This window comes from Streptomyces sp. NPDC102270 (assembly GCF_044766405.1).
In the GTDB taxonomy this organism is placed as follows: domain Bacteria; phylum Actinomycetota; class Actinomycetes; order Streptomycetales; family Streptomycetaceae; genus Streptomyces.
In genome coordinates, this window is sequence record NZ_JBIWLX010000017.1 from 176,799 (window position 1) to 221,779 (window position 44,981).

The 44,981-nt window shown below is 70.1% G+C and carries 41 protein-coding genes, 1 pseudogene and 1 riboswitch; of the genes and pseudogenes, 30 read left to right on the forward strand and 12 right to left on the reverse strand.

What is annotated here, in order from left to right; all coding sequences use genetic code 11:
* Together ACIRP7_RS32960 and ACIRP7_RS32965 are read right to left on the reverse strand one after the other, a co-directional pair.
* Positions 1–366, reverse strand: a pseudogene (locus tag ACIRP7_RS32960) (hypothetical protein); the annotation flags it as partial.
* 177 nt (positions 367–543) lie between these two features.
* Positions 544–753, reverse strand: coding sequence for a hypothetical protein (locus ACIRP7_RS32965; RefSeq protein ID WP_403666715.1), 210 nt, complete (start codon positions 751–753; stop codon positions 544–546).
* A gap of 151 nt (positions 754–904) precedes the next feature.
* Here ACIRP7_RS32965 and ACIRP7_RS32970 point away from each other — a divergent pair, with 151 nt between their 5' ends.
* Complete coding sequence (locus ACIRP7_RS32970; protein WP_403666717.1) at positions 905–1,879, forward strand: carbohydrate kinase family protein; 975 nt, start codon at positions 905–907, stop codon at positions 1,877–1,879.
* Positions 1,880–1,883: 4 nt separating this feature from the next.
* Here the strand turns inward: ACIRP7_RS32970 and ACIRP7_RS32975 are convergent, their stop codons facing one another.
* A complete protein-coding gene (locus tag ACIRP7_RS32975; RefSeq protein ID WP_403666720.1) occupies positions 1,884–3,245 on the reverse strand; it encodes a cysteine desulfurase/sulfurtransferase TusA family protein in 1,362 nt (453 codons plus the stop codon).
* Positions 3,246–3,491: 246 nt separating this feature from the next.
* Between ACIRP7_RS32975 and coxB the strand changes: the two genes are divergently transcribed.
* The 4 genes from coxB (at position 3,492) to ACIRP7_RS32995 (ending at position 7,975) form a co-directional block, all read left to right on the forward strand.
* Complete coding sequence (gene coxB / locus ACIRP7_RS32980) at positions 3,492–4,451, forward strand: cytochrome c oxidase subunit II (RefSeq protein ID WP_403666723.1); 960 nt, start codon at positions 3,492–3,494, stop codon at positions 4,449–4,451.
* On the forward strand, positions 4,448–6,190 hold the full coding sequence (gene ctaD, locus ACIRP7_RS32985; RefSeq protein ID WP_403666726.1) for a cytochrome c oxidase subunit I: 1,743 nt from the start codon (positions 4,448–4,450) through the stop codon (positions 6,188–6,190). The genes coxB and ctaD overlap by 4 nt, the downstream gene beginning before the upstream one ends.
* Positions 6,187–6,585 carry a cytochrome c oxidase subunit 4 gene (locus ACIRP7_RS32990; RefSeq protein ID WP_037719558.1) on the forward strand — a complete coding sequence of 133 codons (399 nt, stop codon included), beginning with the start codon at positions 6,187–6,189 and terminating at the stop codon, positions 6,583–6,585. Before ctaD ends, ACIRP7_RS32990 begins: the two co-directional genes overlap by 4 nt.
* Before the next feature lie 130 nt (positions 6,586–6,715).
* Positions 6,716–7,975, forward strand: coding sequence for an Ig-like domain-containing protein (locus tag ACIRP7_RS32995; protein WP_403666730.1), 1,260 nt, complete (start codon positions 6,716–6,718; stop codon positions 7,973–7,975).
* A gap of 97 nt (positions 7,976–8,072) precedes the next feature.
* Here the strand turns inward: ACIRP7_RS32995 and ACIRP7_RS33000 are convergent, their stop codons facing one another.
* Positions 8,073–8,474, reverse strand: a complete 402-nt coding sequence (locus tag ACIRP7_RS33000) for a hypothetical protein (RefSeq protein WP_403666732.1) — start codon at positions 8,472–8,474, stop codon at positions 8,073–8,075.
* A gap of 153 nt (positions 8,475–8,627) precedes the next feature.
* On the opposite strand from ACIRP7_RS33000, the gene ACIRP7_RS33005 reads away from it, so the two are divergent.
* From ACIRP7_RS33005 to ACIRP7_RS33035, 7 genes are all read left to right on the forward strand, one after another.
* Positions 8,628–9,239, forward strand: a complete 612-nt coding sequence (locus tag ACIRP7_RS33005) for a heme-copper oxidase subunit III (RefSeq protein ID WP_403666735.1) — start codon at positions 8,628–8,630, stop codon at positions 9,237–9,239.
* A 60-nt stretch (positions 9,240–9,299) separates the two neighbouring features.
* Positions 9,300–10,109 carry a c-type cytochrome gene (locus ACIRP7_RS33010; RefSeq protein WP_403666737.1) on the forward strand — a complete coding sequence of 270 codons (810 nt, stop codon included), beginning with the start codon at positions 9,300–9,302 and terminating at the stop codon, positions 10,107–10,109.
* Entirely contained in the window at positions 10,106–11,161 is a 1,056-nt protein-coding gene (locus ACIRP7_RS33015; RefSeq protein ID WP_403666740.1) for a Rieske 2Fe-2S domain-containing protein, read from the forward strand. The genes ACIRP7_RS33010 and ACIRP7_RS33015 overlap by 4 nt, the downstream gene beginning before the upstream one ends.
* On the forward strand, positions 11,158–12,795 hold the full coding sequence (locus tag ACIRP7_RS33020) for a cytochrome bc complex cytochrome b subunit (RefSeq protein ID WP_403666743.1): 1,638 nt from the start codon (positions 11,158–11,160) through the stop codon (positions 12,793–12,795). The genes ACIRP7_RS33015 and ACIRP7_RS33020 overlap by 4 nt, the downstream gene beginning before the upstream one ends.
* Positions 12,796–13,124: 329 nt before the next feature.
* Positions 13,125–14,189, forward strand: a complete 1,065-nt coding sequence (gene trpD, locus ACIRP7_RS33025; RefSeq protein WP_403666746.1) for an anthranilate phosphoribosyltransferase — start codon at positions 13,125–13,127, stop codon at positions 14,187–14,189.
* Positions 14,190–14,265: 76 nt separating this feature from the next.
* A riboswitch (SAM riboswitch) is annotated at positions 14,266–14,382 on the forward strand.
* 120 nt (positions 14,383–14,502) lie between these two features.
* Positions 14,503–15,864 (forward strand): aminotransferase class V-fold PLP-dependent enzyme, encoded by a 1,362-nt coding sequence (locus ACIRP7_RS33030; protein WP_403666749.1) that lies wholly within the window; start codon positions 14,503–14,505, stop codon positions 15,862–15,864.
* Positions 15,865–15,931: 67 nt separating this feature from the next.
* Complete coding sequence (locus tag ACIRP7_RS33035; protein ID WP_403666751.1) at positions 15,932–18,064, forward strand: PQQ-binding-like beta-propeller repeat protein; 2,133 nt, start codon at positions 15,932–15,934, stop codon at positions 18,062–18,064.
* 9 nt (positions 18,065–18,073) lie between these two features.
* On the opposite strand, the gene ACIRP7_RS33040 is transcribed toward ACIRP7_RS33035, so the two are convergent.
* Positions 18,074–18,355 (reverse strand): Lrp/AsnC family transcriptional regulator, encoded by a 282-nt coding sequence (locus ACIRP7_RS33040; protein ID WP_007381475.1) that lies wholly within the window; start codon positions 18,353–18,355, stop codon positions 18,074–18,076.
* Positions 18,356–18,397: 42 nt separating this feature from the next.
* Positions 18,398–19,156: a rhomboid family intramembrane serine protease gene (locus tag ACIRP7_RS33045; RefSeq protein WP_403666755.1), complete on the reverse strand. Its 759-nt coding sequence runs from the start codon at positions 19,154–19,156 to the stop codon at positions 18,398–18,400.
* Between the two features lie 171 nt (positions 19,157–19,327).
* On the opposite strand from ACIRP7_RS33045, the gene ACIRP7_RS33050 reads away from it, so the two are divergent.
* The 5 genes from ACIRP7_RS33050 (at position 19,328) to ACIRP7_RS33070 (ending at position 24,661) form a co-directional block, all read left to right on the forward strand.
* Positions 19,328–19,567 carry a hypothetical protein gene (locus tag ACIRP7_RS33050; protein ID WP_037719539.1) on the forward strand — a complete coding sequence of 80 codons (240 nt, stop codon included), beginning with the start codon at positions 19,328–19,330 and terminating at the stop codon, positions 19,565–19,567.
* A gap of 35 nt (positions 19,568–19,602) precedes the next feature.
* Complete coding sequence (locus ACIRP7_RS33055; RefSeq protein ID WP_403666758.1) at positions 19,603–20,949, forward strand: NYN domain-containing protein; 1,347 nt, start codon at positions 19,603–19,605, stop codon at positions 20,947–20,949.
* Positions 20,950–21,158: 209 nt separating this feature from the next.
* Positions 21,159–22,193, forward strand: coding sequence for an NlpC/P60 family protein (locus ACIRP7_RS33060; protein WP_352382980.1), 1,035 nt, complete (start codon positions 21,159–21,161; stop codon positions 22,191–22,193).
* Between the two features lie 224 nt (positions 22,194–22,417).
* Positions 22,418–23,434, forward strand: a complete 1,017-nt coding sequence (locus tag ACIRP7_RS33065) for an NlpC/P60 family protein (RefSeq protein WP_403666762.1) — start codon at positions 22,418–22,420, stop codon at positions 23,432–23,434.
* Positions 23,435–23,467: 33 nt separating this feature from the next.
* A complete protein-coding gene (locus tag ACIRP7_RS33070; RefSeq protein ID WP_403666765.1) occupies positions 23,468–24,661 on the forward strand; it encodes a hypothetical protein in 1,194 nt (397 codons plus the stop codon).
* Positions 24,662–24,685: 24 nt separating this feature from the next.
* Here ACIRP7_RS33070 and ACIRP7_RS33075 read toward each other — a convergent pair whose 3' ends face one another.
* Positions 24,686–25,927 (reverse strand): glycosyltransferase 87 family protein, encoded by a 1,242-nt coding sequence (locus ACIRP7_RS33075; RefSeq protein WP_403666768.1) that lies wholly within the window; start codon positions 25,925–25,927, stop codon positions 24,686–24,688.
* Positions 25,928–26,047: 120 nt separating this feature from the next.
* On the opposite strand from ACIRP7_RS33075, the gene ACIRP7_RS33080 reads away from it, so the two are divergent.
* Entirely contained in the window at positions 26,048–27,190 is a 1,143-nt protein-coding gene (locus ACIRP7_RS33080) for a glycosyltransferase family 4 protein (RefSeq protein WP_403666771.1), read from the forward strand.
* Positions 27,191–27,273: 83 nt separating this feature from the next.
* On the forward strand, positions 27,274–28,854 hold the full coding sequence (locus ACIRP7_RS33085; protein WP_403666774.1) for a GMC oxidoreductase: 1,581 nt from the start codon (positions 27,274–27,276) through the stop codon (positions 28,852–28,854).
* Positions 28,855–28,873: 19 nt separating this feature from the next.
* Here ACIRP7_RS33085 and ACIRP7_RS33090 read toward each other — a convergent pair whose 3' ends face one another.
* Positions 28,874–30,670, reverse strand: coding sequence for an AMP-dependent synthetase/ligase (locus ACIRP7_RS33090; protein ID WP_403666777.1), 1,797 nt, complete (start codon positions 30,668–30,670; stop codon positions 28,874–28,876).
* A gap of 295 nt (positions 30,671–30,965) precedes the next feature.
* Here ACIRP7_RS33090 and ACIRP7_RS33095 point away from each other — a divergent pair, with 295 nt between their 5' ends.
* The 6 genes from ACIRP7_RS33095 to ACIRP7_RS33120 all read left to right on the forward strand — a co-directional run bounded on the left by ACIRP7_RS33095 (position 30,966) and on the right by ACIRP7_RS33120 (position 35,999).
* A complete protein-coding gene (locus ACIRP7_RS33095; protein ID WP_403666780.1) occupies positions 30,966–31,763 on the forward strand; it encodes a metallophosphoesterase in 798 nt (265 codons plus the stop codon).
* 83 nt (positions 31,764–31,846) lie between these two features.
* The gene (locus ACIRP7_RS33100) at positions 31,847–32,287 is read left to right on the forward strand and encodes an SRPBCC family protein (protein ID WP_352382966.1); all 441 of its coding nucleotides are present in this window, start codon (positions 31,847–31,849) and stop codon (positions 32,285–32,287) included.
* Between the two features lie 204 nt (positions 32,288–32,491).
* Positions 32,492–33,649 (forward strand): ArsA family ATPase, encoded by a 1,158-nt coding sequence (locus ACIRP7_RS33105; protein WP_403666783.1) that lies wholly within the window; start codon positions 32,492–32,494, stop codon positions 33,647–33,649.
* A gap of 57 nt (positions 33,650–33,706) precedes the next feature.
* Positions 33,707–34,183 carry a DUF5304 domain-containing protein gene (locus tag ACIRP7_RS33110; RefSeq protein ID WP_403666785.1) on the forward strand — a complete coding sequence of 159 codons (477 nt, stop codon included), beginning with the start codon at positions 33,707–33,709 and terminating at the stop codon, positions 34,181–34,183.
* Positions 34,184–34,250: 67 nt separating this feature from the next.
* Entirely contained in the window at positions 34,251–35,204 is a 954-nt protein-coding gene (locus ACIRP7_RS33115; RefSeq protein ID WP_403666788.1) for an ROK family glucokinase, read from the forward strand.
* An 87-nt stretch (positions 35,205–35,291) separates the two neighbouring features.
* Positions 35,292–35,999 (forward strand): endonuclease/exonuclease/phosphatase family protein, encoded by a 708-nt coding sequence (locus ACIRP7_RS33120; RefSeq protein WP_403666791.1) that lies wholly within the window; start codon positions 35,292–35,294, stop codon positions 35,997–35,999.
* A gap of 17 nt (positions 36,000–36,016) precedes the next feature.
* Here ACIRP7_RS33120 and ACIRP7_RS33125 read toward each other — a convergent pair whose 3' ends face one another.
* Both ACIRP7_RS33125 and ACIRP7_RS33130 read right to left on the reverse strand, forming a co-directional pair.
* Positions 36,017–36,661: a hypothetical protein gene (locus ACIRP7_RS33125; RefSeq protein ID WP_403666793.1), complete on the reverse strand. Its 645-nt coding sequence runs from the start codon at positions 36,659–36,661 to the stop codon at positions 36,017–36,019.
* Positions 36,654–37,433 carry an alpha/beta hydrolase gene (locus tag ACIRP7_RS33130; RefSeq protein WP_403666796.1) on the reverse strand — a complete coding sequence of 260 codons (780 nt, stop codon included), beginning with the start codon at positions 37,431–37,433 and terminating at the stop codon, positions 36,654–36,656. The genes ACIRP7_RS33125 and ACIRP7_RS33130 overlap by 8 nt, the downstream gene beginning before the upstream one ends.
* A gap of 144 nt (positions 37,434–37,577) precedes the next feature.
* Here ACIRP7_RS33130 and ACIRP7_RS33135 point away from each other — a divergent pair, with 144 nt between their 5' ends.
* Genes ACIRP7_RS33135 through ACIRP7_RS33150 form a run of 4 tightly spaced genes read left to right on the forward strand, consistent with a single transcriptional unit; the run spans position 37,578 to position 41,333 of the window.
* Entirely contained in the window at positions 37,578–38,312 is a 735-nt protein-coding gene (locus ACIRP7_RS33135) for a lysophospholipid acyltransferase family protein (protein WP_352382953.1), read from the forward strand.
* Between the two features lie 38 nt (positions 38,313–38,350).
* Positions 38,351–39,580 carry a MacS family sensor histidine kinase gene (macS, locus tag ACIRP7_RS33140; RefSeq protein WP_403666799.1) on the forward strand — a complete coding sequence of 410 codons (1,230 nt, stop codon included), beginning with the start codon at positions 38,351–38,353 and terminating at the stop codon, positions 39,578–39,580.
* A complete protein-coding gene (locus tag ACIRP7_RS33145) occupies positions 39,577–40,251 on the forward strand; it encodes a response regulator (RefSeq protein WP_403666802.1) in 675 nt (224 codons plus the stop codon). The genes macS and ACIRP7_RS33145 overlap by 4 nt, the downstream gene beginning before the upstream one ends.
* Positions 40,252–40,304: 53 nt before the next feature.
* Positions 40,305–41,333, forward strand: a complete 1,029-nt coding sequence (locus ACIRP7_RS33150; protein WP_403666806.1) for a 6-phosphofructokinase — start codon at positions 40,305–40,307, stop codon at positions 41,331–41,333.
* An 11-nt stretch (positions 41,334–41,344) separates the two neighbouring features.
* Here the strand turns inward: ACIRP7_RS33150 and ACIRP7_RS33155 are convergent, their stop codons facing one another.
* Both ACIRP7_RS33155 and ACIRP7_RS33160 read right to left on the reverse strand, forming a co-directional pair.
* The gene (locus ACIRP7_RS33155; RefSeq protein WP_403666809.1) at positions 41,345–43,222 is read right to left on the reverse strand and encodes an anthranilate synthase family protein; all 1,878 of its coding nucleotides are present in this window, start codon (positions 43,220–43,222) and stop codon (positions 41,345–41,347) included.
* Positions 43,223–43,332: 110 nt separating this feature from the next.
* Positions 43,333–43,389 carry a trp operon leader peptide gene (locus ACIRP7_RS33160; protein ID WP_071528813.1) on the reverse strand — a complete coding sequence of 19 codons (57 nt, stop codon included), beginning with the start codon at positions 43,387–43,389 and terminating at the stop codon, positions 43,333–43,335.
* A gap of 96 nt (positions 43,390–43,485) precedes the next feature.
* On the opposite strand from ACIRP7_RS33160, the gene ACIRP7_RS33165 reads away from it, so the two are divergent.
* On the forward strand, positions 43,486–44,838 hold the full coding sequence (locus ACIRP7_RS33165; RefSeq protein WP_403666811.1) for a class II 3-deoxy-7-phosphoheptulonate synthase: 1,353 nt from the start codon (positions 43,486–43,488) through the stop codon (positions 44,836–44,838).
* Positions 44,839–44,981: the final 143 nt, after the last annotated feature.

The following is a 44,981-nucleotide window of genomic DNA, read 5'->3' on the forward strand; positions in this document are numbered from 1 at the left end:
TCCACCACTGTGACCGGCCTCGGACTCGGTGGCAGCGGCAGCGGTGGCTTCGCTGTCGGAGCCCGGGGAGTCGTCCGAGTCGGCGTCGGCGACACCCCCGGCGTCCTCGTCCTCCGGCGAGTCCGCGGCGGCACCTCCGGCGTTCTCCGTGCCCTCGGTTCCACCACTGTGACCGGCCTCGGAGCCGCTCGTCCCCTCGTCACCGGGAGCCTCGGACCCCCGCTCCTCCGCAGCGCCACTCGCCTCGCCGCCGTCCTGCGCTTCGGTACCGCTCGGCCCACCGGCACCCCGCGCTTTCGCAGCGCTCTCGTCCCCGGCGTCGGAGGTCTCGCCGGGGTCGTTGTTGTCGGGTCGCTCGGTGTTCACCGCATCGCTCCTTCTGCTGCGCAACTGTCCCTCGACCCTGACCCGGCCCTGTCAAAAAGGTCGGCAAACGGGTCGTATCCCGCATCCCCTTTCCGGGGGACGGCGATGGGACGCAGCGGGGGAGCGCGCGGTTCCCTCGAACGCGCCGACGCACGCGCCCTGCCTCGGCGCCGTGGCTCAGTCGCCGTACTCCGACATGGCCTCCAGCACCCGGGCGGACCCCTCGGGAACCGTCACACCGTGGATGAGCGAGGGAGAGACCGGAAGCGCCACGATCCGGTCCGGAGCCGCCCAGTGCGGAGCCATCCGGGCGCAGTCACCGCGCAGCGAGGCGAGGTCACCGTCCAGGTCGGCCGGGGCGGAGGTGTACAGCTCAAGGTTCGTCATGTGGGAACCGTAGGCACGCCGGAGCTCGCGAAGAAAGATCTACTATCGGGTAGTTTTACCTGCTTCACCGCGCCGTCGGCCTCCTCGCAGTACTCCATACGGACCCGATAGCGTGAAGCGTCAATACACCCTTCTTCTGGAGAGCCTCGCCGTGCGTATCGCAGTCACCGGCTCCATCGCCACCGACCACCTCATGACGTTCCCCGGCCGCTTCGCCGACCAGCTCGTCGCGGACCAGCTGCACACGGTCTCGCTCTCCTTCCTGGTCGACAACCTCGACGTACGCCGGGGAGGTGTCGGCGCGAACATCGCCTTCGGCATGGGCCAGCTCGGCACGAAGCCGATCCTCGTCGGCGCCGCGGGCTTCGACTTCGACGAGTACCGCGCCTGGCTGGACCGGCACGGCGTCGACACCGCGTCCGTCCGTATCTCCGAGACGCTGCACACCGCCCGCTTCGTGTGCACCACGGACTCCGACCACAACCAGATCGGCTCCTTCTACACGGGCGCGATGAGCGAGGCCCGGCAGATCGAGCTCAAGACAGTCGCCGACCGCGTGGACGGCCTCGACCTCGTCCTCATCGGCGCCGACGACCCTGAGGCGATGCTCCGCCACACCGAGGAGTGCCGCTCCCGCGGCATCCCGTTCGCCGCGGACTTCTCCCAGCAGATCGCCCGGATGAACGGCGACGAGATCCGGATCCTGCTGGAAGGCGCCACATACCTCTTCTCCAACGAGTACGAGAAGGGGCTCATCGAGTCCAAGACGGGCTGGTCCGACGAGGAGATCCTCGCGAAGGTCGGCCACCGGGTCACGACGCTCGGCGCGCAGGGGGTGCGGATCGACCGGGCCGGCGCGGAGCCGATCGTCGTCGGCTGCGCGGAGGAGGAGCGCAAGGCCGACCCGACGGGCGTCGGTGACGCGTTCCGCGCCGGATTCCTGTCGGGGCTCGCCTGGGGCGTCTCCCTGGAGCGCGCGGCCCAGGTGGGCTGCATGCTGGCCACGCTCGTCATCGAGACGGTGGGCACGCAGGAGTACCGGCTGCGGCGGGGCAACTTCATGGAGCGCTTCACCAAGGCGTACGGCGACGAGGCGGCCGACGAGGTCCGCACCCACCTCGGCTGACCGGCTAGGAGATCCGGCGGACCACGTACACCGAACCCTGGTCCGCCGGTTCTTCCCCCACGTACGCCTGCTCCCGCATCTCGCACCACGCCGGGATGTCCAGCCGGGCCGCCTCGTCGTCCGACAGGACCCGGACCGTCCCGCCCACCGGCACGTCCCCGATCACCTTCGCCAGTTCGATGACCGGGATGGGGCACCGCTTGCCCAGGGCGTCCACGACCAGGGCGTCCTCACGGACGACAGCCGAAGGCGTCGGCGCCCCCAGCTTCTCCCGGACCGCGGTCACCGCCCCCGGCAACACCTCCAGAAAGCGGTCGACCTCCTCGGACGTCGTCCCCGGCGGCAACGAAACCCGCACGTTTCCCTCACTCAGCACCCCCATCGCCTTCAGCACATGGCTGGGCGTCAGCGTGCTGCTGGTGCAGGACGATCCGGAGGAAACGGAGAAACCCGCCCGGTCCAGCTCGTGCAGCAGGGTCTCTCCATCGACATAGAGACAGGAGAAGGTGACGATCCCGGGCAGCCGCCGTTCGGCATCGCCCACCACGTCCACATCCGGCACCAGCCGCGGCACCCGCGAACGGATCCGCGCCGTCAGTTCCCGCAGCCGTACGGCCTCCTGGGCCGCCTCGGCCCGCACCGCCCGCAGCGATGCCGCCGCCGCGACGATCGCCGGCAGGTTCTCGAACCCGGGCGCCCGCCCCGACTCGCGTTCGTCGGCCGGTCCCCGGGGCGAGAACCGGACACCTTTCCGTACGGCGAGCAGGCCCACCCCCGACGGGCCGCCCCACTTGTGCGCGCTGGCCGTCAACAGGGACCAGGCGCCGTCCACCGGCTCCCACCCCAGCGACTGCGCCGCGTCCACCAGCAACGGCACCCCGGCCTCCCGGCACACGTCGGCCACCTCGGCCACCGGCTGCACGGTCCCCACCTCGTGGTTGGCCGACTGAAGGCAGGCCAGCGCGGTGTCCGGGCGCAGAGCATCGGCGTACGACCGCGGACTCACGGCTCCCGTGCGGTCCACCGGCACCTCGGTCACGTCGAACGGCTCCGCCGAATGGAGCACCGAGGAGTGTTCGACAGCTGACACGATCAGGTGACGTCCGATCCGCCGCCGCCCGGCCAGTGCCCCCGCGATCCCGTCGTGCACGGCCCGCGTCCCCGAAGAGGTGAACGTCAGCTCATCGGGCCGACACCCCACAGCCTCGGCAGCGGCCTCCCGAGCAGCATCCAGCAACAACCGAGCCCGCCGCCCCTCCCGGTAGAGACGCGAGGGATCAGCCCACCCTTCATCCAGAGAGGCCAACAGCGCCAGGCGAGCAACGGGATGAAGAGGCGCACTGGAAGCAGCGTCGAAATATGACACACAGCCACGCTAACCCCCCAGGGGCGCGGGGAACGGCGCGATCAACCACAAACAACCCGCAGCCGCCAATCCAGCGAACCAACCCACCCACTAGGCACCCCTCCCGCTGAACCCCCGGAGGGCGTCGGCTAGGGTTTGGTCCGCATAAACATCCAAACCCCTGCCCGACGCAGGCCGGCGACCGACCACCGAGTAAGGCCAGGCCGCAGCCACTCCGCGCGGGCGAGACTCTCGGGAAGGCGCTACGTGAGTCCCAACGGCTCCGACCGCTCGCCGCGGCGCCCGATGCGGCGGAAGCTGCTGCAGGCAATGACCGCGGGCCTGGTCCTGGCGACCGCCACCGGTTGCACATACAAGGACTTCCCCCGCCTTGGTATGCCCACCCCGACCACGGAAGAGGCTCCGCGGATCCTCTCCCTGTGGCAGGGCTCCTGGGCTGCCGCGCTCGCCGTTGGCGTGCTGGTGTGGGGTCTGATCATCTGGAGCGCCATCTTCCACCGGCGCAGCCGCACCAAGGTCGAGGTTCCTCCGCAGACCCGGTACAACATGCCCATCGAGGCGCTGTACACCGTGGTTCCGCTGGTGATCGTCTCGGTCCTCTTCTACTTCACGGCCCGCGACGAGTCGAAGCTCCTCAGCCTCAAGAAGGAGCCCGACGTCACCATCAACGTCGTCGGCTACCAGTGGAGCTGGGCCTTCAACTACATCACGCCCGTCGCGGGCTCCACGGGTGACGCGAAGACGGACAAGAACCTGGACGCGATTCCGACCCGGTTCAAGGACGACTTCCCGGCGAACGCCGGCGGTGTCTACGACTTCGGGACGCCCGCCACGCGGAACCCGCAGACCGGCAATCCGGGCCCGACCCTCTGGCTCCCCAAGGGCAAGACGGTCCGCTTCGTCCTCACCTCGCGTGACGTCATCCACTCCTTCTGGGTGGTGCCGTTCCTGATGAAGCAGGACGTCATCCCGGGTCACACCAACGCCTTCGAGGTGACTCCGAACAAGGAGGGCACCTTCATGGGCAAGTGCGCCGAGCTCTGCGGCGTCGACCACTCCCGGATGCTGTTCAACGTGAAGGTCGTTTCCCCCGAGCGCTACGAGCAGCACCTCAAGGACCTCGCGAAGAAGGGGCAGACCGGTTACGTTCCCGCGGGCATCGAGCAGACCGCCCACGAGAAGGACCGGGAGACGACGAACCTGTGAGCATCCTCAACGAACCCCAGGGTGCCGCGGCGGCAGGGTCCCACTACACGGACGAGCTGCCGGTCCGGCGCCAGAACCGCGGCAGCGTGGTCATCAAGTGGCTCACCACCACTGACCACAAGACGATCGGCACGATGTACCTGGCCACGTCGTTCGCGTTCTTCATCATCGGCGGCGTGATGGCGCTCCTCATGCGCGCCGAGCTGGCCCGGCCGGGTCTGCAGATCATGTCGAACGAGCAGTTCAACCAGGCGTTCACGATGCACGGCACGATCATGCTGCTGATGTTCGCGACGCCGCTGTTCGCCGGCTTCACCAACTGGATCATGCCGCTGCAGATCGGCGCGCCCGACGTGGCGTTCCCGCGGCTGAACATGTTCGCCTACTGGCTCTACCTGTTCGGCTCGACGATCGCGGTGGGCGGCTTCCTGACCCCGCAGGGCGCGGCCGACTTCGGCTGGTTCGCCTACTCCCCGCTGTCGGACGCGGTCCGCTCGCCGGGCGTCGGCGCCGACCTGTGGATCATGGGTCTGGCCTTCTCCGGCTTCGGCACGATCCTCGGCGCGGTCAACTTCATCACCACGATCATCTGCATGCGCGCGCCCGGCATGACCATGTTCCGCATGCCGATCTTCGTGTGGAACGTGCTGCTGACCGCGGTGCTGGTCCTGCTCGCCTTCCCCGTCCTCGCCGCCGCGCTGTTCGCGCTGGAGGCGGATCGGAAATTCGGGGCACACGTCTTCGACGCCGCGAACGGCGGAGCGTTGCTCTGGCAGCACCTCTTCTGGTTCTTCGGCCATCCAGAGGTGTACATCATCGCCCTGCCGTTCTTCGGCATCATCTCCGAGGTCATCCCGGTCTTCTCCCGCAAGCCGATGTTCGGCTACATGGGTCTGATCGCGGCGACCATCGCGATCGCGGGCCTGTCCGTGACGGTGTGGGCCCACCACATGTACGTCACCGGCGGTGTGCTCCTGCCGTTCTTCTCCTTCATGACGTTCCTCATCGCCGTACCGACCGGCGTGAAGTTCTTCAACTGGATCGGAACGATGTGGAAGGGGTCCCTGAGTTTCGAGACCCCGATGCTCTGGGCCACCGGCTTCCTGATCACCTTCACCTTCGGTGGTCTGACCGGTGTCATCCTGGCCTCGCCCCCGATGGACTTCCACGTCTCGGACTCGTACTTCGTGGTGGCGCACTTCCACTACGTCGTCTTCGGCACCGTCGTCTTCGCGATGTTCTCCGGCTTCCACTTCTGGTGGCCGAAGTTCACCGGCAAGATGCTCGACGAGCGCCTCGGCAAGATCACGTTCTGGACGCTGTTCATCGGCTTCCACGGCACCTTCCTGGTCCAGCACTGGCTGGGCGCCGAGGGCATGCCCCGCCGGTACGCCGACTATCTGGCGGCCGACGGCTTCACCGCCCTGAACACGATCTCGACGATCAGCTCCTTCGTGCTCGGCCTGTCGATCCTGCCGTTCCTCTACAACGTGTGGAAGACGGCCAAGTACGGCAAGCCGGTCGGCGTCGACGACCCGTGGGGCTACGGCCGCTCGCTCGAGTGGGCGACCTCCTGCCCGCCGCCGCGCCACAACTTCCTCACCCTGCCGAGGATCCGCAGCGAATCCCCGGCGTTCGACCTGCACCACCCCGAGATCGCCGCTCTCGACCAGCTCGAGAACGCCGGTCACGGTGAGAAGGCTCTGGCCGGCAACGGCGGCAAGGAGGCCGGCAAGTGAAGATCCAGGGACGGATGTTCTTCTGGCTGAGCATCTTCATCCTCGCCATGGCGATCGTCTATGGCGTGTGGTCGAAGGAGCCGGCCGGTACCACCGCGCTCTTCCTGGCCTTCGGCCTGTCCATCATGATCGGCTTCTACCTGGGCTTCACGGCCAAGCGGGTGGACGCCGGCGCGCAGGACAACAAGGAGGCCGACGTCGCGGACGACGCCGGCGAGGTCGGGTTCTTCAGCCCGCACAGCTGGCAGCCGCTCGCCCTCGGCTTCGGCGGCGCCCTCGCCTTCCTGTCGGTCGCGATCGGCTGGTGGCTGCTGTACTTCTCGGTGCCGGTGATCCTGGTCGGCCTGTACGGCTGGGTCTTCGAGTACTACCGCGGTGAGAACCGCACGCAGTAGCACGAGCTGAGCTCGACAGAGCCCGGACACTCCGCGAGGAGCGTCCGGGCTCCTGCTTTTGCCGTAATCGGGATCCCCCGTACGAGTCACCCGCCGTGCCGTTCTTGACGGGGCTTCCTAGCGTGAAGTCATGAACCACGCACCGCGTACCCGCACCGTCGTGAGCTGCACGCTGCTGGTGACCGCCCTCGGCGTGAGCGCCGCCGCCTGTGGGTCCGACGGGAACCCGCTGGCGGCCACGCCCTACGACGCGGCGGACCAGATCGCCTTCAACGCGCCCACGGGCGACGGCAAGAAGGCCGACCCGGACAAGCCGCTCGAGGTGACCGCCGAGGACGACGGCCGCATCACCGACGTCACGGCCACGGACGCCACAGGCCGCTATCTGGCGGGCGAACTCTCCGCCGACGGCACCCGCTGGCGCAGCACCTCCCCGCTGGCCGCAAACGCCCATTACGTCGTCCGGGTGAGCACCGAGGACGACGACGGGGCACCGGGCCGCAAGATCCTCGACTTCGACACCAGCAAGCCCCTGGGCAAGAAGCGCCTGAACGTCACCTTCGGCCCCAAGTCGGGCACGTACGGCGTCGGCCAGCCCGTCACCGCCAAGCTGGACAAGCCGGTCAAGGACAAGGCTCAGCGGGCCGTCGTCGAGCGCGCGCTCAGGGTCGACTCCACGCCGGCCGTGGCCGGCGCCTGGCACTGGGTGGACGACAAGGAACTCCACTACCGGCCCAAGGAGTACTGGCCCGCCCACGCCACGATCCAGGTCCGCAGCGACCTGGAGGGCATCAAGATCGGCGACCGGCTCTGGGGCGGCAAGGGCAAGGCCCTGAAGCTGACCACCGGCGAGCGCATCATCGCCGTGACGGACGCCTCGTCACACTCGATGACGGTCTACAAGAACGAGGAGGTCATCAAGGAGCTCCCGGTCACCACGGGCAAGCCCGGCTTCGAGACCCGCAACGGCGTCAAGGTCGTACTCGGCAAGGAGTACTTCGTACGTATGCGCGGCACCAGCATCGGCATCGCCGAGGGCTCCTCGGAGTCGTACGACCTGCCGGTCTACTACGCCACCCGCCTCACCTGGAGCGGCGAGTACGTCCACGCCGCCCCCTGGTCGGTCGGCTCCCAGGGCTACGCCAACGTCAGCCACGGCTGCACCGGCATGAGCACGTCCAACGCCGAGTGGTTCTTCGACACGGTCCACGAGGGCGACGTGGTGCAGGTCGTCAACTCGGACGGCAACACCATGGAGCCCTTCGGCAACGGCTTCGGCGACTGGAACATGGACTGGAAGAAGTGGCGCGACGGCAGTGCCCTGGTGGCAGGAACCCCGGACGCCCCGAGCGCGGAGCAGGTGGCGAGGCTGAGGCCGCAGAGCGTCTAGAGGAGGCTCAGGGGCAGCGCCCCTTCAGGGGCGCGGGGAACTGCGCGACCAGCCACTACGGGCCCGCAGCCGCCATCGAACTCCGCACCCCGAGCTCTCAGGCGCTCAGAGCCTTCTTGTTCCGCAGCAAAGAAGCCAGCGCCGCCGCGAACTCCACCGGATCCACCGGATGGGCCACCGCGGCCTCCGCCCGGCTCCACGTCGCCAGCCACGCGTCCTGCGGCCGCCCGATCAGCAACAGCACCGGCGGGCAGTTGAACACCTCGTCCTTGATCTGCCGGCACAGGCCCATGCCCCCCATCGGCACGGCCTCCCCGTCCAGCACACAGACGTCGATCCCGCCCTTGTCCAGCTCCTTCAGCACCGCCGCGGGCGTGGCGCACTCCAGGAACTCCACCAACGGGACGTCCGGAGCCGGTCGCCTGCCGGAGGCGAGCCGCACCTGCTCGCGGGTGTTGGAATCGTCGCTGTAGACCAGCACCGTGGCGGTCGGCTGCATTGTTCCTCCGTGACGTCAGCGTCGTAAGGACAGGCCCGTTGGGCCGGATGCTACTCCCTTGAACACCACGTCAACACCGGTATGAAGGAGCAAGACACTCCGAACGGCACCCCCCGGGGTGAGGGCGGGATAAGCGACCGACATAATGTCGGCGTGGCGACAGCAACGACAGAGACAACCGGGCACGCGCACCCATCGGTCAACCGGCCGAACCTCACCAGCGTCGGAACCATCATCTGGCTGAGTTCCGAGCTGATGTTCTTCGCGGCCCTCTTCGCGATGTACTTCACCCTGCGATCGGTGACGGGTCCCGACCACTGGAAGGAAATGGCGTCCAGCCTGAACTTCCCGTTCTCGGCGACGAACACCACGATCCTGGTGCTCTCCTCCCTCACCTGCCAGCTCGGCGTCTTCGCAGCCGAGCGCGGTGACGTGAAGAAGCTCCGGGGCTGGTTCATCATCACCTTCATCATGGGCGCGATCTTCATCGGCGGTCAGATCTACGAGTACACGGAGCTGGTGAAGAAGGACGGGCTCTCGCTCTCCTCCGATCCGTACGGCTCGGTGTTCTACCTGACCACCGGCTTCCACGGCATGCACGTGACGGGCGGCCTCATCGCGTTCCTGTTCGTTCTCGGGCGTACCTACGCGGCCAAGAGGTTCACCCACGAACAGGCGACCGCGGCCATCGTCGTGTCCTACTACTGGCACTTCGTCGACGTCGTCTGGATCGGCCTCTTCGCCACGATCTACATGATCAAGTAGCCGGGCCCGCTCCCGACATCGCAAGCATCGACGCAGAAGATCCTGACACCGGGGTAATCCGTGAAAAAGCTCTCCGCACGACGACGCCACCCGCTGGCGGCGCTCGTCGTCCTACTCCTCGCGCTGGCATGCACCGGGGGGCTGTACGCCGTGTTCGCCCCCGCGGACAAGGCGAAGGCAGATGAAACCGCCCAGTCCCTGGCCATCGACGAGGGCAAGAAGCTCTTCGCCGTAGGCTGCGCCAGCTGCCACGGCACCGGCGGTCAGGGATCCTCCGACGGACCGAGCCTCGTCGGCGTGGGCGCCGCGGCCGTCGACTTCCAGGTCGGCACCGGCCGTATGCCGGCCCAGCAGCCGGGCCCGCAGGTTCCGCGCAAGAAGGTCATCTACACACAGGCCGAGATCGACCAGCTGGCCGCGTACGTCTCCTCGCTGGGTTCCGGTCCGTCCATCCCGACCAAGGCGCAGTACGGCCCCGACGGCGCCGACATCGCCAAGGGCGGCGAGCTGTTCCGCACCAACTGCGCGCAGTGCCACAACTTCACCGGCAAGGGCGGCGCGCTGACGCACGGCAAGTTCGCACCGGACCTCGAGGGTGTCTCCCCGAAGCACATCTACGAGGCCATGCAGACCGGCCCGCAGAACATGCCGTCGTTCCCCGACACGACGCTGTCGGAGCAGAACAAGAAGGACATCATCGCGTACCTGAACGCGGTCAACGGCGACGACTCCGTGAGCCCCGGCGGCCTTGAGCTGGGCGGTCTCGGCCCGGTCTCCGAAGGCCTGTTCGCCTGGATCTTCGGCCTCGGCGCGCTGATCGCGGTCGCCGTCTGGGTCGCCGCTCGGACCGCAAAGGCCAAGAAGTCATGAGTAGCCAAGACATTCCAGAAGAGAACCTGCCCGCAGAGCAGGACGCGCACGGCGCGGTAGGCGTGGCGGACGAGAAGCACCCCTTCGCGGACCCCGGCCTCCCGCCCCACGAGCACCGGGTGCAGGACATCGACGAGCGGGCCGCCAGGCGGTCCGAGCGCGTGGTGGCCATGCTGTTCACGGTGTCGATGCTGGCCACCGTCGGGTTCATCGCCTCGTACGTGGGCATCCCCCACGACGAGTCGATCTACGTCTTTCCGATCGGGCACATCAACGCGCTGAACTTCGCGCTGGGCCTGACCCTCGGTCTCGCCCTCTTCTCGATCGGCGCGGGCGCGGTCCACTGGGCCCGCACCCTGATGTCCGACGAGGAGATCGCCGACGAGCGTCACGCGATCGAGGCGCCCCCCGAGGTCCGCGCGAAGGTCCACGCGGACTTCAAGCAGGGCGCCAAGGAGTCGGCGCTCGGCCGTCGCAAGCTGATCCGCAACACGATGTTCGGCGCGCTGGCCCTGTTCCCGCTCTCCGGCGTCATGCTGTTGCGCGACCTCGGCCCGCTGCCCGGCACCAAGCTCCGCCACACCATGTGGCGCAAGGGCCTCCAGCTCGTCAACATGAACACCAACGAGCCGCTGCGCCCCTCCGACGTCCAGGTCGGCTCGCTGACCTTCGCCAAGCCCGAGGGCCTGGAGGAGCACGACGAGCAGTTCCAGACCGAGATCGCCAAGGCCGCCCTGATGATCGTCCGCATCCAGCCGGACAACATCAAGGACAAGCGCGAGCTCGAGTGGTCGTACGAGGGAATCGTCGCGTACTCGAAGATCTGCACCCACGTCGGTTGCCCGATCTCCCTGTACGAGCAGCAGACGCACCACGTGCTCTGCCCCTGCCACCAGTCCACCTTCGACCTCTCCGACGGTGCCCGGGTGATCTTCGGCCCCGCCGGTCACGCCCTGCCGCAGCTGCGCATCGGCGTGAACGACCAGGGTTACCTCGAAGCGCTCGGCGACTTCGAGGAGCCCGTCGGTCCTGCATTCTGGGAGCGCGGATGAGTACTAAAGAGACCTCCGAGTCCCGCGCACGCGGGAAGGCACCGGCCGGCGAGAAGGTCGCCGACTGGGCCGACGGCCGACTGGGGATCTACTCCCTGGCCAAGTCCAACATGCGCAAGATCTTCCCCGACCACTGGTCGTTCATGTTGGGTGAGGTCTGCCTCTACAGCTTCATCATCATCATCCTCACGGGTGTGTACCTGACGCTGTTCTTCCACCCGTCGATGAACGAGGTGGAGTACCACGGCAGCTACGTCCCGCTGCAGGGCCAGCTGATGTCCGAGGCGTTCAACTCCACCATGCACATCTCCTTCGATGTGCGCGGTGGTCTGCTGATCCGGCAGATCCACCACTGGGCGGCGCTGATCTTCCTCGCGGGCATGTTCGTGCACATGATGCGCGTGTTCTTCACGGGCGCGTTCCGCAAGCCGCGTGAGGTCAACTGGCTGTTCGGCTTCCTGCTGTTCGTCCTCGGCATGTTCACCGGCTTCACCGGCTACTCACTCCCGGACGACCTGCTGTCCGGCACCGGTGTCCGCTTCATGGAGGGCGCGATCCTGTCCGTGCCGATCGTCGGCACGTACATGTCGTTCTTCCTCTTCGGCGGCGAGTTCCCGGGCGGCGACTTCGTGTCCCGCTTCTACTCGATCCACGTGCTGCTGCTGCCGGGCATCATGCTCGGCCTGGTCGTCGGCCACCTGATCCTGGTCTTCTACCACAAGCACACGCAGTTCGCGGGCCCCGGAAAGACGAACAACAACGTCGTCGGCATGCCGCTGCTGCCGGTCTACATGGCCAAGGCCGGAGGCTTCTTCTTCCTGGTCTTCGGTGTCATCGCGGCCATCGCGGCGATCGCCTCGATCAACCCGATCTGGGCCATGGGCCCCTACCGGCCGGACATGGTGTCCACGGGCGCCCAGCCCGACTGGTACATGGGCTTCTCCGAGGGCCTGATCCGTGTCATGCCGGGCTGGGAGATCAACTTCTGGGGTCACACGCTCGTCCTGGGCGTGTTCATCCCGCTGGTCATCTTCCCGCTGGTCCTGGTCGCGATCGCGGTCTACCCGTTCATCGAGTCCTGGGTCACCGGCGACAAGCGCGAGCACCACATCCTGGACCGGCCGCGCAACGCTCCGACGCGTACCGCGTTCGGTGTCGCCTGGATCACCTGGTACATGGTGCTGCTGATCGGTGGCGGCAACGACCTGATCGCCACGCACTTCCACCTGTCGATCAACTCGATCACCTGGTTCGTCCGGGTCGCGTTCTTCGTCGCCCCGGTCGTGGCTTTCATCATCACCAAGCGGATCTGCCTCGGCCTGCAGCGCCGGGACAAGGACAAGGTGCTGCACGGGCGCGAGTCCGGCATCATCAAGCGCCTGCCGCACGGTGAGTTCATCGAGGTGCACGAGCCGCTCAGCCAGGAGCAGTTGCACACGCTCACGGCGCACGAGCAGTACAAGCCGGCCGAGATCGGCCCCACGGTCGACGGCAACGGCGTCGAGCGCAAGGTCAAGGGCTCCGAGAAGCTGCGCGCCAAGCTGAGCGAGGCGTACTACGGCGAGGAGTCCCAGATCGCCAAGCCCACCGTCGAGGAGTACAAGGAGATCACGAGCGGCCACGGCCACCACTGATCGCTGCGCTCGCCACGCGCGGTAGTAGGGCCCGTCCGACACCCCGGACGGGCCCTTCGCCGTGCCACGAGGAGGGGCGGGTGCGGGCCGGTGGGGACTGGTCGCGCAGTTCCCCGCGCCCCTGGGGGGTTGCGGTCACTCCGCGCCAGGACGAACCGTTAGCAGGCCGCCTGTGGTGGAAGGGCGGCCCTGCACACCGGACAGGGCCCTGGTCGTGCCGTGCGGGGCCGAGGTGAAGGGGTTCGTCCGAAGGCCGGACGGGGCCCTTTGCGCTGCTCCGCGCTGGATAGGGTGTGGGCACACTTTTCTACGACATCTGGAGCGGCCCCATGAGCGCTGTGACCCCCGCTGGAGGCGACACCGCGGCGGGCCGTTCCTGGCCCGAGGTACTGAACGCCCTGCTGTACGGCCGTGACCAGAGCGCCGACGCGACGGCGTGGGCGATGGACCGGATCATGCAGGGCGAGGCGACCGACGCGCAGATCGCCGGCTTCGTGGTCGCCCTCAGGGCCAAGGGCGAGACGGTCGAGGAGATCAACGGACTCGTCCGGACGATGTACGCGCACGCCAACGTGATCGAAGTCCCCGGGCGGACGGTGGACATCGTCGGCACCGGCGGCGACGGCGCCAAGACCGTCAACATCTCCACCATGTCGGCGATCGTCGTGGCCGGCACCGGCGCCACGGTCGTCAAGCACGGCAACCGGGCCGCCTCCTCCGCGTCCGGCGCCTCGGACGTCCTGGAGAAGCTCGGCGTCAACCTGGAGCTGACCCCGCAGCGGGTCGCCGAGGTGGCCGGAGAGGCCGGGATCACGTTCTGCTTCGCGATCAAGTTCCACCCCGCGCTGCGTCACGCGGGCGCCGCCCGCGGCCAGTTGGGCATCCGCACGGTGTTCAACATCCTCGGCCCGCTGACCAACCCCGCCCGCGTGCGGTCCCAGGCGGTCGGGGTCGCGGATCCCCGCATGGCGCCGGTCGTCGCGGGCGTCTTCGCGGAGCGCGGTCACTCCTCCCTCGTCTTCCGCGGTGACGACGGCCTCGACGAGCTGACGACCACGTCGACCTCCCGCGTCTGGATCGTCCGCGACGGCAAGGTCACCGAGGAGAGCTTCGACCCCCGGGACGCCGGCCTCGACCTGGTGCCGGTGGAGGCCCTGCGGGGCGGTGACCCGGTGTACAACGCGGAGGTCGCGCGCCGCCTGCTGGACGGCGAGAAGGGCCCGGTCCGGGACGCCGTACTCCTGAACTCGGCGGCCGCGCTGGTGGCCCTGGACCCCGGTCCGGGGACGCTGGCCGAGCAGTTGAGGGCCGGGATGGACAAGGCCGCCGAGGCGATCGACTCGGGGTCGGCGAAGCGGACGCTGGAGCGCTGGGTGGCCGCGAGCAACGCGTAGCGGCCACCCGGGTGTCGTCCCGCGATCCGGACACGGGTTGCGGGACGACGATCATTTCCCGTACGTTCTTTGACCAGGTCATGAGTGACAGTCATGAGGCCCCGGCCGACTGTCCGGCAACCCTCCGTCCGTGGCGGGGTGCCCCGGGTGAAGACCAGGCCGTAGGCAGCGAGGTCTACGGCAAGCGCGGATCCCTCACGAGCCAGGGATCCTGGTCGTTCGAGGAGTCTTCCGTGAGCAACCGAATGCGATAGGGCGCAGAGCCCCGCCTCCGCACACCCCTCTCACCTTTCACTTTTCACGGGAGTCCCCCATGTCTGTCTCCACCGCTGCCGCCGTCCAGACCATTTGTGCCCCCCTGCCCGTTCTGGGACGAGATGTCACCGTACCGCTGGTCACCGGCGGCGAAGTCACCTACGCCGCCCTCGACTACGCGGCCAGCGCACCGGCCCTCCAGCGGGTCTGGGACGACGTGGCGGCGTACGCCCCCTACTACGGCAGCGTGCACCGCGGGGCCGGCTACCTCTCCCAGCTGTCGACCGACCTGTTCGAGAACGCCCGCAGGACCGTCACCGAGTTCCTCGACTGCCGCGACGACGACCAGCTGATCTTCACCCGCTCGACCACCGACTCGCTCAACCTCCTCGCCGCGGCGCTCCCCGCCGACTGTCAGGTCTTCGTCTTCGAGACCGAGCACCACGCGAGCCTGCTGCCCTGGAAGGACGCCCGGGTCAGCTACCTCGACGCCCCGCGCACCCCGCGCCAGGCCGTCCAGACCCTGGAGAAGGCCCTCGCCGACCGGGACCCCCGGGGCCCGGCCCTGGTGTGCGTCACCGGCGCCTCCAACGTCACCGGTGAGCTGTGGCCCGTACGGGAACTCGCGGCGGCCGCGCACGCCCACGGCGCCCGGATCGTGCTCGACGCGGCCCAGCTCGCCCCGCACCACCCGGTGAGCGTGCGTGACCTCGACGTCGACTGGGTCGCCTTCTCCGGCCACAAGCTCTACGCCCCCTTCGGCTCCGGCGTCCTGGCCGGCCGCGCCGACTGGCTCCGGGCCGCCGACCCCTACCTCGTCGGCGGCGGCGCCAGCCGCAAGGTCACCCGGCGCGAGGACGGCGGAGTGGACGTGGAGTGGCACGACAGCGCCGCCCGCCACGAGGCCGGCTCCCCGAACGTCATCGGCGCCTACTCCATCGCGTCGGCCTGCAAGGCGCTGACCGAGGCCGGCTTCGACACCCTGGTCGCCCGCGAGCAGCACCTGATCGAGAAGGTGAAGGCGGGCCTCGCCGAGGTCCCCGAGGTCCGCGTCCTGTCCCTCTTCGGCGACGACGCCCCCCGCGTCGGCGTGATCTCCTTCGTCGTCGAGGGCTGGAACAGCTCCCACTTCGCCGCCGCCCTCTCCGCCGAGTACGGCATCGGCGTCCGCGACGGCCTCTTCTGCGCCCACCCCCTCGTGCGCACCCTCCTCGGCAGCGACCCGCAGTCCCAGGGCGAGTGCGGTGCCCCCGAGGCCGCGCCCGGCGAGAAGTCCCTCAACGCGATCCGGGTGAGCTTCGGCGCGGGCACCCCGGACGAGCACGTGGAGCGGTTCGTGCAGGCCGTGAAGGAACTGGTCGCGGACGGTGCGAAGTGGACGTACCGCACCGAGGACGGCCGCTGCGTCCCGGCCGTCTGACGGACCGGAGTCCACCGCGCGTATACGCTCCCCTCAGCAACCGTACGGAAAGCAGGGGGAGCACGGGGTGCAGGAGCTGCGCGAGACGGACCCGCCGGCCATCGGGCCCTACGCGGTCCTGGGCAGACTCGGGTCCGGCGGCATGGGCGAGGTGTATCTCGCCGAGGCGCGGGGCGGGCTGCGGCTCGCTGTGAAGGTCGTACGGGCCGAACACGCCGAAGACCGCACTTTCCGTGCCCGGTTCCGGCACGAGGTGCGGGCCGCGCAGACCGTCGGCGGGGCGGGCACCTACACCGCGCGGGTCGTGGACGCCGACACCGAGGCGGCCCGTCCCTGGATGGCGACCGAGTTCGTGGCGGGACCCAACCTGCGGGACGCCGTGCTCGACCGGGGACCGCTGCCCGCGGACGCGGTACGGCTGCTGGCGGCCGCGCTCGCCGAGGCGCTCGCCGCGATCCACGCCAAGGGGCTGGTGCACCGGGACCTCAAGCCCTCCAACATCCTGCTCGCGCCGGACGGCCCCCGGGTCATCGACTTCGGGATCGTCCGGGCCCTGGAAGGCACGGCCCTGACCCGCACCGGGGTGGTCGTCGGCTCGGTCGGCTATCTCTCGCCCGAGCAGATCCGCAACGGCGCCCAGGTGGTGCCGGCCAGTGACGTCTTCTCCCTGGGCGCGGTCCTCGCCTACGCGTCCGGCGGCAAGGAACCCTTCGGCGAGGGGCAGGATTCAGTCGTTCTGCTGCGGATCCTGACCGGTGACGTGGACCTGTCCGCCGTACCGGAGGAGCAGCTGCCGCTGGTGGAGGCGTGTCTGCGGGACGACCCCGGCGCCCGGCCGACCCCCGCGGAGCTGGTCGCGGCCGCGGGGCACACCACGGCCTCGCTGCGCGAGAGCCTGCGGCCGGGGTGGTACGGACCCGGTGCCGTGAAGGAGCCCGAGACCGTGCGGAGCGGGGCGCGCTGGGTTCCCGGGCACGACTCGGGGGAACGGGAGAGCCGCGTCGAGTACGTGGCACCCCCGACCGCCACGGACATCCCCGCGGTCACCGATGTGACACCGGCCCCTGCCCCGCCGTCGCGGCGCCGGGTGCTGCGGGCCGTGGCGGGCGGCGCCGGGGTCGTGGCGGCCGGCGGACTGGGCGGGTGGCTGTGGCTGCGGGACGCGCCGGGCGGATCCGCGCGGGCGGCGGCCCCGGGCACGCCGGCGACGGGCTGGCAGTACAAGGTCCAGGGCCTCGGCGGGCGGCGCGGCCCCTGTGCGGCTGTCTCGCCCGACGGCACGCGGGTGTACGTCGGCGGCACGGACGGCGCGCTGCACGCGCTGGACCTGGACGGGCGGACCGTATGGCGGACCTCGCTCGGCGCGGAGGCCATGTCCCCGCTCGCCACCGCCGACGGCGTGTACTGCCTGCTGGAGGACGGCCAGGAGGGTTCCTCCAAGCTGTGCGCGCTCGGCCGGGGCGGCAAGGTCCGCTGGACCAGGCGGTTCGCCGGAAACGGTCAGTTCCCGGTCGCCGCCGGCCGGCTGGTCCTGGTGTCCTACGGCGACGGCTCGGACGCGGGCGGAGTGCGGGCCTACGCCCCCGACGGCAGTGTGCGCTGGTCCACGTCGACCGGACCGGCGCCCACCAGCGAGCCCCTGGTGGCGGGCGGCGTGGTGTACGTCGGCACCTTCGGGGACCAGGTCCAGGCCCTGGACGCGACCAGCGGCAAGCGGCTCTGGGCGACGAAGGCCGGCCTCGACACCGGCCGTCCCGCGCTGGTCGGCGACACGCTGATGGTCGGATCGGGCGGCGAGGACATGCTGCACGGCCTGAGCCGCACCGGCAAGCCGCTGTGGGACTGCACCAACGACAAGGTGTACGGCAGCCGCTACTTCGCCTGTGTGCCCTTCGGCGACGTGGGCGTCACCGCGTCCGACTACGAACTGGTCGCCCTGGATCCCGCCGACGGATCGACGGCGTGGTCCTTCCGGTTCACCGACGACGGACGCCAGTACAGCGACCCCACCGTCCAGGGCGACACCGTCTACGTACGCCACGGCTCGACGCTCTACGGCGTCAACCGCGAGGGAAAGCAGACCTGGCACCGGCGCGTCGAGGGCGGCACGTCCGTCGGGACCCAGAGTCCGGTGGTCCGGGACGGCCGCGTGTACGCCGCGACCGCCGACGGCATCACGGTGCTCGCGCTCGGCTCCTAGGGACAGGCCCTAGCTGTCGAGGCCGATCGCGAACGCGGCCTCCAGGTCGTGCTGGGAGTAGGTGCGGAAGGCCACGTGGGTGTCGGTCGCCTCCACGCCCGGGATCTTGCTGATGCTGCCGGGGATGACCTCGGCGAGGTCCTCGTGCCGCTTGACCCGGACCATGGCGATCAGGTCGTACGTGCCCGTGACCGAGAAGACCTCGCTCACGGACTCCAGCGCGGCGATCCGCTCCGCGATCTCGGGGATCCGGTCCACGCTGGTCTTGATGAGGACGATCGCGGTGATCACGGCTGGTTCTCTCCCTCGGGGGCCGGTGGCAGGGCTCTCACCCTACTCGCGGTCCAGTCGGCCCGGTTTTCCTGCCGGGGGTCCGGGGGTCGTCCCCCGGGAAGACACAGCAGTGGTACGGCCGAAACGCGCCCAGGCGAAGACCAGGCCCAGGCCGAAGCCCACCAGGTGGGCCAGGTACGCCACCCCGGGGCCGTCGGAGGCCCGGCCCGCGGCGAGCCACTGCAGCGCCGCCCAGAAGGGGAGGACGACCCAGGCGGGGAAGCGCAGCGGCAGAAAGAAGAGGAACGGCAGGAGACTGGTCACCCGGGCCCCGGGGAACAGGAAGAGCAGCGCGCCGAGGACCGCCGAGATCGCCCCGGAGGCACCGACCAGGGACTGCTCGGAGTCCGCGTTGGCGGCCGCGTAGCCCAGCAGGGCGAGGTAGCCGCTGCCGACGTAGAAGAGGAGGAACTGGAGCCGGCCCATCCGTTCCTCGGTCATCACCCCGAAGACGTAGAGGAAGAGCATGTTGCCCAGCAGGTGCACCCAGCTGCCGTGCACGAACAGTGCGGTGGCCGGGGTGAGGGCGGCAGCGGGCGAGCCCTCGAAGAGCTCGGCGGGGACCACGCCCCAGCGGTGGAAGTAGGCCCGCTGGGCGGCCAGGGCCGCGTCCCCGGAGCCGTAGGCCGGATCGAGGCCCGAGGCGGGGCCGATCACGAAGACCAGACAGCACAGGGCGATCAGGCCGTAGGTGACCGGAGCCGGCCCCCACAGCGGCCCGTTCGCTGCACCGACCGTCACCCTCCAGTTGCGGATCATGAACACAGAGCATGGCGTAACGGGACGCAACCGCACAGAGCGCCTCGCCGCCGGACAGGTCCTGTGGACGCCCGAGCGGCGAGTACCCGCCAGGCCTTAGGGTTACGAGCCACACGCACCGGGCCGCCGGTGTGTCACGGACAATGGCTAGTAGGAAAGAGCACAGCCACGATGACGGTTCCCCTCCCGACCGCCTCGACGCGGTGGCGCTGCACCCTCTGTGGCAACCTCACGCGCTTCGACGTGACCCGCTCGTCGAAGGTCGTCGAGTACGTCCACCTCGACCTGGCGGGAGAGCCGAAGGTCGAGGAGCGCGAGGTGGTCAGTGAGACCATCGAGTCGGTGCGGTGCCGCTGGTGCAACGCCGTGGACCAGGTGGAACTCGTGGACAGGCCGGGCGCCGGCTCCTGACAGGGCCGGCCCCGCACAGTGATGGGGTGTGACGGATGGTGGAGACACAAGGCGGGGAGCCGGGCGACGGCGCCGCCGCCGAGGTCCTCGACCGTCCGCTGCCCGACGGTGTGCGGCGCCGGGTCGTGCACATCGTCTCGGAGGGGTTCGGCGGGCTGACCGTCGGTGAACTGCCCGCCCAGCTCAGGCAGTACGCGCGCTTCGCACCGAACCGGCGGGCCAAGTTCGCGGGCAACGCGATGGCGGCCGCGCTGGAGACCGATCCGCTGTTCCGCCAGCGCATCGGGGAGAAGTTCAGAGAGGTCCAGCCGGAGCTGGCCGGCGCCCTCGACTCCGGTTCCCCGCCCCCGGCCGCGGACCCGCTCGATGTGGCGGCCGCGGCCTATGTGCTGCGTCCCACCGGCTGGGTCAAGCTGGTCACCGCGGCCGGCGAGGAGGCCCAGCGGGCGGACGCCGAGCGGGCCGACGAGGAGAGCCGCGCCGAGCTGGAGCGGCTGCGCGAGCAGCTCGCGGCCGCCCGCGACCAGACGCGCGCCGACACCGAGCGGCTGCGCACCGAGCTGGAGTCCGCCAAGAAGGAAGCCGAATCGCTTCACCGCAAGCTGCGCGCGGCACTCAGTGACGTCAAGCGCGGTGAGGCGGCCCTGCGCAAGCTGCAGGCCGAGATGGACGCCGTACGCGCCGAGAGCCAGGCCCAGGTGTCCGTCGCCGAGAGCGAGTCGCGGCGCCTGAAGGCACGCCTGGGGGAGGCGGAGGCCGCTCTGGAGGCCACGCGCAGAGCGGCACGGGAGGGGCGCAGTGTCGAGGACATGCGCGTGCGTCTGCTTCTGGACACCGTTCTGGACGCGGCCCAGGGACTTCGCCGGGAACTGGCCCTGCCGCCGGTCTCCGTCCGGCCCGCCGAGACGGTCGACGCGGTCGAACCGGGCCGCATGACCCCGAAGGACATCGCCGCGCGGGCGCTGTCCGAGAACGACCCCGCGATCCTGGACCAGCTTCTCGCCCTGCCCCAGGCGCACTTGGTGGTCGACGGCTACAACGTCACCAAGACCGGCTATCCCCAGATGCCGCTGGAGAAGCAGCGCCTGAGGCTCCTCGGACAGCTCTCGCAGCTCGCCGCGCAGACCGGGGCGGAGGTGACCTGTGTCTTCGACGGGGCCGAGCTCGCCGCGCCGGTGCTGCTCGCGCCGCCGCGCGGGGTGCGGGTGCTGTTCTCCAAGGCGGGCGTCACCGCCGACGAGTTGATCCGCCAGCTGGTGCGCGCCGAGCCCCCCGGACGGCCGGTGATCGTCGCCTCCACCGACCGCGAGGTCGCCGACGGCATCGCCAAGGCGGGGGCCCGGCCGGTCGCTTCCGCGGTGCTCCTGAAGCGCCTGTCCTAAACATCAAGTTCCAGGCTGAATGACCGAATTGGCCGTATCGTCACGCAACGTAGTGTCAAGGCCGCCTCACTGCATGTGAGTTATGTGCAAAGAATGCATGGCGTGACGAGATTTTGCTCCTGAGGATTTGAACTGATCACAGTAAGGTCACTAGGGTCTGCTCTCGAACCTCCGAGCGGGTGATCACTCAAAAGAAGGAGTTCACCTCCGTGGCGTCCCACCGTCGACCCAAGCAGCCGAGCCGTACGCGCGTGACCGTGCTCACGACCGCAGCCGCTGCCGCCGTGGCCCTCAGTGCCAATGCCGCCAACGCCGCGCCGAGCGAGAAGCCGAGCAAGGACGAGGTCAAGGCGAAGGTCGACGCCCTGTACGAGCAGGCCGAGCAGGCCACGGAGAAGCTCAACGGCGCCAAGGAGAAGCAGGAGAAGCTCCAGAAGGAGATCTCCACCATCCAGGACAACGTGGCCCGCGGCCAGGGCGACCTGAACGAACTGCGGGACTCCATAGGCCTCGCGGCCGCCGCGCAGTACCGCACCGGCACCATCGACTCCTCGCTCCAGCTCTTCCTGTCGTCGAACCCGGACGACTACCTGGACAAGGCGTCCACCGCGGACCAGCTCAGCTCCCAGCAGGTCGAGGCGCTGAAGAAGATCCAGGAGAAGCAGCGCGAGCTGGCCCAGGACCGCGCCGAGGCCTCCGAGAAGCTCAAGGACCTCGCGAGCACCCGCACCGAACTGGCCAAGCAGAAGAAGTCCGTTCAGGGCAAGCTCGCCGAGGCGCAGAAGCTCCTCAACTCGCTGACGGCCGCCGAGAAGGCCGCCCTCGCCGCCGCCGACGCCCGCGCCAGCCGCTCCGCGAGCGAGCGCGTGGACCTCGGTGACGCCCCCGCCTCCTCCGCCCGCGCCCAGGCGGCCTTCAACGCCGCCCAGACCCAGCTCGGCAAGCCGTACGTCTACGGCGCCACCGGCACCGCCTCCTACGACTGCTCGGGCCTGACCTCCTGGGCCTACGCGCAGGCCGGCATCACCATCCCGCGCACCTCGCAGGCCCAGGCCAACGCCGGTACGCGCATCTACAGCATGAGCGACCTCAAGGTCGGCGACCTGGTGATCTTCTACGGCGACCTGCACCACGTCGCCCTGTACGCGGGCAACGGCCAGGTCATCCACGCACCGCGCACCGGCACGGTCGTGCGTTACGAGTCGATCAACAACATGCCGTTCCAGTTCGGCGTGCGGATCTGAGCCCCGTACCTGCCCAAGATCACGACGACTCGCCGCCCGTTCGGGCGAATCACGATCACCACAACTGACTCCGCGCCCCGCCCATGACCTGCGTCTTGGGCGGGGCGTCACGTTGTGTGCCCGCGGAGGTCGTTGGATACGCCCCTGCCGCGGGGCTACTGTCGGCCGCGCTTCCCCTCACCGGGGAACGTCCGTGTCCGCCAGTGGAAGGAGCGCGGCTTCCCGTGGGGTTCCATCGCCGCCTTGTCCAGACGTCCGGGTTCAACCGGGGCGCCGGTGCCGCTCTGTGTGTGCTGTCCGCGGCGGCCGCCGCGCTCGGCGCCGTACCGGCCGCCGCCGCTCCCTCCGAAGGCACCCGGGCCGAGGTGGACCGCCTCTACGAGCAGGCCGAGCAGGCCACCGAGGCCTACAACAAGGCCGACGAGCGTGCCGACTCGCTGCGCGAGGAGGTCAGCACCGCACAGGACGGGATCGCCCGCCAGCAGGAGCGCATCAACTCCATGCGGGAGGCGCTCGGTTCGCTGGCCGGCGCCCAGTACCGCTCCGGCGGCCTCGACCCCTCCCTCGCGCTGCTGTTCTCCGACGACCCGGACGACTACCTCGACAAGGCGGCCGTCCTCGACCGGATCAACACACGCCAGGCGGGCGAGCTCGAGGACCTCCAGGACGCCATGCGCGAACTCGCCCAGGAGCGCGGCGAGGCGGCCCGCAAACTCGGCGAACTGGAGAAGAGCCGCAAGGCCGTCGCCTCCCACAAGCGGACCGTCGAGAGGAAGCTCGCCAGGGCGCGCGCCCTGCTCAACTCCCTGCCGTCCGACGAGCGCGCCGCCTACGACCGGGCCTCCCGCTCCGGTCGCTCCGACATGCCCGACCTCTCGGGTGCCGCCGCGCCCTCGGGCCGGGCGGCCGCCGCCGTGGCCGCCGCGCAGTCCGCGATCGGCAAGCCGTACGTGTGGGGCGCCAACGGGCCTGGCGCCTTCGACTGTTCGGGCCTGATGCAGTGGTCGTACGCCCAGGCCGGTGTCTCCCTCCCGCGCACCTCGCAGGCCCAGCGCTACTCCGGCCGCCAGGTGCCGCTCTCCCAGGCGCGGCCCGGCGATCTGGTCACCTACCGGGGCGATGCCAGTCATGTCGGCATGTACGTCGGCAACGGCCAGGTCGTCCATGCCCCGTACCCCGGCGCCCCGGTGCGCTACGACCCGGTGGGCATGATGCCGGGGGCGACGGTCACGCGCCCCTGACCGACGGCCGCCCTGCCCGTACGATCGGGAAACATGGCTGGCCGAAGGCGGGTGCCGAAACACGGTGTGGTGGTGCTGTGCCTGCTGCTCACCTCGCTGGTGGCCTGCGGCGGGCGGCCGACGGCCACCGACACCGCCAGGGCCGATGTGCAGCGCGTCCTCGACCGGCGGGCGGCGGCCGTCCTGGACCGTGACGAGGCGGGCATCGCCGAGACGGGTACCGCGAGTTGGTTCGAGGACGTCAGCGCGGTGCCCCTCGCCTCCTGGGCCTACAAGGTCACCGGCGTCCACCGCACCGGCGCCACGGCCACCGCCGACGCCGAACTCCGCTACCAGGTGCAGGGTTACGACCAGGCCCCCGTCACCGTCGCCCGCACCGTGGACCTCTCCCTGGACGCGGCCGGCCAGTGGTACGTGAAGGACGAGAAGCCGGCGAGGAAGGCTCCGCAGCAGTTGTGGGACCAGGGCGAGGTGACCGTCGTCCGCGGACGGCACAGCATCGTCCTCGGCGTCGGCCAGTCCGGCGAGAGGCTGCACTCCTTCGCGGACCTGGCCGACCACGCCGTGCCCGCCGTGTCGGACGCCTGGGGCACCACGTGGTCCCGGCACGTCGTCGTGCTCGTACCGCGGTCCCTGCAGGCGATGGCGGGGCTGCTCGGCTCGCCGGCCTCCTCGTACCGCGGGATCGCGGCGGTCACCACCGGTGAGACGGGCGCCCCGGCGCAGGCGCCCGCGGACCGGATCATCGTCAACCCCGACGCGTACGGCCTGCTGGGCACCCTGGGCCGGCAGGTCGTGCTCACCCACGAGACCACCCATGTCGCCACTCGTGCCGACACCACCGCCGCGACACCGCTGTGGCTGTCGGAGGGGTATGCCGACTGGGTCGGCTACCGGGGCACCGGGCGCACCCCGGCCGAGGCCGCGCCGGAGCTGGCGGAGGCCGTGTCCGCGGGCCGGGTGCCCACGGCCCTGCCCTCCGACGCGGACTTCGGCTTCGACGGCAGCGCGTCCGGGCTCGCGATGTCCTACGAGGGCGGCTGGATGGCCTGCCGGATGATCGCGGACCGGTGGGGCGAGGCGAAGCTGGGCGAGTTCTACCGGGCCGTGGGCACGCACGAGAAGCGGCCGGGGGCGGTGGAGCAGGCCATGGACAAGGTGCTCGACACCGACCTGAAGACCTTCACCGCGGCGTGGCGGGAGTACCTGCGGGATCAGCTCGACTGACCCAACAACTCGATCCGCCGGCCTTCAGGACGAGGTCGAGGTCTCGCGGGCCGGAGTGGTGGGCTGATCCGGTACCGGGGGCGGCGGGGTCTGTTTCGGGACCGTGGACCGCCACAGCTCGCGCATTCCGATGACCGTGGCGAGGACCAGCAGGCCGTTGCGCACGAGCAGGAGGATGATGCCGCGCGGGGTGCTTCCCACGACGTCCGCGAACCAGATCGGGAACTCCAGGACCGTCACGAAGCACGCCGCCAGCACCAGGACGGCCGGCAGGCCCATCCGGCTCGCCCGGAAGCACAGACAGGCCGCCGCGAGGCCGACCAGCCACACCATGTACTGCGGGCTGATCACCCGGCTCGTGGTGGTGAACATCAGCACCGCCACCAGGGCCGCGTCGGCCGCCGTGTGCGCCTCGAACCGGGTGGCCGTCAGCCGCCACAGCAACAGCAGTCCGAAGGCCATGCCGGTCAGTGCGAGCGCGGCCGTGCTGACGGCGGTCACCCAGGGGCCGAGGAACTCGACCGAGCCGTAGTTGAGCAGGACCGAGCCGTCCCAGCCGTGCCGGCGGGCGATGTGGAAGACCAGGGAGCCCAGCGACTCCACCTCGGTGCCGCGCTCCCGCTGGAAGGTCAGGAAGGCGAAGGCCCCGGGCATCGCCACGGCGAACAACCCGGCCACCACGACCACCGTCACCACCGCCGAGGCCCAGACGCTGCGCCTGCGGATCCCGACGAGGATCAGCGCCGGCCACACCTTCAGCAGCGCCCCGAAGCCCACCAGGGCCCCCGCCACCTTCGGATGCCGGGCGGCCGCGAGGACCGCCGCGATGGCCACCGCGGTCACCATCACGTCGTAGCGGGAGTAGACGGTCGGGCCGAGCAGAGGTACGCCCGCCACCCACACCCAGGCTCCCCGCAGCCGCCGCCCGGGACGCCGGCCCGCGTACAGCAGCAGGAGGAGGGCGGCCAGGTCGGCGACGAAGGCGAGGACGAAGAAGGCCTGCGTGTACTCCAGGAAGGGCAGCAGCGCTGGGGAGAGGATCGCGAGGGCCGCGGCCGGCGGATACTGCCAGGTCACGTCGGACTGCGGGAACGTTCCGGTGCGCAGGACGTCGTACCAGCCCTGGTAGATGACCGACACGTCACTGGTGACGTCCGGGCCCGGGAAGACGTACACCTTGAAGACCCAGAGCAGGAGGAGCAGCCTGGTCACGCCCCAGGTCAGCAGCAGCCACGTCAGGGACCGCCGTCCGGCCTTCGTCTCCACGTGATCCCCTGCCGTTCGCTCGCGCTCTTGAGGGGAACATGATGTCCCGCTCCCCTGTGAGGGTGCCATAAACGTGGCCGCGCCCGGCTGTGAGCAGCCGGTTCGGTAGTCTCGGCCGCGATGCACAAGACCCTGATCGTGACGAACGACTTCCCGCCCCGCCCCGGTGGCATCCAGGCGTTCCTGCACAACATGGCGCTGCGCCTCGACCCCGAGCGGCTGGTCGTCTACGCCTCCACCTGGAAGCGGAGCCGGGAGGGCGTCGAGGCGACCGCCGCCTTCGACGCCGAGCAGCCCTTCACCGTCGTACGTGATGCCACGACCATGCTGCTGCCGACGCCCGGGGCGACCCGGAAGGCGGTCGGGCTGCTGCGTGAGCACGGCTGTACGTCGGTGTGGTTCGGGGCGGCCGCGCCGCTCGGGCTGATGGCGCCGGCGCTCAGGAGGGCGGGGGCCCGGCGACTGGTGGCCACGACCCACGGGCACGAGGCCGGGTGGGCCCAACTGCCCGCCGCGCGACAGCTGTTGGGCCGTATCGGGGAGTCGACCGACACGATCACCTACCTCGGCGAGTACACGCGGTCCAGGATCGCCGCCGCGCTGACCCCGGCGGCCGCCGCACGGATGGTGCAGCTGCCGCCGGGGGTCGACGAGAAGATCTTCCATCCCGGGTCGGGCGGCGACGCCGTGCGGGCGCGGCTGGGGCTGACGGACCGGCCGGTGGTGGTGTGCGTGTCCCGGCTCGTGCCGCGCAAGGGGCAGGACACGCTGATCCTCGCCATGCCGCGGATCCTCGCGAAGGAGCCCGACGCCGTGCTGCTGGTCGTCGGCGGCGGGCCGTACGAGAAGGACCTGCGCAGGCTCGCGCACGAGACGGGGGTCGCCGCCTCCGTCCGCTTCACCGGAGCCGTGCCCTGGGCCGAGCTGCCCGCGCACTACGGCGCCGGGGACGTCTTCGCGATGCCGTGTCGGACCCGCCGGGGCGGACTCGACGTCGAGGGGCTCGGGATCGTCTACCTGGAGGCCTCCGCGACCGGCCTGCCCGTCGTCGCCGGGGACTCGGGCGGCGCCCCGGACGCCGTGCTCGACGGCGAGACCGGGTGGGTCGTGCGGGGCGGGTCGGTCGAGGAGACCGCCGAGCGGATCGTCGTCCTCCTCGGCGACGCGGAACTGCGGAGCCGCATGGGGGAGCGGGGACGGGAGTGGGTCGAGGAGAAGTGGCGATGGGATTTGTTGGCGGAAAAGTTGAAGACGTTGGTATAGCCGGAGGCCGATAATCCGCCGATGCTGCGCGCATGACAGCAAAACTGATGCAGCGTCAGCTGACTAGACGTCAGATCCTTGGTATGGCCGCCCTCCAGACGGCGGCCACTCTCGGCTTCACCCGAGTCGGGCTCCAGTCGGCCCGCGCGGACGAGCCCGCCGCGGTCGAGTCCGCCCCCGCCATCGTCGTCGGCTCCGGCTACGGCGCCTCCGTCGCCGCCCTCCGCCTCGGCCAGGCCGGCATCCGCACCCTCGTCCTCGAGATGGGCCGGCTCTGGAACACCGCCGGCCCCGACGGCAACGTCTTCTGCAACACCGCCAACCCCGACCAGCGCTCCATGTGGTTCCGCACCCGCACCGAGGCGCCGCTGGCCACCTTCCTGTGGCTGGACGTCGTCAACAAGGACATCAACCCCTACCCCGGCGTCCTGGACCGCGTCCGCTTCTCCAACATGTCCGTCTTCGTGGGCCGCGGGGTCGGCGGCGGCTCCCTGGTCAACGGCTCGATGGCGGTCACCCCGCTCCAGTCCTACTTCGCCGAGCAGTTCCCGACCGTCGACACCGCCGAGATGTACGGCACGTACTTCCCGCGCGCCCGCGCCATGCTCGGCGTCAACACGATCGACCCGGCCTGGTTCGAGTCGACCGAGTGGTACCGGTTCAGCCGGGTCTCCCGCAAGCACGCCACCAACACCGGCCTGAAGACCACCTTCGTGCCCAGCGTCTACGACTTCGGCTACATGCAGCGCGAGGCCGCCGGCACCGTCACCAAGTCGGCCCTCGGCCAGGAGGTCATCTACGGCAACAACCACGGCAAGAAGAGCCTCGACAAGACGTATCTGGCGTCCGCGCTCGGCACCGGCAACGTCACCATCCACACCATGGAGAAGGTCACCGGCATCAGCCGGGCGGGCGACGGCAGTTGGGTGCTGACCGCCGACCGGATCGACTACACCGGCGCGGTCGTCGAGACCAAGCAGTACGGCTGCACCTATCTGTTCCTCGGCGGCGGCAGCCTCGGCACGAGCGAACTCCTGCTCAGGTCACGGCAGTCGGGGACCCTCCCGGCGCTGGACGCGAGTGTCGGGGACGGCTGGGGGCCCAACGGCAACACGATGCTCGGACGGGCCAACCACCTCTGGGACACCGTCGGCGCCAACCAGTCGACCATGCCGGTCATGGGCATCGACGACTGGGCCAACACCGACAACCCCGTCTTCGCCGAGATCGCGCCTTTACCCACGGGACTCGAGCACTGGGTCAGCCTCTATCTGGCGATCACCAAGAACCCGCAGCGCGCCAGGTTCTCGTACGGCAGCGGGGGGCTGGGCCTCGACTGGAGCAGCGCGCAGAGCTCGGTCTCCTCCAGCATGGCCAAGAAGCTCTTCGACCGGATCAACTCCGCCAACTCGACCATCTACCGGTACGACCTCTTCGGCTCCCCCAGCAGGGTCTTCGCCGACGACTTCACCTACCACCCGCTGGGCGGCTGCGTGCTGGGCAGAGCGACCGACAACTACGGCCGGGTGAAGGGCTATGCGAAGCTGTACGTCACCGACGGCTCGCTGATCCCCGGCAACATCGGGGTCAACCCGTTCGTCACCATCACCGCCCTCGCCGAACGCACGATGGCGCGGGTCCTCGTGGAGGACACCGCGCCATGACGCTTCGTCAGAAGGCGTACTACTTCGCGTAGATCGCCTCGATCTCGTCCGCGAAGTCCTTCGCCACCACGTTCCGCTTCAGCTTCAGCGAGGGCGTGAGGTGGCCCGTCTCCTCCGTGAACTGGGAGGACAGAATGCGGAACTTCCGCACCGATTCCGCCTTCGACACCGCGGCGTTGCCGTCGTCGATCGCGGCCTGGATCGCCGCGTTCAGGTCCGCGTCCCCGGCCAGCGACGCCGCGGTGGAACCCGCCGGCTTGCCGTGCTCCTCGGCCCAACGGCCCAGGAACTCCTCGTCGATGGTGACCAGCGCGCCCACGAACGGCCGCCCGTCGCCCACCACCATGCACTCCGCGACCAGCGCGTGCGCCCGGATACGGTCCTCGATCACGGCCGGGGCGACGTTCTTGCCGCCCGCGGTGACGATGATCTCCTTCTTGCGGCCGGTGATCCTGAGATAGCCGTCCTCGTCGAGGGTGCCGATGTCACCGGTGTGGAACCAGCCGTCGGTCAGCGCCTCGGCGGTCGCGGCCTCGTTGTTCCAGTAGCCCTTGAACAGGTGCTCGCCGTGCAGCAGCACCTCGCCGTCGTCCGCGATCCGGATCACCGAGCCCGGCAGCGGCTGCCCGACCGTGCCGATCTTCGTACGGTCCCAGGGGTTGAACGCGGTCGCGGCACAGGACTCGGTCAGGCCGTAGCCCTCCAGGACCGTGAAGCCGATACCGCGGAAGAAGTGCCCCAGGCGCTCGCCCAGCGGGGCACCGCCGGAGATCGCGTACTCACCGCGACCGCCCAGCACGGCCCGCAGCTTGCTGTAGACGAGTTTGTCGAACGTCTTGTACTTGATCTTCAGGCCGAGTGACGGGCCCGACGGGGTGTCCAGGGCCTTGCTGTAGGCGATCGCAGTGTCGGCGGCCTTGTCGAAGATCTTGCCCTTGCCGTCCGCCTGCGCCTTGGCGCGCGCCGAGTTGTAGACCTTCTCGAAGACGCGCGGGACGCCGAGGATCAGCGTCGGCCGGAAGGCCGCCAGTTCGTCGGTGAGCTGCTTGATGTCCGGGACCATGCCCAGCTTGATCGGCGCCATCATGGGCGCGATCTGCACCAGCCGGCCGAAGACGTGCGCGAGCGGCAGGAAGAGCAGGACCGAGCACTCGCCGGTGCGGAACAGCGGGCGCAGCCGCTCCACGATGTTGCCGCACTCCGCGAAGAAGCTGCGGTGGGTGAGCACACAGCCCTTGGGGCGCCCTGTGGTGCCGGAGGTGTAGACGATGGTCGCCGGGTCGTCGGCCTTCGCCAGCGAACTGCGCTCCTCGACGGCCGCGTCGCTGATGTCCTTGCCGGCGCGGGCCAGCTCCTCGATCCCGCCGCCCTCGATCTGCCAGACGTGCTTCAGGGCGGGCAGCGAGTCGCGCACCGACTCGACGGCCGTGCTGTGACCGTCCAGCTCCACGACACAGGCGGTCGCGCCCGAGTCGCCGAGGATCCACTGGATCTGCTCCGGCGAACTGGTCTCGTACACCGGCACGGTGATCGCGCCCGCGCTCCAGATCGCGAAGTCCAGCAGCGTCCACTCGTAGCGGGTGCGGGACATCAGGGCGACCCGGTCGCCCGGCTGGACGCCGGAGGCGATGAGCCCCTTGGCGGTGGCGTGCACCTCGGCCAGGAAGGCCGTGGCCGTCACGTCCTGCCACTGACCGCCCACCTTGCGGGCGATGACGGCTACGTCGGGATGCTGCGCGGCGTTTCTCCGGACGATGTCGGTGAGATTGCCGTCCGCAGGGACCTCGTACAAAGCCGGAAGGCTGAACTCGCGCAAGACTGCTGCTCCTCATAGGGCGCCGGCGCCACGACGTTGTGTGATGCGACGGTCGGTCCAAGGCTCGGGCAGGTGCTCAGGGATTCGGTAGTTGAATGCTGAGCACGACTGGACTGCCCGGACGTTACCCGCCGGTATGGCTTCTTCGACAGGGGGTCCCGGCGAGATGTTCGCTGCGTCACACGGATTGGGGGTTCTTTCGCGCACAGTAGTCCACCTACTTACCGACTGGCCAGTAACCGCAGGGCCGGACGCCACTGTTCACGTATGCCGCACAGGCTTACCCTTGATCGTCATGGCACCCACACCGGCCGGAAACCGGAAGACACGCGTCCATGTGGTCAGCGATGTGCACGGCAATGCCCGTGACCTGGCCAGAGCCGGCGAGGGCGCCGACGCCCTGATCTGTCTCGGTGACCTGGTGCTGTTCCTGGACTACGCCGACCACTCGCGCGGCATCTTCCCCGACCTGTTCGGCGTGGAGAACGCGGACCGCATCGTGGAACTGCGCACCGCCCGCCGTTTCGAGGAGGCGCGCGAACTCGGGGCCCGGCTGTGGAGCGGGGTCGGTGCCGACCGGGGCACGGTGATCGAGAAGGCGGTGCGCAAGCAGTACGCCGAGATGTTCGCCGCGTTCCCGACGCCGACGTACGCGACCTACGGCAATGTCGACATGCCGCCTTTGTGGCGGGAGTTCGCCGGGCCCGGTACGACCGTGCTCGACGGCGAGCGGGTGGAGATCGGCGGCTGGACGTTCGGCTTCGTGGGCGGCGGCCTCAGGACCCCGATGCGGACGCCGTACGAGATCAGCGACGAGGAGTACGCGGCGAAGATCGAGGCGGTCGGCGAGGTGGACGTGCTGTGCACGCACATCCCGCCGGAGGTGCCGGAGCTGGTCTACGACACCGTCGCGCGGCGGTTCGAGCGGGGCAGCCGGGCACTGCTCGCCGCGATCCGCCGCACCCGCCCCCGGTACTCGCTGTTCGGTCATGTCCACCAGCCCCTGGTCCGGCGGATGCGGATCGGGGCGACCGAGTGTGTGAACGTGGGGCACTTCGCGGGGAGCGGGAAGCCGTGGGCGCTGGAATGGTGAGCCCGTCCGCGCGGTAGCCTTCACGCTGCACAGACGTGCGTACCACCCTTCCTCACCGGACCTTATCTGGAGGAGCCACGGCGATGGCGGAACACACCAGTTCGAGCATCACGATCGAAGCTGCGCCTGCCGACGTCATGGCGGTGATCGCGGACTTCGCCCGCTACCCGGACTGGACGGGTGAGGTGAAGCAGGCGGAGGTCCTGTCGACGGACGCGTCCGGCCGCGCCGAGCAGGTCCGGCTGGTCATGGACGCGGGCGCCATCAAGGACGACCAGGTCCTCGGCTACACGTGGACCGGCGAGAACGAGGTCTCCTGGACGCTGGTCAAGTCCCAGATGCTGCGGCAGCTGGACGGTTCGTACGTGCTGAAGCCGGCGGGCGCGGGTTCGACAGAGGTCACCTACCTGCTGACGGTCGACGTCAAGATCCCGATGCTCGGCATGATCAAGCGCAAGGCGGAGAAGGTCATCATCGACCGGGCGCTGGCGGGGCTGAAGAAGCGGGTGGAGTCCGAGCGGTAGGGGGTTCGCCGGTTCGCGGTCGGCTGCGGGCCGGTGGGAGTTGGTCGCGCAGTTCCCTGCGCCCCTGGGTGGGTGCAGGCGCGGCTTACCCAGCTGCACCCACCTATTTGGGGGCGCGGGGAACTGCGCGACCAGCCACGGCGTTCCCGCAGCCGTAAGTCGGCACAGCGAGGCACGTCCTTGCGTCCGTTACGGTTCACCCCTATGCGCACCATCCTGATCACCGGCCCGGGCGGCAGCGGTCGTACGACGGTCGCCGCCGCCACCGCCCTGCGCGCCGCAGGCGACGGAACCCGCACCCTGGTGCTGAGTGCCGACCGCACCGACACCCTCGGCGCGATCCTCGGCGTGCCCACCGGCCCGACCCCGGCCCAGGTCACCCCCACCCTCACCGTGTGGCGCCCCGACGCCACCGCCGGGTTCCGGGACGATCTGGCCGCCTTCCAGGACCGTGCCTCCCACGTGCTCGACCTGCTCGGCGCCTCCCGCCTTGACCCCGAGGAGGTCACCCCGCTGCCCGGCGCCGAGGAGCTCACCCTCCTGCGCGCCCTGCGCGACGCGGCCCTGTCCGAGCGGCACGACCTGCTCGTCGTGGACCTGCCGCCCACCCCGCAGACCCTCGCCCTCCTCTCCCTCCCCGAGGAACTGCGCCGTTACCTGCGCCGGCTCCTCCCCGCCGAGCGCCAGGCGGCCGCCGGCCTGCGGCCCGTCCTCGGACGGCTCGCCGGAGTCCCCATGCCCTCGCAGTGGCTGTACGAGACCGCCGCCCGCTGGGACACCGAACTCGGCGCGGTCGAGGCCGTCCTCGCCGACCGGCGGGCCGTGGTGCGGCTCGTCGCCGAACCCGGCCCCGCAGGCACCGACGCGGTACGCGCCGCGAGCCTCGCCCTCGCCCTGCGCGGCCTGCGCCCCGACACCCTGGTCGCCAACCGCGTCGTACCGGAGGACTGGTCCCCGGGACTCGTCGCCCAGCAGCGCAAGGCCCTGGAGGAGTGGCAGGAGTCGTACGACGTCCGGGTCGTCCCGCATCTGGGCCACGACCCCCGCGGCGACGACGACCTCACCGCCCTCGACGTCCCCGTGGTCAACGACACGACCTCCACGGTCGAGTGGCCCGTCGCCGATCACCTCGCCGAGGACGGTGTGCTGGTGTGGCACCTCCCGCTGCCCGGCGCCCTGCGCGACGAGCTGGACCTGATCCGGCGCGGCGACGAACTCCTCATCAGCGCGGGGCAGTTCCGCCGGATCGTCCCGCTGCCCTCGGCCCTGCGCCGCTGCACCGTCGCCGGCGCCGCCCTGCGCGAGGGCGAGCTGCGGATCCGGTTCGCCCCGGACCCGGATCTGTGGCCCCGCACCCCGTGAACCACGTACGCCCATTCGGGTAACGTCGTAGGGACGAACCGTAGTCAGGAGTCCGTCATGAGCGAAGAGCTCCCCCCGTCCGGTGCCGACGAGAACGAGGCCGTGGACGAGGTACGGGCGGCCGACGCCGACGCATGGGCGACGGCGGTCGCGGAGGACCTCGCGGCGGAGAAGGCCCGCCGCCGCACCCAGTACGGCCCGCCCCCGGGCTCGGCCGCCGAAGAGCTGCGCAAACTCGTCGACAACGTCGCCGAGAAGCTGTCCGGCCTCCAGTCCCCCCTCCTCGGGGGCATCGCCGGGCCGGCCGCCCAGCAGGTGGTCAAGCAGGTCGTCCAGCAGGCCAAGGCCGCGGTCGAGCCGGTCATCGAGCGCAACCCGGACGTCTTCGACCACCTCGCGGCCGCCGGTGGCGAACTCCTCGCCGCCTACCGCTCCGCGGTCCAGGCCCAGGAGCAGCGCTGGAGCCGCCGCGACGAGACCCTGCGCGACCGGGGCGAGGAACCGGGACCCGGCGAGCGCATCGATTTGGACTGAAACCCCCTGACGGCAGGGCCTCGGGTACGGTTGGCCGTAGCGGGGCTCGACCGAAACTGAGGGATTCATGGGACTCACCATCGGCGTCGATATCGGCGGCACGAAGATCGCGGCCGGTGTGGTCGACGAGGAAGGCAACATCCTCTCGACGCACACGGTGCCGACCCCGGGCACGCCGGAGGGCATCGTGGACGCCATCGCCTCGGCGGTGGAGGGCGCGCACGCCGGTCACGAGATCGTCGGCGTGGGCATCGGGGCCGCCGGATACGTCAACCGGCAGCGCTCCACGGTCTACTTCGCACCGAACATCGACTGGCGCCAGGAACCGCTGAAGGAGAAGGTCGAGACCCGCGTGGGCCTCCCGGTGGTCGTGGAGAACGACGCCAACGCGGCCGCCTGGGGCGAGTACAAGTTCGGTGCCGGCAAGGGCCACCGCAACGTCATCTGCATCACGCTCGGCACCGGCCTCGGCGGCGGCATCATCATCGGCAACAAGCTGCGCCGCGGCCACTTCGGCGTGGCGGCCGAGTTCGGGCACATCCGCATGGTCCCGGACGGTCTGCTGTGCGGCTGCGGCTCGCAGGGCTGCTGGGAGCAGTACGCGTCGGGGCGGGCACTGGTGAGGTACGCCAAGCAGCGCGCCAACGCCACCCCGGAGAACGCCGAGATCCTCCTGGGCCTCGGCGACGGCAGCCCCGACGGCATCGAGGGCAAGCACATCTCCATGGCCGCCCGTCAGGGCGACCCGGTAGCCGTCGACTCCTACCGCGAGCTCGCCCGCTGGGCCGGCGCGGGCCTCGCGGACCTGGCCTCCCTCTTCGACCCGTCCGCCTTCATCGTCGGCGGCGGCCTCTCCGACGAGGGCGAACTGGTCCTGGACCCGATCCGCAAGTCCTACAAGCGCTGGCTGGTGGGCGGCAACTGGCGCCCGGTGGCGGACGTCATCGCCGCCCAACTGGGTAACAAGGCGGGCCTGGTGGGCGCGGCGGACCTGGCGAGAGAGCCCGACCCGGTCATGTAGGGGTGACTTCTCCTCTTCAGGGGCTCCTCTTCAGGGGCGTGGGGCGCTATCCCCACGCCCCTTCTCCTTGGGCGTAGATTGATCCACATGGTTCTGGTCAAGGTCCTGAGCTACAACATCCGCTCGATGCGAGACGACACAGACGCGTTGGCCCGGGTCATCCAGGCCTGCGAACCCGATCTCGTCCTGATCCAGGAAGCCCCCCGCTTCTTCCGCTGGCGCAAGAAGCTGGCAAGGCTGGCGTCAGCCACAGGCCTGGTCGTCCTCACCGGCGGTGGCACGGCGGCGGGCCCCGCGATCCTCTGCAACCTGCGGGCGACGGTCGAACGGACGGAAGACGTCCTCCTCCCGCTCACCCCCGGTGAGCACCGACGGGGCTTCGCCACCGCCGTCGTGCGAATCGGCGGCGCCCGGCTCGGCGTGCTCAGCTGTCACCTGTCGCTGCGGAAGGACGAGCGCTACGACCAGGCGGGCATGCTCCTCGACCGCCTCGCCGGCATGGGCGTGGAGCACGCCGTGGCCGGCGGCGACCTCAACGAACGCCCCACCGGCCCCGCCTTCACCCGCATCGCGGACAGCCTTCAGGACTGCTGGGCGATCAGTCCCACCGGTGCCGAACACACCTGGACCCGCACCGAACCCCAGCGGCGCATCGACGCGATCTTCGCCACCAAGGGCATCGAGGTGGTCGGCTGCGGAGTCCCCGTGGACCTGCCCGGCATCACGGAGACAAACCTTTGGGCGGCCACCGACCATCTTCCGGTCCTGGCCACCCTCAACATCCCCGTGAGCTGAAGCTGAGCTGAGCCGACCTAGACGACGGCACCCCGGCCGGGATTCTCGTCGTCCTCGTCGTCCACCCGCATCCGCGTCACCAGCGTGACGAAGCCGCCCAGGAAGCCGCCGATCCCCACGGTGGCCAGCCACCACGTCATCTCCCAGCCGAGCAGCACCGCGACCAGCAGCAGAAGCGGGCCGCCGAGCACTCCGAGCCAGGCGAACTTCGCGGTGGTGTCGGCGGCGGGCAGCGGCGGCGGCTCCGGCGGCACGAAGTGCCCCTCGTCGTCGTCCTCGAAGTCGTCCTCGGACGGCTCCGGCGCGCTGTAGTCACGCGGCCCGACGCCGGGCGCGAAGGAGACGGAACCGCCCAGCGGCTTCGCCGGCTTCTCGTCCTGCTTCGGTGAGTCCTGCTTCGGTGAGTCCTTCTTGGGTGAGTCCGCCTTCGGCGCGTCCTTCTCCGGCTCGGTCCGCGTGGCCGTCGGCTCGTCGTTCGTCTCGGTCTCGAGCAGCGCGAGATCCTCGACCGACTTGAACGGCTTCGTGCCCGGCGGGTCCTTGGGCTCTTCGCCGTACCCGGCGACGATCGCCGCCCACGCGGCGTCCTCGTCGAACGGGACGCCCTGCTCCTCGGGCTCTGGGCCCTCGCGGTCCTCGCGGTCGGAGTCGTGCTCAGCCACGGGCGGCCGTCCCTTCACTGCCGATGCCGGTGGTGTGCCGGCCGATGAACGCGAGGCTCTCGTCGAAAATTCGCTCCGCGTCATGGTCCAACGTCGCCACGTGGTAGCTCTGTTCCAGCACGATCTCCGTTACGTCCGTCGACGACACCCGGCTCAGCACCCGCGCCGAGTCGGCCGCCGGCACCACATGGTCCTGGGCGCTGCGCAGCACCAGCAGCGGCTGGGTGACCTGCGGCAGCTCCCCGTCGACCTGGCGGAAGAAGGCCCGCAGGGAGTGGGCCGCGTGCAGCGGCACCTTGTCGTACCCCAGCTCGACGCTGCCCTCCTTCTTGATGTCGCTGGCGATCCCGGGCGCCGTGCGCACGAAATGCCGGGCCACCGGAAGGGCGTAGGGCGCGAGGCCGTGCATGCGGTTCGCCGGGTTGACGACGATGACGCCGCTCACCGCCTCCCCGTGCTTGGCGGCCAGCCTGAGGGCCAGGGTGCCGCCCATGGACAGACCGGCCACGAACACGGAGGTGCAGCGCTCGGTCAGGGCACGCAGCTCGCGGTCCACCTCGGCGTACCAGTCCTGCCAGCCGGTGAGCGCCATGTCCTGCCAGCGGGTGCCGTGACCGGGCAGCAGCGGCAGGGAGACCGTCAGACCGCGGTCGGCGAGGTGCTGGGCCCAGGGCCGCAGCGACTGGGGGGAACCGGTGAAGCCGTGGCAGAGAAGGACACCGGCCTCCCCGCCCTCATGGCGGAACGGCTCGGCTCCGGGGAGGACCGGCACCTAGGTCTCCTGTTCATGAAAGAAGCGTGAGCAAGTCCAGGTGAGGTTCACCGTACGCGACCGCACTGACACCGACCAGGGCCGTCGGTCTGTTTGACAGGCCTCCGGGTTAAGGTCTGAACGACGAACACAGGAGGCACTCGGTTGTTGTACGGCACGATGAAGGTCGCCATCGGTGGGCCCCTGAAGGTTGCCTTCAGGCCCTGGGTGGAGGGCCTGGAGAACATTCCCGCCGAGGGCCCGGCCATCCTGGCGAGCAACCACCTGTCGTTCTCCGACTCGTTCTTCCTGCCCGCGGTCCTCGACCGCAAGGTCACCTTCATCGCGAAGGCCGAGTACTTCACCACGCCCGGAGTGAAGGGACGCCTCACGGCCGCCTTCTTCAAGGGCGTCGGACAGCTGCCGGTGGACCGCTCCGGCGCGCGTGGCGCGGGCGAGGCGGCCATCAAGAGCGGCCTCGACGTGCTGGAGCGCGGTGAGCTGTTCGGCATCTATCCCGAGGGCACCCGCTCGCCCGACGGGCGCCTGTACCGGGGCAAGCCCGGCGGCCTCGCGCGCGTGGCGCTCGCCTCCGGCGCCCCGGTCATCCCGGTCGCCATGATCGACACCGAGAAGATCCAGCCGCCCGGCAAGGTCATGCCCAAGCTGATGCGGCCGGGCATCCGCATCGGCGAGCCGCTGGACTTCAGCCGCTACCAGGGCATGGAGCACGACCGTTTCGTGCTCCGCGCGGTGACCGACGAGGTCATGTACGAGATCATGAAGCTCTCCGGCCAGGAGTACGTCGACATCTACGCGACCGCCGCCAAGCGGCGGATCTCGGATGCGGCGAAGGCCGCGAAGGCCGCTGTCGCGAAGGCCGACAAGGACAAGCCCTAGGATCCTGGGACACGCAGTCCGGGCCGGGGGTGGGGGAGATGGCCAAACAAGTACGCGTCATGCGCATGTCGGTCGAGCAGCCGCTGTGGCGTGCGCTGACCGGGTACCGGGTGCTCACCATGCTGTACGCGGTCGGCCTCTTCGCCACGCAGTACGACGAGTACGACCGGCCCGGTATCGCCATCACCTACTTCGTCGTCCTGTGCGTCTGGACGCTCGCCACGCTGCCCCGCGTCCAGAACGCGGCCGCCTGCACCAAGCGTTTCCTCGCCGTCGACCTCGCGATCGCGCTCACCGGGATCGTGCTGACCCCGCTGGTCGTCAACGACCACCACATCGACAGCGGCGGGCCCACCCTGCCGTCGATATGGACCGCCGGTTCCGTCCTCGCCTTCGCCATCAAGGGCGGCTGGCGCTGGGCCGCGCTCGCCTCCACGCCGGTCGCCGCAGCCAACCTCATCGAGCGCGGCCAGCCGGCCCGCGACACCGTCCACAACGTGATCCTCGTCTGGGTCGCCTCCATCGCCATCGGCTACGTCGTCGAGGTCGCCCGCGCCTCCGAGCGCACCCTCGCCCGCGCCCTGGAGATCGAGGCGGCGACCCGGGAGCGCGAGCGCCTGGCCCGGGACATCCACGACAGCGTCCTGCAGGTGCTCGCCATGGTGCAGCGCCGGGGCGCGGTCATGGGCGGCGAGGCGGCCGAGCTGGGCCGGATGGCCGGCGAGCAGGAGGTGGCGCTGCGCACCCTGGTCTCCGGCGGGCTGACGTCCGTCTCCCGGGTCTCCCGGGACGCGGCCCAGGGGGCGGTCGTCCATGTCGTCGACGACGAGGGGGCCGACGACGGACCGGACGACGGTCCGCTCGACCTGCGCGCGCTGCTCGCCCCGTACGCCTCGGCGAAGGTCTCCCTCGTCGAGCCCGGCGCCCCCGTCCCGCTGCCCCCGCCCGCCGCGCGCGAGCTGGCGGCGGCCGTGGGGGCCGCCCTGGACAACGTGCACCGGCACGCGGGTGAGCACGCGTGTGCGTGGATCCTCGTCGAGGACGAACCCGACGAGGTGATCGTGACCGTACGGGACGACGGACCCGGCATCCCCGAAGGACGGCTCGCGCAGGCCGAGGGGGAGGGGCGGCTCGGGGTGGCCCTGTCGATCCGGGGCCGGCTGCGTGACCTCGGCGGCAGCGCCGAGCTGATCTCGCCTCCGGGGCAGGGCACCGAGGTCGAGCTGAAGGTACCGAAGGTCTCACGGGGGAAGGCAGGACAGCGATGAGCGACAAGGGTCCGATCAGGGTCATGGTGGTCGACGACCACCCCATGTGGCGCGACGCGGTCGCCCGGGACCTGGCCGAGTCCGGCTTCGACGTGGTCGCCACGGCAGGCGACGGCGACCAGGCCGTACGCCGGGCCAAGGCCGCGGGGCCCGACGTGCTGGTGCTCGACCTGAACCTGCCGGTGAAGCCCGGCGTCCAGGTCTGCAAGGAGCTCGTCGGCCACAACCCGGCCCTGCGCGTCCTCGTGCTGTCGGCGAGCGGCGAGCACGCGGATGTCCTGGAAGCCGTGAAGTCGGGTGCGACCGGCTATCTGCTGAAGTCGGCGTCGACCGAGGAACTCCTGGACGCCGTCCGCCGCACGGCCGTCGGCGACCCCGTCTTCACGCCCGGCCTCGCAGGGCTGGTCCTCGGCGAGTACCGGCGCCTGGCCACCGACCCCGCGCCCACCACCGACCCCGACCAGCCCAGGGCCCCGCAACTCACCGAGCGGGAGACCGAGGTGCTCAGGCTGGTCGCCAAGGGCCTGAGCTACAAGCAGATCGCCGAACGTCTGGTCATCTCCCACCGCACGGTCCAGAACCACGTCCAGAACACCCTCGGCAAGCTGCAACTCCACAACCGGGTCGAGCTCGTCCGATACGCCATTGAACGAGGCCTCGACGACGAGTGAGACGGGCGTCACACTGACCCTTCGTCAGGCACCTGCGGCGAAGGGATCTGTCCATGCGCGTCGGAGTACTGACCGGAGGCGGCGACTGCCCCGGCCTCAACGCCGTCATCCGGGCCATAGTCCGCAAGGGCGTACAGGAGTACGGCTATGACTTCACCGGCTTCCGGGACGGCTGGCGCGGTCCACTGGAGGACGCCACCGTGCGTCTCGACATCCCGGCCGTGCGCGGCATCCTGCCCCGCGGCGGCACCATCCTCGGCTCCTCCCGCACCAACCCGCTGAAGCGGGAGGACGGCATCCGCCGGATCCAGGAGAACCTGGCCGCGCGGGAGATCGAGGCGCTCATCGCCATCGGCGGCGAGGACACCCTGGGCGTGGCCGCACAGCTCTCCGACCATCACGGCGTGCCCTGTGTCGGCGTACCGAAGACCATCGACAACGACCTCTCCGCCACCGACTACACCTTCGGCTTCGACACCGCGGTCGGCATCGCCACCGAGGCCATCGACCGGCTGCACACCACCGCCGAGTCCCATATGCGCGTCCTGGTCTGCGAGGTGATGGGCCGCCACGCCGGCTGGATCGCCCTGCACTCCGGCCTCGCGGGCGGCGCCAACGTCATCCTCATCCCCGAGCAGCGCTTCGACATCGACCAGGTGTGCGCCTGGATCACCTCCCGCTTCAAGGCGTCGTACGCCCCGATCGTGGTCGTCGCCGAGGGAGCCATGCCGAAGGACGGCGAGGCGGTCCTCAAGGACGAGTCGCTCGACTCCTTCGGACACGTGCGGCTGTCCGGGGTCGGCGAGTGGCTGGCCAAGCAGATAGAGAAGCGCACCGGCAAGGAGGCCCGCACGACCGTCCTCGGGCACATCCAGCGCGGCGGCACCCCCAGCGCCTTCGACCGCTGGCTCGCCACCCGCTTCGGCCTGCACGCCATCGACGCCGTCCGCGACGGCGACTTCGGCAAGATGGTCGCCCTGCGCGGGACGGACATCGTGCGGGTACCGATCGCGGAGGCGACGGCGAAGCTGAAGACGGTCGACCCGAAGCTGTACGAGGAGGTGGGGGTGTTCTTCGGCTGACGCCGGCCGGCTCACACCGTCGTGCGGCGCAGCTGCCTCACCAACTCCCGTACGACGACGGCGCCGTTCAGGGTCAGGACCGACTCCGGGTGGAACTGGACGCCCGCGAAGCCGGGGCCGCGCAGGGCGTGCACCTCTCCGTTGTCCGCCCGGCTGATCTCGACCTCGTGCGCGGCCAGTTCGGTCGCCGTCTCGTCGTCGCAGCGCGCCACGAAGCTGTTGTAGAAGCCCACGGTCTCGGGCCGCCCGAACAGATCGACCGTCGTCTGCGCGCCCTGGTACGGCACTTCCTTCCGTACGATCTCCAGGCCCAGCTCGGCCGCGATCAGCTCGTGTCCGAGGCAGACGCCGAGGACGCCGTGCCGGTGCTGCCTGATCACCTCGGTGGTCAGGCCCCGCAGGAACCGCATCTTCGGGTCGTCCAGGTCGCCGGGGTCACCGGGACCGGGGCCCAGCACGACCGGTCCCTCGTGCGCGAGCACCGCCTCCCGGAGCCCTTCCTCGTCGTACCGGCGGACGGTGACGTCCAGCCCGCTCGACCGCAGGACGTGCGCGAGCATCGCCGTGAAGGTGTCCTCACCGTCGACGACCAGGGCGTGTCCGGTGAGCTCGTCGAGCCGTTCCTGCATCCGCAGCCAGAACGGCGCCAGCGAGGTGCGCCGCCCGTCGAGCGCGGCACGCACGCGTGGGTCGTCGGCCAGACTCACGCGCGCGTGCTCCGCACGGGGCCGGGACGGCCGTACGCCGAGAGCCGCCAGCACCCCCGCCGCCTTCGCGTGGGTCTCCGCGACCTCGCTCGCCGGGTCCGAACCGCGCACGAGGGTCGCGCCGACGGGGACCCTGAGGCGGCCGTCGGCTGAGATGTCCGCGGTGCGGATGAGGATGGGGGAGTCCAGGCTCTGCGCCCCGGCAGATCCTTCCCGCCCGCCACCCGCGTACCGGCCGAGCAGAGCCAGCGCGCCGGCGTAGTAGCCGCGCCCGCCGACCTCGTGCCGCTCGATGACCCGGCAGGCGTTCTGCACCGGAGATCCGGTCACCGTGGCCGCGAACATCGTCTCCTTCAGGACCTCCCGCACGTCCAGCGAGGACTTCCCGCGCAGTTCGTACTCGGTGTGCGCGAGGTGGGCCATCTCCTTCAGCCGGGGCCCGATGACGACCCCGCCCATGTCACCGACCGTGCACATCATCTTGAGCTCCTCGTCGACGACCATCGACAGCTCCTCGATCTCCTTGCCGTCGGCGAGGAAGCCGAGCAGGTGCTCGGGGGTGGGGCCCTCGGCGGGATAGCGGTACGTCCCGCTGATCGGGTTCATGACGACGGTCCCGCCGCTCATCCGGACGTGCACCTCGGGGCTCGCGCCGACCAGGGTGCGCTCGCCGGTGTGGACGACGAAGGTCCAGTACGCTCCCCGCTCGCCCACCAGGAGCCGCCGGAACAGCGCGAGGGCGTCCGCGCGGGAGAATCCCGGGATCTCGCCCTCGTACGTCCGCCGGATCACGAAGTTGGCGCCCTCGCCGCGCCCGATCTCCTCGCGCAGGACCCGCCCGACGATCCCGGCGTACTCCTCGTCGGGAACGTCGAAGCCGCCGTTCTCGACCCGGACGTCGTGCGCGGGGAGCTGCTCGAGGGCCTCCCGCAGGGACAGCGAGTGCGTCTCCTCGGGCGTCAGCACCGCGAGCGGGGTCCCGTCGTCCCGTACGTCGAAGCCGCGCTCGCGGATCTGGCGGAAGGGGATGAGCGCGAGCCCCTCGTCGGGGAGGTCGGCCAGACGGTCGTAGGTGCTGACGGGGCCGAGGAGCAGTTCCACCGTGCTGTCGTCGTGGCCGGGGGTGCGGCGGCGGAGCAGGGCGAAGGGGCGGTCGTCGTCCAGGAGGTGTGTCAGGTCCATGGTTCCTCAACTCTCGATGACTCGATGACTCGATGTCGGTGAGGAACGACCCCGGAAAACACCGAAGGCCGCCCCTCGGGCGGCCTTCGCGAAGTCTTGCGTACGCGCAGTCAGTGGGCCGCCGGATGAGCGGTCCACCACCAGTTCTGGGTCGAGTGCGCGAACATGCGACGCACCCTATCCCATGTCCGACCCTCGTACCCCGTGTCTCATTTCCTGGGCATGGCTCGGGAGCCAGGACACGACCCCGTAATGTTGAGGTCGTGACCGTGAACGCTAAGACCAGCGCCAGCGCTGGCAACACCTGGCGAGACCTGCCCGCGGCGCAGCAGCCCGAGTACCCCGACACCGAGGCTCTGCGCGCAGTGATCGCGGACCTCGAGTCGTATCCGCCGCTCGTCTTCGCGGGCGAGTGCGACCAGCTGCGCGCCCGGTTGGCGGCCGTCGCCAAGGGAGAGGCGTTCCTCCTCCAGGGCGGCGACTGCGCCGAGGCCTTCGACGCCGTGTCCGCGGACCACATCCGCAACAAGCTCAAGACGCTGCTCCAGATGGGCGCCGTGCTGACGTACGCCGCCTCGGTGCCGGTCGTGAAGGTCGGCCGTATCGCCGGCCAGTACTCCAAGCCGCGCTCCAAGGGCACCGAGACCCGCGACGGCGTGACGCTGCCGACCTACCGGGGCGACTCCGTCAACGGCTTCGAGTTCAACGAGAAGGCCCGCATCCCGGACCCCGAGCGTCTGAAGCGGATGTACAACGCGTCCGCGTCCACGCTCAACCTGGTGCGCGCCTTCACCACCGGCGGCTACGCCGACCTGCGCCAGGTGCACGCCTGGAACCAGGACTTCGTGAAGTCGTCCCCCTCCGGCCAGCGCTACGAGCAGCTGGCCCGGGAGATCGACCAGGCGCTGAACTTCATGCGGGCCTGCGGGACGGACCCGGCCGAGTTCCAGACGGTCGAGTTCTACTCCTCGCACGAGGCGCTGCTGCTGGACTACGAGTCGGCGCTGACCCGCGTCGACTCGCGCACCGGGCGGCTGTACGACGTCTCGGCGCACATGGTGTGGATCGGTGAGCGCACTCGGCAGCTGGACGGCGCGCACATCGAGTTCGCCTCGCAGATCCGCAACCCGATCGGCATCAAGCTCGGCCCGACGACCACGGCCGAGGAGGCGCTGCAGTACATCGAGCGCCTGGATCCCGACCGCGAGCCCGGCCGGCTGACCTTCATCGTCCGCATGGGCGCCGACAAGGTCCGCGACAAGCTGCCCGAGCTGGTCGAGAAGGTCACCGCCTCCGGCGCGACCGTCGCCTGGATCACCGACCCGATGCACGGCAACACCTACGAGGCGGCCTCCGGTCACAAGACCCGCCGCTTCGACGACGTGCTCGACGAGGTCAAGGGCTTCTTCGAGGTCCACAAGGGCCTCGGCACCCACCCGGGCGGCATCCACGTCGAGCTCACCGGTGACGACGTCACCGAGTGCGTGGGCGGCGGCGACGAGATCTTCGTCGACGATCTGCACCAGCGCTACGAGACGGCCTGCGACCCGCGGCTCAACCGCAGCCAGTCGCTCGACCTGGCGTTCCTCGTCGCGGAGATGTACAGGGACCAGTGACGGGTTCGCCTGTTACCGGGACATGAAGTGGGGGGGGGGGGGGGGCCGCCGCCCCCCCCCCCCCCCCCAAAAGCAGAGGGGGTGCGCGGGGGCCCGTGAGGGTAGTTGAGTTATGATTCGCGGAGGGTGGTGCGCGCGCGGGT

Bases quoted from the DNA above. Each gene is read 5' to 3' on its own strand.
- ACIRP7_RS32965 (WP_403666715.1), bottom strand. From the start codon at position 753: ATGACGAACCTTGAGCTGTACACCTCCGCCCCGGCCGACCTGGACGGT.
- ACIRP7_RS32995 (WP_403666730.1), top strand. From the start codon at position 6,716: ATGAACCACGCACCGCGTACCCGCACCGTCGTGAGCTGCACGCTGCTG.
- ACIRP7_RS33000 (WP_403666732.1), bottom strand. From the start codon at position 8,474: ATGCAGCCGACCGCCACGGTGCTGGTCTACAGCGACGATTCCAACACC.
- ACIRP7_RS33015 (WP_403666740.1), top strand. From the start codon at position 10,106: ATGAGTAGCCAAGACATTCCAGAAGAGAACCTGCCCGCAGAGCAGGAC.
- ACIRP7_RS33020 (WP_403666743.1), top strand. From the start codon at position 11,158: ATGAGTACTAAAGAGACCTCCGAGTCCCGCGCACGCGGGAAGGCACCG.
- trpD (WP_403666746.1), top strand. From the start codon at position 13,125: ATGAGCGCTGTGACCCCCGCTGGAGGCGACACCGCGGCGGGCCGTTCC.
- ACIRP7_RS33030 (WP_403666749.1), top strand. From the start codon at position 14,503: ATGTCTGTCTCCACCGCTGCCGCCGTCCAGACCATTTGTGCCCCCCTG.
- ACIRP7_RS33045 (WP_403666755.1), bottom strand. From the start codon at position 19,156: ATGATCCGCAACTGGAGGGTGACGGTCGGTGCAGCGAACGGGCCGCTG.
- ACIRP7_RS33050 (WP_037719539.1), top strand. From the start codon at position 19,328: ATGACGGTTCCCCTCCCGACCGCCTCGACGCGGTGGCGCTGCACCCTC.
- ACIRP7_RS33055 (WP_403666758.1), top strand. From the start codon at position 19,603: ATGGTGGAGACACAAGGCGGGGAGCCGGGCGACGGCGCCGCCGCCGAG.
- ACIRP7_RS33070 (WP_403666765.1), top strand. From the start codon at position 23,468: ATGGCTGGCCGAAGGCGGGTGCCGAAACACGGTGTGGTGGTGCTGTGC.
- ACIRP7_RS33080 (WP_403666771.1), top strand. From the start codon at position 26,048: ATGCACAAGACCCTGATCGTGACGAACGACTTCCCGCCCCGCCCCGGT.
- ACIRP7_RS33085 (WP_403666774.1), top strand. From the start codon at position 27,274: ATGGCCGCCCTCCAGACGGCGGCCACTCTCGGCTTCACCCGAGTCGGG.
- ACIRP7_RS33095 (WP_403666780.1), top strand. From the start codon at position 30,966: ATGGCACCCACACCGGCCGGAAACCGGAAGACACGCGTCCATGTGGTC.
- ACIRP7_RS33100 (WP_352382966.1), top strand. From the start codon at position 31,847: ATGGCGGAACACACCAGTTCGAGCATCACGATCGAAGCTGCGCCTGCC.
- ACIRP7_RS33105 (WP_403666783.1), top strand. From the start codon at position 32,492: ATGCGCACCATCCTGATCACCGGCCCGGGCGGCAGCGGTCGTACGACG.
- ACIRP7_RS33110 (WP_403666785.1), top strand. From the start codon at position 33,707: ATGAGCGAAGAGCTCCCCCCGTCCGGTGCCGACGAGAACGAGGCCGTG.
- ACIRP7_RS33115 (WP_403666788.1), top strand. From the start codon at position 34,251: ATGGGACTCACCATCGGCGTCGATATCGGCGGCACGAAGATCGCGGCC.
- ACIRP7_RS33120 (WP_403666791.1), top strand. From the start codon at position 35,292: ATGGTTCTGGTCAAGGTCCTGAGCTACAACATCCGCTCGATGCGAGAC.
- macS (WP_403666799.1), top strand. From the start codon at position 38,351: ATGGCCAAACAAGTACGCGTCATGCGCATGTCGGTCGAGCAGCCGCTG.
- ACIRP7_RS33145 (WP_403666802.1), top strand. From the start codon at position 39,577: ATGAGCGACAAGGGTCCGATCAGGGTCATGGTGGTCGACGACCACCCC.
- ACIRP7_RS33150 (WP_403666806.1), top strand. From the start codon at position 40,305: ATGCGCGTCGGAGTACTGACCGGAGGCGGCGACTGCCCCGGCCTCAAC.
- ACIRP7_RS33155 (WP_403666809.1), bottom strand. From the start codon at position 43,222: ATGGACCTGACACACCTCCTGGACGACGACCGCCCCTTCGCCCTGCTC.